The 42221-nt window shown below is 62.9% G+C and carries 36 protein-coding genes and 1 tRNA gene; 25 read left to right on the top strand and 12 right to left on the bottom strand.

Annotation, left to right across the window (positions count from 1 at the left end; all coding sequences use genetic code 11):
- The first annotated feature begins 216 nt into the window (after nucleotides 1–216).
- From M5B99_RS26485 to M5B99_RS26475, 3 genes are all read left to right on the top strand, one after another.
- Nucleotides 217–588, top strand: coding sequence for a septal ring lytic transglycosylase RlpA family protein (locus tag M5B99_RS26485; protein WP_248806833.1), 372 nt, complete (start codon nucleotides 217–219; stop codon nucleotides 586–588).
- A gap of 104 nt (nucleotides 589–692) precedes the next feature.
- The gene (locus M5B99_RS26480) at nucleotides 693–1718 is read left to right on the top strand and encodes a calcium/sodium antiporter (RefSeq protein ID WP_412548763.1); all 1026 of its coding nucleotides are present in this window, start codon (nucleotides 693–695) and stop codon (nucleotides 1716–1718) included.
- An 11-nt stretch (nucleotides 1719–1729) separates the two neighbouring features.
- The gene (locus M5B99_RS26475; RefSeq protein WP_248806832.1) at nucleotides 1730–2110 is read left to right on the top strand and encodes a carboxymuconolactone decarboxylase family protein; all 381 of its coding nucleotides are present in this window, start codon (nucleotides 1730–1732) and stop codon (nucleotides 2108–2110) included.
- 208 nt (nucleotides 2111–2318) lie between these two features.
- On the opposite strand, the gene M5B99_RS26470 is transcribed toward M5B99_RS26475, so the two are convergent.
- From M5B99_RS26470 to M5B99_RS26460, 3 genes are all read right to left on the bottom strand, one after another.
- Nucleotides 2319–3260: an AEC family transporter gene (locus M5B99_RS26470; protein WP_248806831.1), complete on the bottom strand. Its 942-nt coding sequence runs from the start codon at nucleotides 3258–3260 to the stop codon at nucleotides 2319–2321.
- 79 nt (nucleotides 3261–3339) lie between these two features.
- The gene (locus tag M5B99_RS26465) at nucleotides 3340–3813 is read right to left on the bottom strand and encodes a WbuC family cupin fold metalloprotein (RefSeq protein WP_248806830.1); all 474 of its coding nucleotides are present in this window, start codon (nucleotides 3811–3813) and stop codon (nucleotides 3340–3342) included.
- A 3-nt stretch (nucleotides 3814–3816) separates the two neighbouring features.
- Nucleotides 3817–4374, bottom strand: coding sequence for a hypoxanthine-guanine phosphoribosyltransferase (locus tag M5B99_RS26460; RefSeq protein ID WP_248806829.1), 558 nt, complete (start codon nucleotides 4372–4374; stop codon nucleotides 3817–3819).
- A 163-nt stretch (nucleotides 4375–4537) separates the two neighbouring features.
- Between M5B99_RS26460 and upp the strand changes: the two genes are divergently transcribed.
- Both upp and M5B99_RS26450 read left to right on the top strand, forming a co-directional pair.
- Complete coding sequence (gene upp / locus M5B99_RS26455) at nucleotides 4538–5176, top strand: uracil phosphoribosyltransferase (RefSeq protein ID WP_248806828.1); 639 nt, start codon at nucleotides 4538–4540, stop codon at nucleotides 5174–5176.
- A gap of 1 nt (nucleotide 5177) precedes the next feature.
- On the top strand, nucleotides 5178–6452 hold the full coding sequence (locus M5B99_RS26450; protein WP_248806827.1) for a uracil-xanthine permease family protein: 1275 nt from the start codon (nucleotides 5178–5180) through the stop codon (nucleotides 6450–6452).
- A gap of 107 nt (nucleotides 6453–6559) precedes the next feature.
- On the opposite strand, the gene hemH is transcribed toward M5B99_RS26450, so the two are convergent.
- Entirely contained in the window at nucleotides 6560–7585 is a 1026-nt protein-coding gene (gene hemH, locus M5B99_RS26445; RefSeq protein WP_248806826.1) for a ferrochelatase, read from the bottom strand.
- Between the two features lie 13 nt (nucleotides 7586–7598).
- Nucleotides 7599–8501 (bottom strand): TIGR01777 family oxidoreductase, encoded by a 903-nt coding sequence (locus M5B99_RS26440; protein WP_248806825.1) that lies wholly within the window; start codon nucleotides 8499–8501, stop codon nucleotides 7599–7601.
- 197 nt (nucleotides 8502–8698) lie between these two features.
- On the opposite strand from M5B99_RS26440, the gene M5B99_RS26435 reads away from it, so the two are divergent.
- The 10 genes from M5B99_RS26435 to M5B99_RS26390 all read left to right on the top strand — a co-directional run bounded on the left by M5B99_RS26435 (nucleotide 8699) and on the right by M5B99_RS26390 (nucleotide 17878).
- Nucleotides 8699–9685: an NAD(P)/FAD-dependent oxidoreductase gene (locus tag M5B99_RS26435; RefSeq protein WP_248806824.1), complete on the top strand. Its 987-nt coding sequence runs from the start codon at nucleotides 8699–8701 to the stop codon at nucleotides 9683–9685.
- Entirely contained in the window at nucleotides 9682–9897 is a 216-nt protein-coding gene (locus M5B99_RS26430) for a TIGR02450 family Trp-rich protein (RefSeq protein WP_248806823.1), read from the top strand. Before M5B99_RS26435 ends, M5B99_RS26430 begins: the two co-directional genes overlap by 4 nt.
- Before the next feature lie 110 nt (nucleotides 9898–10007).
- Nucleotides 10008–10973 (top strand): YbgA family protein, encoded by a 966-nt coding sequence (locus tag M5B99_RS26425; protein ID WP_248806822.1) that lies wholly within the window; start codon nucleotides 10008–10010, stop codon nucleotides 10971–10973.
- A 1-nt stretch (nucleotide 10974) separates the two neighbouring features.
- Complete coding sequence (locus M5B99_RS26420; protein WP_248806821.1) at nucleotides 10975–11898, top strand: MerR family transcriptional regulator; 924 nt, start codon at nucleotides 10975–10977, stop codon at nucleotides 11896–11898.
- Nucleotides 11899–11927: 29 nt separating this feature from the next.
- The gene (phrB, locus tag M5B99_RS26415) at nucleotides 11928–13373 is read left to right on the top strand and encodes a deoxyribodipyrimidine photo-lyase (protein WP_248806820.1); all 1446 of its coding nucleotides are present in this window, start codon (nucleotides 11928–11930) and stop codon (nucleotides 13371–13373) included.
- Nucleotides 13366–13788 carry a nuclear transport factor 2 family protein gene (locus M5B99_RS26410; RefSeq protein ID WP_248806819.1) on the top strand — a complete coding sequence of 141 codons (423 nt, stop codon included), beginning with the start codon at nucleotides 13366–13368 and terminating at the stop codon, nucleotides 13786–13788. Before phrB ends, M5B99_RS26410 begins: the two co-directional genes overlap by 8 nt.
- Nucleotides 13785–14567 (top strand): SDR family NAD(P)-dependent oxidoreductase, encoded by a 783-nt coding sequence (locus M5B99_RS26405; RefSeq protein WP_248806818.1) that lies wholly within the window; start codon nucleotides 13785–13787, stop codon nucleotides 14565–14567. Before M5B99_RS26410 ends, M5B99_RS26405 begins: the two co-directional genes overlap by 4 nt.
- The gene (locus M5B99_RS26400; RefSeq protein ID WP_248806817.1) at nucleotides 14564–15811 is read left to right on the top strand and encodes an NAD(P)/FAD-dependent oxidoreductase; all 1248 of its coding nucleotides are present in this window, start codon (nucleotides 14564–14566) and stop codon (nucleotides 15809–15811) included. Before M5B99_RS26405 ends, M5B99_RS26400 begins: the two co-directional genes overlap by 4 nt.
- Nucleotides 15808–16620 carry a DUF1365 domain-containing protein gene (locus tag M5B99_RS26395; protein WP_248806816.1) on the top strand — a complete coding sequence of 271 codons (813 nt, stop codon included), beginning with the start codon at nucleotides 15808–15810 and terminating at the stop codon, nucleotides 16618–16620. The genes M5B99_RS26400 and M5B99_RS26395 overlap by 4 nt, the downstream gene beginning before the upstream one ends.
- Nucleotides 16607–17878 (top strand): SAM-dependent methyltransferase, encoded by a 1272-nt coding sequence (locus M5B99_RS26390; protein WP_248806815.1) that lies wholly within the window; start codon nucleotides 16607–16609, stop codon nucleotides 17876–17878. The genes M5B99_RS26395 and M5B99_RS26390 overlap by 14 nt, the downstream gene beginning before the upstream one ends.
- A 20-nt stretch (nucleotides 17879–17898) precedes the next feature.
- Here M5B99_RS26390 and M5B99_RS26385 read toward each other — a convergent pair whose 3' ends face one another.
- Nucleotides 17899–22758: a hypothetical protein gene (locus tag M5B99_RS26385; protein WP_248806814.1), complete on the bottom strand. Its 4860-nt coding sequence runs from the start codon at nucleotides 22756–22758 to the stop codon at nucleotides 17899–17901.
- Nucleotides 22759–22933: 175 nt separating this feature from the next.
- On the opposite strand from M5B99_RS26385, the gene M5B99_RS26380 reads away from it, so the two are divergent.
- Nucleotides 22934–23239 (top strand): YkgJ family cysteine cluster protein, encoded by a 306-nt coding sequence (locus M5B99_RS26380; RefSeq protein ID WP_248806813.1) that lies wholly within the window; start codon nucleotides 22934–22936, stop codon nucleotides 23237–23239.
- A gap of 276 nt (nucleotides 23240–23515) precedes the next feature.
- Nucleotides 23516–29701, top strand: a complete 6186-nt coding sequence (locus tag M5B99_RS26375; RefSeq protein ID WP_248806812.1) for a TcdA/TcdB pore-forming domain-containing protein — start codon at nucleotides 23516–23518, stop codon at nucleotides 29699–29701.
- Between the two features lie 17 nt (nucleotides 29702–29718).
- Here the strand turns inward: M5B99_RS26375 and M5B99_RS26370 are convergent, their stop codons facing one another.
- From M5B99_RS26370 to hemA, 6 genes are all read right to left on the bottom strand, one after another.
- Nucleotides 29719–30237 carry an acyloxyacyl hydrolase gene (locus M5B99_RS26370; RefSeq protein WP_248806811.1) on the bottom strand — a complete coding sequence of 173 codons (519 nt, stop codon included), beginning with the start codon at nucleotides 30235–30237 and terminating at the stop codon, nucleotides 29719–29721.
- A 109-nt stretch (nucleotides 30238–30346) separates the two neighbouring features.
- Nucleotides 30347–31138, bottom strand: a complete 792-nt coding sequence (gene murI / locus M5B99_RS26365; RefSeq protein ID WP_248806810.1) for a glutamate racemase — start codon at nucleotides 31136–31138, stop codon at nucleotides 30347–30349.
- Nucleotides 31131–31886, bottom strand: coding sequence for a molybdopterin-synthase adenylyltransferase MoeB (locus M5B99_RS26360; RefSeq protein WP_248806809.1), 756 nt, complete (start codon nucleotides 31884–31886; stop codon nucleotides 31131–31133). Before M5B99_RS26360 ends, murI begins: the two co-directional genes overlap by 8 nt.
- Nucleotides 31880–32710 carry a peptide chain release factor N(5)-glutamine methyltransferase gene (gene prmC, locus M5B99_RS26355; protein WP_248806808.1) on the bottom strand — a complete coding sequence of 277 codons (831 nt, stop codon included), beginning with the start codon at nucleotides 32708–32710 and terminating at the stop codon, nucleotides 31880–31882. Before prmC ends, M5B99_RS26360 begins: the two co-directional genes overlap by 7 nt.
- On the bottom strand, nucleotides 32711–33793 hold the full coding sequence (gene prfA / locus M5B99_RS26350; protein ID WP_248806807.1) for a peptide chain release factor 1: 1083 nt from the start codon (nucleotides 33791–33793) through the stop codon (nucleotides 32711–32713).
- Nucleotides 33790–35079 (bottom strand): glutamyl-tRNA reductase, encoded by a 1290-nt coding sequence (gene hemA, locus M5B99_RS26345; RefSeq protein WP_248806806.1) that lies wholly within the window; start codon nucleotides 35077–35079, stop codon nucleotides 33790–33792. Before hemA ends, prfA begins: the two co-directional genes overlap by 4 nt.
- Before the next feature lie 184 nt (nucleotides 35080–35263).
- Here hemA and M5B99_RS26340 point away from each other — a divergent pair, with 184 nt between their 5' ends.
- From M5B99_RS26340 to ychF, 8 genes are all read left to right on the top strand, one after another.
- Nucleotides 35264–36988 (top strand): tetratricopeptide repeat protein, encoded by a 1725-nt coding sequence (locus M5B99_RS26340; protein WP_248806805.1) that lies wholly within the window; start codon nucleotides 35264–35266, stop codon nucleotides 36986–36988.
- A 4-nt stretch (nucleotides 36989–36992) separates the two neighbouring features.
- On the top strand, nucleotides 36993–37610 hold the full coding sequence (lolB, locus tag M5B99_RS26335) for a lipoprotein insertase outer membrane protein LolB (protein WP_248806804.1): 618 nt from the start codon (nucleotides 36993–36995) through the stop codon (nucleotides 37608–37610).
- Between the two features lies 1 nt (nucleotide 37611).
- A complete protein-coding gene (gene ispE / locus M5B99_RS26330; RefSeq protein WP_248806803.1) occupies nucleotides 37612–38463 on the top strand; it encodes a 4-(cytidine 5'-diphospho)-2-C-methyl-D-erythritol kinase in 852 nt (283 codons plus the stop codon).
- 34 nt (nucleotides 38464–38497) lie between these two features.
- Nucleotides 38498–38572, top strand: a tRNA-Gln gene (locus M5B99_RS26325).
- A 46-nt stretch (nucleotides 38573–38618) separates the two neighbouring features.
- Nucleotides 38619–39560, top strand: coding sequence for a ribose-phosphate pyrophosphokinase (locus M5B99_RS26320; RefSeq protein WP_003171603.1), 942 nt, complete (start codon nucleotides 38619–38621; stop codon nucleotides 39558–39560).
- 138 nt (nucleotides 39561–39698) lie between these two features.
- Nucleotides 39699–40292: a 50S ribosomal protein L25/general stress protein Ctc gene (locus M5B99_RS26315; RefSeq protein WP_248806834.1), complete on the top strand. Its 594-nt coding sequence runs from the start codon at nucleotides 39699–39701 to the stop codon at nucleotides 40290–40292.
- 169 nt (nucleotides 40293–40461) lie between these two features.
- Nucleotides 40462–41046 (top strand): aminoacyl-tRNA hydrolase, encoded by a 585-nt coding sequence (gene pth / locus M5B99_RS26310; protein ID WP_100942297.1) that lies wholly within the window; start codon nucleotides 40462–40464, stop codon nucleotides 41044–41046.
- A gap of 22 nt (nucleotides 41047–41068) precedes the next feature.
- Nucleotides 41069–42169 carry a redox-regulated ATPase YchF gene (ychF, locus tag M5B99_RS26305; protein ID WP_248806802.1) on the top strand — a complete coding sequence of 367 codons (1101 nt, stop codon included), beginning with the start codon at nucleotides 41069–41071 and terminating at the stop codon, nucleotides 42167–42169.
- Nucleotides 42170–42221 lie beyond the last annotated feature (52 nt).

The raw sequence follows: 42221 nt of genomic DNA, 5'->3' as shown, positions 1-42221 counted from the left end.
GAGGATTTGCGTACGATACAATCCTGTAGGAGCCTGACTTGCCAGCGATGCGCTCCTCAAGACCGCCAGAAGCTTCGCGGGCAAGCTCCGCTCCCACTGGTCCTGCGTCGGACACGGGATTTGCGTACGATACAATCCTGTAGGAGCCTGGCTTGCCAGCGATGCGCTCCTCAAGACCACTGGAAGCCTCACAGGCCAACGATTAGAGGACATCCGATGAAGCGCCTGCTCGCCGCCCTTGCCCTCCTCAGCCTGCTGGCCGGCTGCGCCAGCCACGACATCAATCCGCGCGGCTACGACGAAACCGGCATGGCCTCGTATTACGGCGCCAAGCACCAGGGCAAACGCACCGCCAGCGGCGAACCCTTCGACCAACACGGCCTGACCGCCGCCCACCGCCAGTTGCCCTTCGGCACCCGGGTGAAAGTCACCAACCTGACCAACGACAAATCGGTCATAGTGCGCATCAATGATCGCGGCCCCCATACCCGAGGGCGACTGATCGATCTTTCACGCGAAGCGGCCGCCCAACTGGGTATGCTGCGAGGCGGTACCGCCCGCGTACGCATCCAAAGCCTCGACGACTGACCGCTGGAGCCCCTGCCATTTTCGGATTGACCACCCTTCCCTGGCTGAGCCTGATTCAACTGAGCAGCGGCCTGTTGTTGCTGATCGTCGGCGCCGAACTGCTGGTGCGCGCAGCCGTGCGCCTGGCCGCGAGCCTGGCGGTCAGGCCTCTGCTGATCGGCCTGACCATCGTCGCCTTCGGCAGCAGCGCGCCACAATTGGCAGTCAGCGTGCAGGCGGCCGCAGCCGAGAACGCCGATATCGCGGTGGGCAGTGTGATCGGCGGCAATATCTTCAATACCCTGGTCACCCTCGGCCTCTCGGCGTTGATCATCCCATTGCGGGTTTCGCGCCAACTGATCCGCCTGGATATCCCGCTGATGATCTTCGCCAACCTCCTGGTCTTCGCCCTGGCGTTCAATGAAAAACTCGGACGCCTCGACGGCCTGGTGATGCTGGGCGCCTTCGCGCTGTACCTCGGCCTGCTGCTGCGCCAGTCCCACCACCACCACCACCACCACCACCACCACCACCACCACCACATCATCACGCCAGCGACCACCGCCACACACCGATCCGCGCCCTGGCTGAGCAGCCTCGCGTGGATGGGCTTGGGCCTGACGCTGCTGGTGATGGCTGGGCACCTGCTGCTGGACGCCGCCGTGGACGTAGCCACCGAACTGGGCCTGTCCGAACGCATCATCGGCCTGACCGTGGTCGCGGTCGGCACCTCGCTACCGCAGCTGGCCACCTCCTTGATCGCCGCTGTTCGCGGGCAACGGGATATCGCCGTGGGCAATGTGATCGGCGGCAACCTGTTCAACCTGCTGGGGGTGCTCGGCCTCACCGCGCTGCTCGCCCCCACGCCGCTGTCAGTGTCGCCCAACGCCCTGGCCTTCGACCTGCCGGTGATGCTCGGTGTGGCCATGCTGTGCTGGCCGGTATTCTATTCCGGCTACCGCATCACCCGTGCCGAGGGCCTGTTGTTCCTGGGTTTGTACCTGGCCTACGGCCTGCATGTAGTGTGGTTCACCACCGGCATGCCGATGGCCGACAAACTGGAACGCATGATGCTGCTTTTCATCCTGCCGGCGCTCCTGGCGTACTTGTTGTTCAGTACATTCAGGGCCTGGCGTCGCCAACACTCATAGGAGCTGCTGCAATGACCGATCAGAAGAAACCCGGTGTCGAGATGCGTCGTCAGGTCATGGGCGATGCGTTCGTCGACCGCGCCCTGGGCAATGCCAGCGAATTCAGCCAGCCGTTGCAGGACTTCGTCAATGAACACGCCTGGGGCAGTGTCTGGAATCGCGGAGGGTTGCCGCTGAAGACCCGCAGCCTGATCACCCTGGCGGCGCTGACGGCGCTCAAGTGCCCGCAGGAACTCAAAGGCCATGTGCGCGGCGCCTTGAACAACGGCTGCACGGTGGAGGAGATTCGCGAGGCGCTGCTGCATTGCGCGGTGTATGCCGGGGTGCCGGCGGCCATCGATGCGTTCCGTGCCGCCCAGGAAGTGATCGATGCCTACCAGAAGGCCGACTGACTGATCGCGGACTGTGGCGAGCGGGCTTGCCCGCGCTCGGCTGCGCAGCAGTCGCAAAACCGACCACCTCGGTCTACCTGACACATCGGATTTGCTGGTTTTAGGGCCGCTTCGCGGCCCAGCGCGGGCAAGCCCGCTCGCCACAAATATCGGTCAGACTGAAGATTGCCCTTGACTGACAGGCATTAGGGTTGCCCACAAAACAACGTCAGATCCAACCGCCCCATTGCAAGACAAAGATGCCGATATTGGTGGTGATCGCCGCCATCAGGGTGGTGATCACGATAATCGCCGCCGCCAGTTCGTGATTGCCGTTGGCTGCCCGGGCCATGACGAAGCTGGCCGCGGCCGTCGGGCTGCCGAAGTACAGGAACAGAATCCCCAGCTCCGCCCCGCGAAAACCACAGAGCCAGGCACCCAGCGTCGACAGCAGGGGTATGCCGACCATCTTCACCAGGCTCGCGCTCAACGCCAAGTCACCGCTTTTGCGCAATGCCGCCAGGGACAGGGTGCCGCCAATACAGATCAGTGCCAGCGGCAGGGTCATCTGCGCCAGGTAATTGCCGGAGGTCTCCAGCCAGCCGGGCAAGCCGATCTGGAAATAGGCAAAAGGCGCTGCCGCGAGCACGCTGAGGATCAGCGGATTGCTCAGCACATTCTTGAGAATGCTCCAGGGATCGGACTTGATCACCGGGCTGTACACCGCCAGGACAATAGTCGACAGGGTGTTGTAGAACAGGATCACCAGCGCCGCGAGAATCGCCCCCAGGGAAAGCCCATAGCTGCCATACATGCTGGCGGCCAGGGCCAAACCGATCACTCCGTTGTTACCGCGAAAGGCACCCTGGGTATAGATCCCGCGATCGATTTCGGGACAGCGCCAGATCGCCCAACCCCAGCAGCCGGCAAAGCCGACCAGGGTGGCCAGGGCAAAATAGCCCAGCACCTTGGGCTGCAACGCTGCATGCAGGTCGGCATGGAGGATGCCAAGGAACAGCAGCGCCGGCATGGTGACGTTGAACACCAGCGCCGAAGCCGTGTGGATAAAGCTGTCGTTGATCCAGCCCACGCGCTTGAGCAGCACGCCCAGGAACAACATGGCGAAGACCGGCGCGGTGATGGTCAAGATACCGAGAAAGATGGCCAGCATGTCCTGGGAACCCGTTGCCTGTCGTCAGGTGACTGATGATACGGCAAAGCCGCCCTTGTGCCCGTCCATAGGCATGCGCTCAATCGAACTGCGCGCGCATCCAGGCCTGGTACGCAGGCACTTCGGCATCACCTTCACGCGGCGCCCAGTCGGCCAACTCGCCGTCGCCCACCGGACGATAAGGACCGGCCTTGCATTCGAACATCACGCTGTCCGCTTCGAGGACCACCAGGCCATGAAACACCCCGGCCGGCAGGTCGACACCCGAGCATTCACCGCCCGCCTGCAACACGCGCTGGGTCAGCAACTGACCCGCCTCATCGAACACCAACAGGCCCAGGCGGCCCTTGAGCACCAGCAAGGTTTCCGCCTTGTCGGCACTCAGGTGTCGGTGTGGGGCTATATAGGTACTGGGTTGCAATCCGACAGCCAGGCGATGGCAAGGCTCGTCCATCTGGTGGAAGTTGTGATGAACCCGACCACGGGGGCTCGCCATGGCCTTATCGGCCAGTTCGGCGAACAAGGTTGCATCGAGAAAGCTCGGCGTACTCATCCCTTACATCCCCTTGACGGCGTAGATGCCGGCGGCGTTGCGCCAGTAGCCCTTGTAATCCATGCCGTAGCCGAAGATGTAGCGGTCGATGCACGGCAGGCCGACGTAGTCTGCCTTCAGGTCCGGACGGGCCTTGCGGTCGTGGTCCTTGTCGATCAGCACCGCGGTGTGCACCCGGCGAGCACCGGCGTGCTTGCAGAAATCGATGATCGCGCCCAGGGTGTGCCCTTCGTCGAGGATGTCGTCGATGATCAGCACATCGCGGTCGATGAACGAGACTTCCGGCTTGGCTTTCCAGAACAGTTCGCCACCGCTGGTTTCATTGCGGTAGCGGGTCGCGTGCAGGTACGAAGCCTCCAACGGGAAGTTCAGGTGGGTCATCAGCTTGCCGCAGAAGATCAGGCCGCCGTTCATCACGCAGAACAGCACCGGGTTGCTCTCGGCCAGTTCGGCGTTGATCTGCGCGCCGACACGGGCGATGGCCGCTTCGACTTCAGCGTTGGTGTACAGGCAGTCGGCTTCGCGCATGACTTGACGGATATGCTCGAGATCAGCGGACATGGCGCTCTCCAAAAGGGGGCTTATGTAAGAAAAGCGGGCAAAGGTACGCACCCCGCGCGACCAGATCAAGGGTTTCTGGACTAACGTACGGCTGATCTATAGGACATCAACTGCGGATAGATTAATCTAAGCCGTTTTTTGCCCGCCGCCGGAGCCTATTCCCATGCCCATCCGTGAGATCCGCCACCCGCTGATCCGCCACAAGCTCGGCCTGATGCGCCGCGCTGACATTAGCACGAAGAACTTCCGTGAGCTCGCTCAGGAAGTCGGAGCGTTGCTGACCTACGAAGCGACCAAGGACCTGCCCCTGGAAACCTACGATATCCAGGGCTGGTGCGGCACCGTCCAGGTCGAGAAGATCGCCGGCAAGAAGATCACCGTGGTGCCGATCCTGCGTGCCGGTATCGGCATGCTCGAAGGCGTGCTCAGCCTGATCCCGGGCGCCAAGGTCAGCGCCGTGGGCGTGGCCCGCAACGAGGAAACCCTCGAAGCCCACACCTACCTGGAAAAGCTGGTACCGGAAATCGACGAGCGCCTGGCGATGATCATCGACCCGATGCTCGCCACCGGCGGTTCGATGGTCGCGACCATCAATCTGCTGAAGAAAGCCGGCTGCAAGGACATCCGCGCGATGGTCCTGGTGGCGGCGCCGGAAGGGATCGCCGCGGTCGAGAAAGCGCACCCGGACGTGACCATCTACACCGCGTCCGTCGACGAGAAACTCAACGAACACGGCTACATCATTCCGGGCCTGGGCGATGCCGGTGACAAGATCTTCGGCACCAAGCAGAAGGACGCCTGACATGCAGGATGAGTTCAACGACCCGCTCTGGCGCACGGTGCTGTCGGGCGCGCAAATGCTTTTCGTGGCCTTTGGCGCCCTGGTGTTGATGCCGCTGATTACCGGCCTCGACCCGAACGTCGCGCTGTTCACGGCGGGCCTGGGAACTCTCTTGTTCCAGCTGGTGACCGGGCGTCAGGTGCCGGTGTTCCTGGCCTCGAGCTTTGCCTTTATCACCCCGATCATCCTCGCCAAGGGCCAGTTCGGCCTGGCGGCGACCATGGGTGGGGTGATGGCGGCCGGCTTCGTCTACACCTTCCTCGGCCTGGCGGTGAAGATCAAGGGCACCGGTTTCATCGACCGGCTGCTGCCGCCGGTGGTGATCGGCCCGGTGATCATCTCCATCGGCCTGGCCATGGCGCCGATTGCCGCGAACATGGCGATGGGCAAGGCCGGTGACGGTTCCGAACTGATTCACTACCAGACCGCCATGCTGATCTCGATGCCGGCACTGCTGACCACCCTGATCGTGGCCGTGTTCGGCAAGGGCATTTTCCGCCTGGTGCCGATCATCTCCGGGGTCCTGGTGGGGTTTGCCATGTCGTTCTATTTCGGCGTGGTCGACACGGCGAAGATCGCCGCCGCGCCCTGGTTCGCCCTGCCGCACTTCACGGCACCGGAGTTCAACTGGCAGGCGATCCTGTTCATTGTCCCGGTGGCGCTGGCACCGGCCATCGAGCATATCGGCGGGGTGATCGCGGTGGGCAGCGTGACCGGTCGCGACTACCTGAAGAAGCCGGGCCTGCACCGCACCCTGCTCGGTGACGGTATCGCCACCACTGCGGCCGGCCTGTTCGGCGGTCCGCCCAACACCACCTATGCCGAAGTGACCGGCGCGGTGATGCTGACCAAGAACTACAACCCGAAAATCATGACCTGGGCGGCGATCTTTGCCATCAGCCTGGCGTTTATCGGCAAGTTCGGCGCGTTGTTGCAGAGCATTCCGGTGCCAGTGATGGGCGGGATTCTTTGCCTGCTGTTCGGCTCGATCGCGGCAGTGGGGATGAATACCCTGATCCGCCACAAGATCGACCTGGGCGAGGCGCGCAACCTGGTGATTGTTTCGGTGACCCTGGTGTTCGGTATCGGCGGCGTGCTGGTGGGAACCGGTACCGGGCCGGACGACTTCGGCCTCAAGGGTATCGCGCTGTGCGCCGTGGTGGCGATTGCGCTGAACCTGCTGTTGCCGGGCAATGATGGTTGGAAGAACAAGAAGGCCGACGAGCCGTTGTTGTAAGGCTCACGCTTGCTCCCCACAGGGCGCGGATGCCCCCCTTTTGGCGAGCGGGCTTGCCCGCTCGCCACACAAGCCCACCTGCCACAAAAATGCACCAGACGTTAAATCTATAAGGCCAGCGGCGCCCGCTCGCACAGGGTATTCAGCGCCGCCGCCCACTGCGGTTCATCGTTCAGGCACGGCACCAGCACCAACTCCTTGCCCCCCGCGGCGACAAACTGCTCGCGCCCGCGATCACCGATCTCCTCCAGCGTCTCGATGCAATCGGCGACAAACGCCGGGCACATCACCAGCAGCTTCTTCACCCCGGCCTTGGCCAACTCATCCAACCGCGCCTCGGTATAGGGTTCGATCCACTTCGCCCGGCCCAAGCGCGACTGGAACGACACCGACCACTGCCCGTCGGCCAACCCCATGCGCTCGGCAAACCCCGCCGCCGCGCGTAGACACTGAGCGCGGTAGCAGGTAGCGAGCACCGCCGGCGAGGCGTTCTTGCAGCAATCGGCATCCTTGAAGCAATGGCTGCCGCTGGCATCGAGCTTGGTCAGGTGCCGCTCCGGCAAACCATGGAAACTCAACAGCAAATGATCGAAGCCCTCGTCCAGATACGGCCTGGCACTGGCCACCAGGGCCTCGAGGTATTCCGGCTGGTCGTAGAAGGGTTGCAGGATGGAGAACTGCACGTCGAGCTTGCGCTCGCGCACCACCCGCCGGGCTTCCTCGATCACCGTGGTCACGGTGCTGTCGGCGAACTGCGGATACAGCGGCGCCAGGGTCACCTTGCGAATGCCTTGCCTGGCCAGGCGGATCAGTACCGTCTCAAGCGAAGGCTCGCCGTAACGCATCGCCAGCTCCACCGGGCCCTGGGTCCACTGCGTGGTCATCTGCTGCTGCAAGCGACGACTGAGTACCACCAGCGGCGAGCCCTCCTCCCACCAGATCGAGGCATAGGCGTGCGCCGACTGCTCCGGGCGCTTGATCAGGATCAACGACACCAGCAAGCGCCGGACCGGCCAGGGCAGGTCGATCACATAGGGATCCATCAGGAATTGATTGAGGTAGCTGCGCACATCGGCGACCGAAGTGGAGGCCGGAGAACCCAGGTTGACCAGAAGCAAGGCGTGATCGGTCATGCAACGTCCTATTTCAGAGGCGGCCCGAGAGATCGTCGAGGGCCGCGGGTAGATCGTTAAACTGAAAAACAAATCCCGCCGCCAACAACCGCGCCGGTGTCACACGTTGGCCGCCGAGCAGCAACAACGCCAGCTCACCCAGGCCCAGGCGCAGGACAAAGGCCGGCAGCGGAATCAGCGCCGGGCGATGCAGGACCTTGCCCAGCGCCTTGGCGAACGTCTTGTTGCGCACCGGCTTTGGCGCGCAGGCATTATAGGGACCGTGGGCATCACTGCGATGCAGAAGAAAATCAATCGCGGCGATTTGATCGCGCACATGAATCCACGGCATCCATTGCCGACCGTTGCCAATCGGCCCCCCCAGCCCCAGTTTGAACGGCAGCAGCAGGCGCGACAAAAAGCCGCCCTCGGCCGCCAGCACCAAGCCAGTGCGCACCAGCACCACGCGAATCCCCAAGGCCTCGGCGCGCTGCGCGGTTTCTTCCCAGGCAATCGACAGGCGGCTGGCGAAATCCTCGCTCACCGGCGGCGAATCCTCGGTCAACTCACGCTCACCACCATCGCCGTACCAGCCCACCGCGGAACCGGAAATCAATACCGCGGGACGCTGCTCACGCCCCTCCAGCCAGGCCAGCAGGGTTTCGGTCAGCTGGATCCGGCTGCTCCAGAGCAGGGCCTTGCGCTTGTGGGTCCAGAGCCGGTCGGCAATCGGCGCGCCGGCCAGGTTGATCACCGCGTCCAGCGGCTCGCCGGCCAGTTCCTCGAGATGCCGTACACCCCGCACCTGGGCGCCGCACAAACGCGCCACCTGCTCGGGGCGACGGCTCCACACCGTCAGCCGATGTCCCTGCGTCGACCAGTACGCGCACAGTTGGCGCCCGATCAAACCAGTACCGCCGGTCAGCAATATGTGCATGAGTGCGTCCTCGCGTAACGTTTTGTCGAGAGCGTTAGTCTATTTTTAGAACAGGGCTCTTTTTTCTCTCGACCGAAATATGTTTTAACAATAGGACAGAGTGAACCGACAGGCAGGTCGCAACTTATACCAAAAAACAAGATTGTACAGGTTTTGCTGACGGCGTAGTCTGTGCTTACAGGTAACGAGGCCCACCCATGACTGTACCCATCGCAATAATCGGTGCCGGCATCGCCGGACTCTCGGCCGCCCGGGCATTGCACGATGCCGGGCATTGCATCGAAATTTTCGACAAGAGCCGTGGCAGCGGCGGGCGCATGTCCAGCAAACGCAGCGATGCCGGTGCGCTGGACCTGGGCGCGCAGTACTTCACCGCCCGCGACCGCCGCTTCGTCAAGGAAGTCCAGCGCTGGCAGGCTGAAGGCTGGGTCGCCGAATGGGACCCGCAGCTCTACAACTTCCAGAACGGCCAATTGAGCCTGTCGCCGGACGAGCAGACCCGCTGGGTCGGCACGCCACGCATGAGCGCGATTACCCGTGGCTTGCTCGGTAAACTCCAGGCGCATTTCAGTTGCCGGATCACCGAGGTGTTCCACGGCGAACAGCATTGGCACCTGCAGGATGCCGAAGGCTACACCCACGGCCCGTTCAGCCAGGTCATCATCGCCACGCCCGCGCCCCAGGCCACCGCCCTGCTGGCCTCCGCGCCGAAACTCGCCGGGGCCGCCGCCGGGGTGCAGATGGAGCCGACCTGGGCCATCGCCCTGGCCTTCGACACGCCGCTGGACACACCGATGGAAGGCTGCTTCGTGCAGGACAGCCCGCTCGACTGGCTGGCCCGCAACCGCAGCAAGCCGGCGCGCGACAGCCACCTTGATACCTGGGTTCTGCACGCCACCAGCACCTGGAGCAAGCAGCACCTGGACCTGTCCAAGGAAGCCGTGATCGAGCAGTTGCACGGTGCCTTTGCCGAGTTGCTGCACGCCAGCATGCCGGCCCCGGTCTTCACCCTCGCCCACCGCTGGCTCTATGCCCGACCGGCCGGCGCACGGGAATGGGGGGCGCTGGCCGATGCCGACCTGGGCCTCTACGTGTGTGGCGACTGGTGCCTCTCCGGACGCGTCGAAGGCGCCTGGCTCAGCGGCCAGGAAGCGGCCCGGAGACTGATGGAGCACCTGGGTTGAACCGCATCAACCCGAACAAGCTGCTGCTGTCGAAATGGACGGCAGCCCGCCCCCTGAACCGGGAGAAACATTTCCTGGTGACCGAACTGTTTCGCGATGAACAAGACCGCGTGTTCGAAGTCGAGCTGCAAGCGGTGATGAGTCAACGCAACCAACGCATCAGCTGGGCCCACCTGAAAGATACCGATACCTGGAGAATGGGCTGGCAATAAGCCCCCGAAAATCCTGTACAAATAATTTGACTTGTACAAGATAGGACCTATGATGGCATTTAGTTGTACAAGCACAATTGCCTGTACAAGTATTTCTCTCGAGGTCTTCCATGCCCGTCGCCACTGAGTTGCCGCGCAAGCCCAGAATCGCCATCAGCGCCTGCTTGATGGGCCTTGAGGTGCGCTACAACGGCGGGCACAAGGAATCGCGACTGTGCAGCCGCACCCTCAACGAATACTTCGATTTCATTCCGTTGTGCCCGGAAGCGGCCATTGGCCTGGGCATTCCCCGCGAGCCGATTCGCCTGGTGGGTGACCCAGAGCAACCCCGGGCCGTGGGCAGTGTCCACGCCGAGACCGACGTGACCCAGCCGCTGGCCGAGTATGGCGAGCGGATGGCCAGCGAACTCACGGATATCTGCGGCTATATCTTCATGCAGAAGTCACCGTCCTGCGGGCTGGAGCGGGTCAAGGTCTACCAGGACGACGGCAGGCCCGCCGAAGACGGACGCGGCATTTACGCCCAGGCGTTTTGCGCGCAACACCCCGACTTGCCGGTGGAAGAGGATGGCCGGCTGAACGATGCGGTCTTGCGGGAAAACTTCCTGACCCGGGTCTTCGCCTACGCGGCCTGGCAGGACCTGCGCCAAGCCGGCCTCACGCGACGCGGCCTGACCGAGTTCCACGCCGGCTACAAATACCTGCTGATGGCGCACAACCCGTTGCAGTACAAGGCGCTCGGCAAGTTGCTGGGCAGCATGGGCAACACCGATGCCGAAACCGTAGGGCCACGCTATTTCAGCCAATTGATGGCCGCCCTGAAAAAATGCGCGACCCGCCGCACCCACACCAATGTCCTGCAACACCTCACCGGCTACCTGAAGCAATCCATCAGCGCCGAAGACAAACAGGAAGTGCTGCAGGTCATCGGTCAGTACCACCAGGGCATCGTGCCACTGGTGGTGCCATTGACCCTGCTCAAGCACCACTTCCGCCAGCACCCCGATCTCTATATCGCCCGCCAGGTGTACCTGCAACCGCACCCGGAAAACCTCAGCCTGCGAAATGCCATCTGATATGAGCGACTCTCTGGAAGCGCCCGTCGATTACGCCAGCGCACTGGAACAGGGCTGGCTGCCCATTCGCGAAGTGGCCCGGCAAACCGGCGTCAACGCCGTGACCCTGAGGGCCTGGGAACGCCGCTATGGCCTGGTGGTGCCGCACCGTACGCCCAAGGGCCATCGGCTGTTTTGCGCCGAACACGTGCAACGTATCCAGGCCATTGTCACTTGGCTCAATCGCGGCGTCGCGGTCAGCCAGATCAAGCAACTGCTCGACAGCGGCCCGCCCCCCGCCGAGCCGGCCACCAACGATTGGCAGGCCCTGCGCCAGGACCTGGTCCAGGCCATCAGCCAATTGGCCGAGCGCCAGGTCGACGACCGTTTCAACCAGGCCATGTCGCTGTACCCACCGCGAACCTTGTGCGAGCAGTTGCTGCTGCCGCTGCTGGCGGACCTCGAGCAACGCTGGCGGGGCCAGTTCGGCGGGCAGATGGAGCGGACATTCTTCTACACCTGGCTGCGCAGCAAGCTGGGGGCGCGGGTCTATCACAACAACCGGCAACTCAAGGGTGCGCCGGTCCTGCTGGTCAACCATTCCGACCTGGCAATGGAGCCGCACCTGTGGCTGACCGCCTGGCTGGTGAGCAGCGCCGACTGCCCGGTGGAAGTCTTCGACTGGCCCTTGCCGCCCAACGAACTGGCCCTGGCCACCGAGCACCTGAAAAGCCGCGCGGTGCTGCTGTATTCGAGCAAGGCCATGAACCTGGCGGCCCTGCCCAGGCTGCTGGGCGGTATCCATTGCCCAGTGCTGATTGCCGGACCGACGGTATGCATCCATTTCGCCGAGTTGTCCGTAAGTACCCAGGAGAGCGCTGACATGACCCTGGCCGAAGACCCGGTGTCCGCCTACCAGAGCCTGACCCGGCTCGGACTGATCTAACGCCCTCGCCCATGACACAAGGAATGGCTATGCAACTGCTCTGGCTGCGCACCGATCTGCGCCTGCATGACAATACCGCACTGGCCGCAGCCGCCGGGCAAGGGCCGACGGTCGCCGTTTACCTGGTGACGCCCGGGCAATGGCGGCTGCACGACGATGCCCCATGCAAGGTCGATTTCTGGCTGCGCAACCTGCAGGTCCTGAGCAAGGCCCTGGCGGCCCTGAATATCCCGCTGCTGATTCGTCATGCCCACACCTGGGACCAGGTGCCCGAGGTGCTGGGCAGCCTGTGCCAGTCGCTGAAGATCGATGCCGTGCACGTCAACGAAGAGTATGGCGTTCACGAAAGCCGCCGCGATCAGGCGGTGGCCCGCGCACTCGAAATGCAGGGCATCGGTTTCCATAGCCACCTGGATCAACTGCTCTTCAAGCCCGGTAGCGTATTGACCCGCACCGGCACCTACTTCCAGGTTTTCAGCCAGTTCCGCAAGGTCTGCTACAGCCGCCTGCACGGCGCTCTGCCACGCCTGATCGCCCCCCCCAAGGCCCAGACGGCGCTGGCGTTCGAAGCCGATCCGGTGCCCGCCGAAATCGCAGGGTTCGCGCCCCCCGGCCAAGCCCTGCGCGACCTCTGGCCCGCCGGCGAGGACGAAGCCCGGCGGCGCCTGACAATCTTCGCCGAACAGCAGATCGACTATTACCAGAGCGAGCGGGATTTCCCGGCCAAGCCCGGCACCAGCCAACTGTCCGCCTACCTCGCCGCCGGGGTGATCTCGCCGCGCCAGTGCCTGCACGCGGCGCTGCAGAGCAACCAGGGCGAGTTCGAAAGCGGCAGCATCGGCGCCGTCACCTGGATCAACGAACTGCTCTGGCGCGAGTTCTACAAACATATCCTGGTGGGCTATCCACGGGTCTCGAAGCAGCGCGCCTTCCGCCCGGAAACCGAAGCCCTGGCCTGGCGCCAGGTGCCGGAAGAACTGGCGGCCTGGCAGGAGGCACGCACCGGCCTGCCGATCATCGACGCGGCCATGCGCCAACTGCTCGAAACCGGCTGGATGCACAACCGCCTGCGCATGGTGGTGGCGATGTTCCTGACCAAGAACCTGCTGATCGACTGGCGCGAAGGCGAACGTTTCTTCATGCGCCACCTGATCGACGGCGACCTGGCGGCCAACAACGGCGGCTGGCAATGGAGCGCGTCCACCGGCACCGACGCAGCGCCCTACTTCCGGATTTTCAACCCGCTGAGCCAATCGGAAAAATTCGATCGCGAAGGGCTGTTCATCAAACACTGGCTACCGGAGTTGGCCGGCCTGGACAACAAGGCTGTGCACAACCCGGCGGCACTCGGCGGCCTGTTCGGCCTGGCAAGTTATCCACAGCCCATGGTCGACCTGGGCCGCAGCCGCGACCGCGCCCTCGCCGCCTTCAGGAACCTGCCACAACGGCGGGAGGCGGGAGGTGCCCATGAGTGAGTTCCTCGACCATTTCGCCCGGCAATTCGTCCTGCTGGACAAGGACAATCTGCCGCGCCTCGGCGAACTCTACAGCGACGAAGTGCTGTTCACCGATCCTCTCCACGAGATCAGCGGCCTGGCGCAGCTGCAGCGTTATTTCGCACAGCTGTACGCCTCGATCAGCGAGCTGCAATACGACATTCACGGCCTCGATCACGTCCGTGAAGGCGAAGGTTATCTGCGCTGGCACATGAGCTATCGTCATCCCAGACTGGCCAGGGGACGGCCTATTCACGTCGACGGTTGTTCGCATCTGTTGTGGTTCGACAAAGTCTATCGGCATCGCGATTACTTCGATGCCGGGGCCTTGCTGTATGACCATGTGCCGCTACTGGGCCAGGCAACGGCCTGGTTGAAAAGGAGACTGGGATGAGCATTACACCTCCACGACGCATCTGGCTCACGGGGGCCAGCAGCGGCATCGGCGCGGCCATCGCCGAAGTCCTGCTCAAGGCCGGTGCGCACCTGGCTGTCAGTGCCCGAAGTATCGAGCCGCTGCAAGCCCTGGATGAACGCTATCCCGGGCAACTGCTGTTGGTACCCGGCGACCTGACCGACAGCCAGCAGGTCCGCGAAATCGGCGAATGCATCACCCGGGCCTGGGGCGCCCTGGATACAGTGATTCTCAACGCCGGCACCTGTGAATATGTCGACGCCCAGGCCTTCGATGCCTCGATCATCGAGCGGGTGGTACGCACCAACCTGCTGGCCAGCAGTTATTGCATCGAGGCCGCCTTGCCGCTGCTGCGTGCCGGCCAGCAACCGCATCTGGTGGGTATCGCCAGTTCAGTCACCTTCCTGCCGCTGCCCCGGGCCGAAGCCTACGGCGCGTCAAAGGCCGGGATGCGCTACCTGTTCGAATCCCTGCGCATCGACCTGGCGCATGAAGGGATCACCGTCACCGTGGTCAGCCCCGGTTTTGTCGACACCCCGCTGACCCAGAAAAACGACTTTCCCATGCCGCTGAGCTGGTCGGCCGAAAAAGCCGCCAACTACATCTGCGAAAAGCTCAAGCAACGGCCCCTGGAAATTGCCTTTCCAGCGCTGTTCATGGCCGGGCTCTGGCCCCTCTCGCGCTTGTCCAAACGGCTGCAACTGGCCATCGGCAAACGCATGGCCCGCGGCTCCGACCACAACAAGGGCAAACCATGAAAATCGCCCTGATCGGCAGCGGCATCTCGGGGCTGACCTGCGGCTATCTGCTGAGTCGCCGGCACCAGATCAGCCTGTTCGAAGCCGCCGACTGGATTGGCGGCCACACCCATACCGTGGATGTGACGGTCAATGGCCGGCGCCATGCCGTGGACACTGGATTCATCGTGTTCAACGACTGGACCTACCCGAACTTCATCCGCCTGCTGAATACTCTGGGCGTGAGCTACAAAGCCACCGAAATGAGTTTCTCGGTACGCGACCCGGCCACGAACCTGGAATACAACGGCAACAACCTCAACAGCCTGTTCGCCCAGCGGCGTAATCTTTGGTCGCCAGGGTTCTGGGGCATGCTGCGCGACATCCTGCGTTTCAATCGCCAAGCCCTCGACGACCTCGAACAGCAACGCATCGCCAGCCACACCACCCTCGGCGATTACCTGCACCGCGGCGGCTACGGCCAGCGCTTTATCCAGCACTACATCGTGCCCATGGGCGCGGCGATCTGGTCAATGTCGCTGGCCGATATGCTCGGTTTCCCGCTGCAGTTGTTCGTACGCTTCTTCAAGAACCATGGCCTGTTGTCGGTGAGCAATCGCCCGCAATGGCGGGTGATCGACGGCGGTTCGCGCCAGTACATCGAGCCACTGGTCGCCGGATTTCGCCAGCACATCCGTCTCAAGTGCCCGGTGAGCCGGGTCGAACGCGATGAACGTGGTGTCACAATCCACAGTGCCGCCGGCAGCGAGCGCTTCGACAAGGTGATCTTCGCTTGCCACAGTGACCAGGCACTACGCCTGCTCGCCGCCCCCAGCGAGGCCGAACGGCAGATCCTCGGCGCCCTGCCCTACGCGGAAAACGAGGTGGTGCTGCATACCGACAGCCGCCTGCTGCCGGATCGCCGGCTGGCCTGGGCCAGTTGGAACTATCGCCTCGGTGACGAAGGCCAGCGCCTGGCCGCCGTCACCTACAACATGAACATCCTGCAGGGTATCGAGAGCGACACCACCTTCTGTGTCAGCCTCAACCAGGGCGCGCAGATCGATCCGCTGAAGATCCTCGCCCGCTACACCTATGCCCACCCGCAGTACAGCCTGACGGCCGTCGCCGCGCAAAATCGTTGGGAAGAGTTATATGGCAATCAACATACCTACTATTGCGGCGCTTATTGGGCCAACGGTTTCCACGAAGACGGTGTGACCAGCGCCCTGCGGGTCAGCGCGGCCTTTGGTGAGTCCCTGTGAACAGCGCCCTGTACAGCGGCTGGATCAGCCACCGGCGCTTTTCGCCACGCGCCCATGCATTCCGTTACCGGATCGGCCTGCTGTACCTGGACCTCGACGAACAGGACGCGGTACTCGGACTGTCGCCACTGGCCGGCAGCCAGCGCCTGGCGCCCTTCGCCTTTCGCGAAACCGATTACCTGCGCCGCTTTACGCGCCAGGGCGTGCGCCTGATCGATGCGGTCCGCCAACAGGTCGGCGAGGCCCTCGGGCAAACCCCGCAAGGCCCGATCCGCTTGCTGACCCAGGCGCGCAGCTGGGGCCTGGCGTTCAACCCGGTGAGTTTCTTCTACTGCCATGACATCGACGGGCAACTGCTGGCCATTCTCTGCGAGGTCACCAACACCCCCTGGGGCGAGCACTACCACTATGTGCTGCCCGCCGAAGGCAGCGGCCACCAGCACGTCAGCGTGGCCAAGGCGTTCCATGTCTCGCCGTTCCTGCCCCGGGACCTGGAATACCGCATGAGTTTCAGCCCGCCCGCCGAACGACTCGGCGTGCACATGGCCGACTGGCAGGGCGACCTCAAGGTCTTCGACGCAACCCTCAGCCTGCAACGCGAAGTCCTCGATCGCGCCAGCCTGCACCGCTACCTGCGGCGTTTTCCCTGGATGACCGCCAAGACCTGCCTGGCGATCTACTGGCAAGCCCTGCGCCTGTTTTTCAAACGCACCCCGATCTTCTCCCACCAGGCCGCCGACGGCGCCTTCAGCCTTGCCGCGACGCAAACCGAGGAGCGACACCATGAGCAACGCCATGAAAAGTTCTAGCCTGGTGACCAGGCCCCATCGGTTCAGCGCCAACAGCCTGTCCACCGCCGTGTTGCGCCGGGGGGTGCTGCGCCAGCTGAACCAGCTGCGTCATGGCCAGTTGCTGGTGGTCGAAGACAGCGAACGGCAACTGTTCGGCCAGGCCGACGCCGGCCTGCAAGGGGAGATCCATATTCAGGACCCGGCGGTCTGGGGCATGGTCGCCGGCAACGGCTCCATCGGCGCCGGAGAAGCGTTTATCCATGGCTACTGGAGCAGCCCGGACCTGACCGCGGTAGTCCGGGTGTTTGTCAGCAACCTGGACGTGCTCGACGCCATGGAGAGTGGCCTGGCGCGACTCGGGCGGCCGTTCATCCAGGGTCTGCACTGGCTCAACCGCAACACCCGCAAAGGCTCGCGGAAAAATATCGAAGCGCATTACGACCTCGGCAACGAGCTGTTCGAGCAGTTCCTCGACCCGACCATGATGTATTCCGCCGCCCAGTTCCTCAGGGCCGACGACAGCCTGGAACAGGCCCAGTTGAACAAGCTGGAACGCATCTGCCGCAAGCTCGACCTGCAACCGGACGACCACTTGCTGGAGATCGGCACCGGTTGGGGCAGCATGGCGATCCATGCCGCGCAGCATTACGGTTGCAAGGTCACCACCACCACACTGTCCCGGGAACAGTTCGCTTACACCCGACAACGCATTGACGCCCTGGGTCTGCAAGACCAGGTCACGTTGCTGCTCGAAGACTACCGCGACCTCACGGGCCAGTACGACAAGCTGGTGTCCATCGAAATGATCGAGGCGGTCGGCCATCAGTTTCTCGCCCACTACTTCCAGCAATGCGCGCACCTGCTCAAGAGCAACGGCCTGATGCTGCTGCAAGCCATCACCATCCGCGAGCAGCGCTATGAGCAGGCGAAGAACAACGTCGACTTCATCCAGCGCTATATCTTCCCCGGCGGTGCCTTGCCCAGCGTGCAGAAGATGCTCGAGGTAGTCAGCCGCGAAACCGATATGAACCTGCTGCACATGGAGGACTTCGGCCTGCATTACGCACGGACCCTGCGCCTGTGGCACGAGAACTTCCGCCGCGCCCATGGGCGCCTGGGCGAACTGGGCTACGACGACTATTTCCTGCGCCTGTGGGAGTTCTACCTGTGCTACTGCGAGGGCGGCTTCCTCGAGCGCAGCATCGGCACTGCCCAGTTGCTGCTGGCCAAACCGGCGGCGCAGCCCCAGCCGCTGCTCGGGCGCTTCGATGCTTGAGCTACGCGTCCCACGCTCCACTACAACCTTTTCAGTTGCTCCACCAGGGCCGCCTCCACCTCGGGCGCACTGAAAAAGAACCGACGGGCCATGGGCAGGCTGATCGCGCTGCGCCAGATATCGACAGCCGCCTGGGCGCGGCCCGGGCGCCCTCTGCGGATCAGCTCGAAACGTTCACTTTCGGCGCGCTCCTGGGCCTTGGGGCCGAGAAAGCGCTCATTGCGGGTTTTCAGGTGCGCCGCGCCCAGTTCGAAACCATCATCGAAGGTGGCCAGGCCCTCATAGTGGAAATGCGCAACCCAGAGCAACCCGCCCTTCTTGCCCGTTGCCGCCTTGTCGAGGATCAGATACTCCTGCAGATAGTCGCGGGACTTGAGCAGACTGCGCGGCCCGTTCTTCCTGATTTCGATCACGCCCTGGCGCCGGAGAAAATCGACCCGCGCCATGTCCGGCATGCTCGCCTTGGTGGCCTCGACCCGAATCAGCAGCCCTTCATTGACCAGTTCCAGGGCCAAGGCGCGCAGCTTGCCCACCTGTGTCTGGACATTGACCCGCTCGACCGGCGCGTCGACCGACGCCAGGCGCTCCTCGAGTTGATTGACCAGGCGCTCGAGCTTTTTCGACTCGCTCTCCAGCACATCCTGGAGAAACACCGGATCCCTGATCGGCTGCTTCAAGCGCTCGGCCCTGTCGAGCGCCTTGGCCAATTCCGCCCGGGCATCGCGCAACTCCCGATTGGCCGCCTGCATCTGCCCCTCGGCATCCGCGAGCAAACGTTTGAGGCCGATCTGCGGTCTGGCCGCCGTCACTGGCGCGGCTGGCTCGGGCGCCTTGATTTCCTCCCAATATGTCCCCTCGTCGCTTTCCTGGAACAGCAGGACATCCTCCCCGTCGGCGATCTCGACCACCTCCCGGGTCTGACCCGGGCTCGGCGGCCTGACTTTCCCCAGGTAGATCCCCCCCCTGGAGCCACGGGTCTGGATAAGCCCGGGCGTTTTCTCAAGCTCCTCCTGCGCGGTAATGTCGCTGGCCTGCTCGTCGAGCAGTTCGCTCAAGGCCTCCATGGCCTCCTCGCGCAGTTGCCCGATCAGTCCGAGCAGACGGTCGGTATAGACCACGGACGTAGCCTCCGGCTGCAAGTGCCGCCAGAACTCGATGACTTGCAGGCTCGATTCATAATTTTCGATACAGGTATTGAGCACGCGACGGCGGCGCCTGGCGGAGATTTCCATGTCCAGCTCCAGGTTGACCCGCGAGCGGCTGGCCATGGCCGCCTCCTGGGTTTTATCCCTCAGCGAGGGATAGCTCTGCTCGCCGCGCTCCAGTTCGTGGAGACTCAACCAGCGCAAGGTATGCAGTTGTGACGAATGCGTATCCAGCAAGGTCAGGGCCCCCTTGGTCTGCGCATTGACCTTGTCGCGAACCTTGCTCCCCAGGCCGGGAAACTCGTCCAGGCGCTCGTTCATCTGCTTTTCCAGTTTATGCCAGCCCAGCATTTCGTCGTTGGTCCTGACCTTCCTCATGTGATACGCCAGCGAGCGTTCATACAAGGCCGAACCTGGTCCGGCATTGGTCGCCTTCGCCAAGTCGATATCTTCGGCAGATGGACGCGCTTGCTCGCGGACCCTGGACAGCACGTCCACCAGTTCCCGACAGCCGCCGAGCTGCACGCCGAGAAACGCGCACACGGCCTCCTTCCATTTGGCAACCGGCTTGAGCCGGGCCTCCTCTTCGCGCAAGGTGATGCTCTGCCCCGTCAGGTCGAAGGCTTTTCGCGCCTCCTGGATAAAACGTTGTCGGGCCTCGCTGCGTACGGCTTCGGAGTAATCCCCCGCCTCTTTGCGCTGCAGGTCGAGCCGGGCCAGGGAAGCCCTGCGCATCGCCAGCTTGCCGTCGGTTTCGATGATCTGGTGGCGCTCGGCCAAGGCCTTGGCCGCCGCGGCGTTTTTGGCCTGCAATTGCTTGACCGTCTCACGTCCGGCACGCCCGGAGCCGCCGCGCAGGCGCAGCCTCAGGTCCGGCAACCAGCGGCCCTCACCGACGTTTTTCAAATAGAAGCCTTGCTCCAGACCGTCGGGCGAGACCACTCGCACACCGCCCTCGCCATCGGTGACCACGGCAAACACCCAGCCGCCTAGGCGTGCCGCCAGTTGCTTGCCCTCCTTCAAGTGGATCAACCCCTGATACTCGCCGGATGCAATCACTTCGCCCAAGGCCCGCCAGTCAGGCGAGGACAGGGGGTAGCGCATCATCGCCCAATCAACGATATTCCTGCGCGAGGATGTCTGGCCTGGTGCCACAGGGTTTTCCAGATTCATCGGTATCGGCTTGTCCGGTCCTTCGCTGATGGTCGCCCGGGTCTGTGCCCGGTAGCCCTCGTGTGTCGGGATCCTGTGCTGGACTTCGACGGGGGCCTCGAGATGGCTCAGGCGATGCCCGAGGATAAACGCCATATTGATCAGCAGGTCGGCCCAGGCATTGGCCTTGGCTGCGGGATCCTTTTCCTGCAAACGCCGCAAGTCGGACTCGACGCTGGCAACCACGGCGAAAATCCAGCCGGCCACCGCCGCCGGGCCACGGATAAACATCAGGACAATGTTGAACAACAGCCAGGCGCCCTCCTTCAAGGTCGCCCAACGTAGTTCGGCGTTGGACACCGACTGGCGATCCGCCAGGGCGATCAGGGTCCTGGCGGTGGAGGCAAACAGATGCCGCAGATAATCGCCCTCGACCTCCTCGTCACAGAGCGTGGTCCGCGCCTCCGGCAACAGCACGGCAAAACCATCCTCGACCGAGCGAACCCGATGCGGCTCGACAAAGCCGCCATTGTCATAGGTGCGCCGGGCTTGATCACTCATCCAGGTCAGCACGCCCTCCTGCAACGGGCCAGGGTGTTTGATCGCTTCGAACAGCGCGGCGAAGCTCGGATATTGCCGTAGCGGCTCGGCGGCTGGGGTGGGACGGGCATCGTTGTCGCGAGGACAGAAGGCCTTGTCCGGCGCCGCCTGCAACGCCTGGAAGACCGACGCCCGCGGGCCGGCCTTGGCGAGCAGCGGACGATAGAGAATGACCGGGCCATGGCGGGTGTCCTTCGGCCCGATAGTGAACATCGACGCCACGACATCGGCCGGCATATCGGCTTCAGTCTTGAAGGCCAGGGGGCGCAGGACGATCTGCTGGCCGTCTACCCATTGCCTGGCCGCCTCGCCCTGCATCACCGCCTCGACATAACGGTATCCGGTCTCATCAAAGTCCGCTTCGCCACGGATCTTGAGTTCCAATGCCGCCATGGGCAATTGCACCCGCAGTTGCGCACTGAAGAGTTTCTCCCGACGTGGTGCCTCGTCGGCATCGTCGATCAGCGTGGACTCGAGCAGCTCCAGGTAGGTCCGCCCGACATCGACGAAGGTCACCAGGCGCTTGATGTAATCCGCGGTCATCCAGGCCGGAACCGGCGCTTCGAGCGCGCAACGGCGGATATTGATACGCATCTTCGTATGCCGGAAACCGCCGAGATTCTCCAGGGCAAACTCGGTCAGGCTCATCCGCACCGTGCCCACACTTCCCAGCGCGCCACCCGCCGCGCCAACACTGGGCACAGCCACAGCGGTCGTAGCCTCGAACTCCAGGTGGATATCATCGGGGTCGGCGATCTCCAGCACTTGCGGATGATCCTCGCGCATTTTTTTCCGCAGGGCCTTGGCGGCGAAGCCCGGCAGGTCGCCGATACCGTCGAGAAAGGTCTTGCCGCCCGAACCGCGCTGGACCTCGGCGAGCTTTTCCAGCCAGGCACGATAGGCCGCGATGTCCTCGGCACGAGCCGCCAGCAACCAATGCGGCAAGGCATCGCCCAGGGCCTGCAGTTCCTCGGGCAACTCGAGTACCTGACGAGGTTGCTTGGGCACCGGTGCGAAAAACCAGGTATCGGGGCGGGTGATCGCATCGAGCCGGCGCTGGTAGTCCTCGACCGTCCACTGGGGATCGCGTCCGATCAGAGCGATCTCCTGGAGCTGATTGTCCAGCAAGGCCTCGCCGAGGCTGGCCACGGTCCGCTCCATTTGCTCGGGCGGATCGTCCTGCTTCCAAAGCAGGTGCTCGCGATACTCGATATCGCGACCATTGGCCCGGGTACTCATGAACAACGGCACCAACTGTCCCAGGTCCGTGGAAGCGGCCCTGAACAGTCCCCAGGACAGATTGAACACCAGGGGCATCTGCTCGATACCGTGTTCCTTGCGCCGGGCGATCAGCAGCGGCAAGGCCTCGGGATAACGCCCGCCCCACGGGTCTTTGCTCACGGCACGCATACCGTAGAGCGCGAACTGCCTGTCGGGCTTTTCCAGATCAACCGTCAGGAAGTCGCGATAGTGTTCACTGCCAACCATGACAATCCGCGTCAGCACTGCGCAGAGCCGCTGAAAGCGGCTGTTGCCTTGCCGGTCCTCTTCGTTCCAGTAGTCGACCAAGGCCTGCTTGAAGAACTCAAGGAGGGCCTCGCCCCACTCTCTGATCATGACCTGGGTCGCCGCCGCATCCACCCAATACCGGTACCAGGTACCGGGCACGTCGCGGCGGATCTCCAATACGTGCTCAGAGCTGAAAACCGGCGCGACGCCCGTGGTGAAATGCTTGAGCACGAGGTCGATCAATGCGCTGTATCGGTAACCGGCAAAGACCCTTTTGCCCTCATGCTCCGACCATCGCGGCGCTCCGACAACCAGGTGCGAAGCGTTGCGCTGCGGCTCCCAACGGGTAAAAAAGCGTTCCTGAACGATCGACAAGGCCACGTCGCGCAAGGCCGGCGGGTCGGCGAAAAGCGCCTTGACCGCGTCGATCGACTGTTCGAGCGTTGGGCGCGGCGGTGTAATTGCATCCGTCATATCTGACTCCCTTCAAATCGGAAAAATGAGCCGGGGCTCAACCGCCGTCGGTCAGGACCGAGCGCGGGTTCCGGGGAGTAAACACAGAGTGCGGCCCAGCCTTGTGATACCCGGCTATCGCCGGGCTGTCCGTTCAGGCATACAGCGGCCATGGCGCTGGCATACACTGGCGCCCATGACCACGATTCCCCTGACCCACCTCGCCGAACCGGCGATCACCTGCTCCACCTGCGCGGCCTGCTGCTGTCGGCTCGAGGTGCTGTTGATCAGCGATACCGGTGTCCCCGAACGCTACATCGACATCGACGATTGGGGCGGTGAGGTGATGCTGCGCCTGGACGACGGCTGGTGCGCGGCGCTGGATCGCGACACCATGCGCTGCACCATCTACGAGAAACGTCCGCTGATCTGCCGGGAATTCGAAACCGGCTCGCAGGACTGCCTGGAAGAACGCCGAGGGATCGCCACAGCGTATCGCTGAGTCAAAGCGAAGGCCGAAAGCGGGGGAGCGAATCAGGGCGCTTTCATCCGCGAGTCAAGGACACGTCCCATATATCCGGTGAACCCACTCAATCCACACTTGCGACGAACGCGTCACAAGCAGCGGGCAACTCGATAGTTGCCCCCCGGACCCTGAGACCACTGCCCCATGAACACGCCCTCGCCCCTTTTCTCGTCCACTCCCAGTCATTCCCCTCCTTGCGCAGCCGACGGAACTGCGACAACGAACGACACGGCACAGCTCCAGTCGCGCCAGTTGCTGGCGCTCAAGACCGCCAATGCGCAAGTAACGGCTTTACTCAACGCGCTGCCGGAGCCGCTCCCGGCCAGCCACGACAGGAATGCGCCGCCCCATACGCTCGAGCAGATACGCCATCTGCAGGCGAGTTATCTGGCACGACTGGAACAGTTCTGGACGCAAGCCCATTGCGCCACCGCTGGCCGCCCCGCCGATCAATGGCTCGCGCTGACCTTGAAGACGCAGCTCAGGATCGAAGCGCAACTGCGCAGCTTCGATGGGACACTGGCCGCCGACGACAGGCAACTGATCGACCAGGTGCTGAACCATCCCACACGCGCCCAACGGGAGAGCGCACTGCCGGTGCTGCCCACGGTCTATCGACCCGGGGTATACGGCATTGCCTTCCTGCAGGAGAACGCCTCGGAGACGACGCCATGGCCAGGCGCTTACGTGATCAGCAGTCGCGACGGTGCCGTCCTGCAGGGGCGCAATCCAGACCCGAAGTACTTCAAGGGCAAGACAACGGTCGACATCAAGAGTGATCTGGGACGGGTCGTTCTGTACACCCTGGAGGCCGGTCTCGAAACCTTTGTCTCGCTCAAGCACCTGCACACCACGCTGCAAGCGCGGATCGGGCAAGCCATCGCCCAGCGTTTTAGCGCCAGTGATGACAAGAGTGAAGGACTCTTCGACTGGCAGGTCCGGGCACTGCGCAGCCTCCAGCGACAACGGGTGACCGATGCCTTTGCCGACCACGAGCCGGACACGCCAGCGGCACTGCTGGCGCGCATCAAGGCCGCCGCCGACCTGCGCGACCTCCTCGATACCGGCCCTCGAGAGAACGATCGTTCACAAGCACTGGAATACAAGACCTGGCAGCAGACCTTCAAGGGGGCCGGCCGGCCTGACTGGCAACGCTACCTGACATTGGCCTGGCAGGTGAAAATCGGCCAACTGGCGCTGGCACTGGCCTTGACCAAGGCGGCGCAGGCGATCGCCGGCACCTGGCAATTCGCCAATGCCGCCAGGCTGCAACTGGCGGCCCTGGAAGCCCGGCTCCACGGCCGAATCGATGCACGCCGTCGACAGTGGATCGAGGTGCTGCTCGACTATCCGGACCCGACCAGCCGGCCCACGATCGGCGGCCACGCCATCATCGCCAACGTCCTGGGCTTGCCCGCGCATCCCCAGGACACTCAGGGCAATAGGCAGATCGTCAATGGCGGCGTGCTGGCGATCACCAGCGCGGATCCGAGCGACACTGGCGTCGTCCTGTATACCCCGGACTCTCCCGATTGCGGCAGCCTTGAAGCATTCGACCAACTCCACCAACTGGAGCGCCGCGTCCTGGAGCCCGCCTGGACAGACTATTTTGCCGCCCGGCTGAGCCCATTGAGCAATGCAGCAGCCCGCTTGCTGAAACCCGGAAACGGTGGCCGCGTCCAACTGATCCCCATACCCGGCAACCTGCACCAGGGGCTCTACGAAGTACAACATGACAGGCTGATCGAACAGGCCCGACAGAGTCTCCACGACGCCACCGGACTCACTACCGTCCCGGCGCCGCAAACGCTCCCAGCGTTCACGTCCGAGCCGCCGCCCTGGAAAGCTGCGCTCACACCTCAGGCCGCGAATGGCGGGTTCGGCGCCCCGCGCCTGCGACTGCTGGGCGGTGCGCCGCAACGGCCTTCGGCAATCGCCGGCCTGGTTCGCCTGGGGTCCTGGAACCCACAGGTCATGGACATCGTGCCGCCCCTCATGACCAACCTGCCGGACTGGCCGCAGGGCAGTAACCTGGTGATTATCGACTCCCGCGAACCGGGGTTTGGTTGGTCGGTACGCTACCGACCGGGGCTGCGCGAAGACACCTATGGATACCGGGTGAACCCGGATATGTTCAGCGCCCGCCATGATGTGGTGCTGTACCGATCCAGCCCGAATCATTACCGCGTCCGCCTCAATGGCAACTCGGTGGACGTCCCCGCCGGTGAAGACAGCTTCTTTCATGCCGTGGCCCAGGCACTGAACCAAGGGCATGAGGCCGCCACGTTCACGGTCGAACGCCTGCGCAATGCGGTCGCCGATCATATCGAACGCAATCCACAGGTCGTGCCCTTCGTGACGGCCGAGTATTTGCCCCTCTATGCCCGGGCGCTTGAGCATTGCACGGAACTGAATATCTGGCTGGGCGATGACGTCTATCGGGAGTTGACGGCCATCCTCAAGGGCACGCCCAACCCGTACGGCCTCTTCCAGCCGGCCATCCGTTACCTGGATGCGACCTTGCCGTCCCACTTGCCGAGGCTCGGCAACGCTGTCGATCAAGTATTCAATAGCGTCTATGAGACCCATGGGCTGCGCGCGCTACCTGCGGAAATACGCCAGATCATCGATGGTTACATTGACGCGGCGCCGCGGCCGACATTGTCCCTGCTGGTCGACCGCGCCAACCGCAGGGCACTGTTGGAGACACTGCTGGTGGGGCCCTCACAAGTGGCGGACATCGACTACCTGGTCGATCGGACCTTCCTGTTTGATCACAACATCCGGCATATGACGCTGGAGTATGGGGTGACAGCCGCCCAGTTGCGCCAATACGCAACCCAGTACGCGGGCAATCAGATCACCGCGCGACGTGACTTGCTGAGGGCGGTGATCGAGCGCTTCCCGGCCCTGCTTGAGCGGCTCGACATCATTTTCAGCTCGGCAACCTTGACCCCGCCCATGGGCGAGGGACTCAACGTCAATCAAATCGCCAACCTGCTGCGCGATCCACACATTTCAACGACCAGATTGCGCCTGATCGCCCGTTGCGCGGACGCGGGCATCGTCCGGATCAACCTGCTCGACAACGCCGACACGATCAGGTCACTGAGCGATGAAGTGGTGTACCAACTTCTTGAACATCGACAGCAACTGCAGGCACTGGCGGTGCACATGGGCCCCCAGGACATCAGGTCCATGCTGATCCCATTCGAAGTCCAGACTTATTCATGGAATTCGCACCAGTTTCAATCGGCCGCGCTCGCCAATGCCCGGCTCAAACTGCTGCTCGATACCCCCAGGCTGTTCAACTTGCTCAGGCAACGCTCGGGCCGAGTGGCCGCCAATATGTGGCGACGGCTGACCAGTGCCAGCTTTGACCAAGCCAGGGTTCGACGCGCGCTCGCCGATCCGCGTCAGGCTCTCGGCAGCCTGCTGCGGCTGGACATGGCGCTGAGCGAGGAGCTTGCGAGCACTTCGGCACAAGCCGCAAGCGCCACCCCGACACGCCCACAACCGGCCTATCTGAGAGGGTACGAGCTGTCCGACGGTTCGACACCGGCACTCTCGGGACCGGATGCGCGAGGCTTCTATCAGAGCCCGGACGGCAAGCTATACATCGTCTACGAAGGCCTGCACTACGAGGTCCGCAGTTTCGGCAATCGGATCCGGATCGTCCATGCCATCGACGGTTTCAGGCGCGTGACCTATGAAGTGCAACGCCGTGCCGAGGGTACCTGGCAACTCATGGACGCCCCGGGCCTCGGCGGCGATGTACGCCGGCCCCGGCCTTCCATTGCCGAGCAATCCCGGACACAACGCGACGAGTTCGCCGCCCTGGGCCAGGCCGCGCAACAAGAGTGGCAAACGCTCGGCGCCGCTGAGCCTGTGTCCGGTCGGGTCCCCGATCTGCAATCCATCGAATCCACCAGCAACGGTTACACGGTGGCCCTCATCGGCCCGGACGACACGCCGCGCCAGCACCTGGCACTGGAGAAATCCAGCGCCCTGGCCAGGCTCTCGACACGCATCCGTGCAACCATCAGCGCGGTCCAGCAACACTTCGCGTTCGAGAACGGTCAACTGCGGCCACGTCCGGGGGCTACCCACCATGAAGTGGTCCATAGCCTGGCTCAGCTCGATGGCCTGAACAGCCTGAATACCGGCTTCGCGCTGTTGCTGCTCAATAGTGGCAAGCACTCCTCTTTGTCAGCGGAGCTGGCCAACGCGGTCCAGGTGCAGTTCCAAACCCAGCTGGCCCTGGTGGTCATCGGCGTGGCGGTCGATGCGAAAATACTGGCCCAGGCCATTTACCTCGGCTTGAAGGATGCCGGACACCTGGGCACGGAGACGATCCGCCTGCTGGACAAAGCCGGCCAAGGTATCACCCTGGGGGGCAAGACGCTGACCCTGGGCGGACTGTTGGCCGCCGGCAGTGCCCTGCTGGTCCTGGCCAGCCTGGGGCTCGACAGCTACCTGCTCGCCCATGCCCGGACCGCCGAGGACAAGGCCGTCTATGGCAGCAACGTGGGGCTCGACAGCCTCGCGCTGGGCACGGTACTGGCCGGTTTCGCCGAGGGCGCCGAATTCCTCGGACCGCTGTCGATCCCCCTGGCCGGCCTGGGCCTGGGCGTCAGCAGCCTGGTGTCGGTGTTCTTTGCCAAGGCCCACAAGGTCCTCGCCACGGGCGAACACTTCACCCGGGAGATCCAGGCCTATCGCAGCGGTTATATCGAGGATCCTGAAACCCATATCCTGCAGTTGAGCGGTCCGGTGATCGTCACCCATCTGGATCAGCGCAACGGCCAGGTCTATCTGGGCAGCCCGAAGATCTACGCCGTCGACAATTCGCATTCGGGCGATCCCCAAGTGATAGTCGATGAACGCCAGGCGATTGATGTCGGCCAGGTACTGGAACTTCCCAGGCAAATGGCGCTACCCGCTTCGGACACGGCCCGTGCCCTTTATCTACCGGCCACGCCCGAGCACAGCTACCTGCCGCAATACGCCTGGCTGGTCGGTGCCACCCAGCGCAATGACGCGCAATTGCAGCTGTTCAAGGTGCTCGAACAAAAGACCCAGGGCCGGTTCATCGAGGCCGAATGGGTCGCGGTGTTCCAGAAGGTCGCGGAAAAACTGCTGCCTCGCTACCACCCCACGCGCATCCGGGTCAGCCTGGGGCTTGAGGCGCCGCCTCTGGTCATGGATACACTGGGCGAGCTGGGCCAATACCTGAGCTATGACATCGAAGGCCAGGGCAGCCAATATGACCTTTATCTGAACGAGGGCGCCCGGCTCAATCTGTCCAGCCGCGCCACCTCGCAGCCCAGCACCTGGGTGCTGCACAGCGATCACCTGAGTCGCCCGGAGGATATCCGGCTCGAGGCCGGCCGGCTGACGATCGGGGGCGTGGTGGTGCAGGTCGAGGACAAGGCGAGCGTGTATGTGGTCAACCGGGCCAACGAGGCGTACCGGCTGGATCTGGCCGCCGGCCGGTACACGCTGGTGACGCTGGGTGCAGGGGATTACGAGAACGTCGGCGCGCTGGTGCAGCACTTGCAAGCACTGCAGGGTCGACAACGACTGGACGCCTCGGTGCACATCGAAGACCTGTCGCCCCCCGATCACCCGGGCCGCGGTATTTACTATCGACCCGCCGACGGCAGTTTCGTGGCCATTCCCGTGGACGGCGAAGATCACGGCCAGGAGCTTTACCAGATCCCGCTGCCATGGGAAGCACTGGTCATCCTCCCCAGCCCGCAGCGCGAGAAGATCCAGGAAGCCGCCGCGACCCTGGCGGCCATGAGCGTCTATCTGAACGCCCAGTATCAGAAGTTCGGCGGGCGTTCGGCGGGATTCTGGAGCGCTCATCCCGCCGAGGGGCTGCCCGGCAACGAGAAGTTCTATGGTGATTTCTTGCGCGCGCAATACCGCCTGGAGGTCCAGCGCGCACGCCTGCACAGCAGTGGCTACGCCGACAGCGCCTGCCAGATGATGCTGCAATTGCTGCCCGGCCCCGAGCAAGACCGTTCGTCCCAGGGCAAACGGCAAGTCGCGGTGCACCGGCTCAACATCAACGGCTACCCCGCCGACGATGTGCTGATCCTCGGCGATCCACGGCAGGGAACGCTGCTGTTGTACGTACCGGAGTCAAAGCCGGCATTGACCGTGTGCAATGGTGTCAGCGACCTCAAGGCCTGCGTGCAACGGTTGGCTGCCGCAGATGCAACACGCCAGGCGCTGCAGGAACACTTCCCGCGCCGCTACCGCGCCAGCAACCACAGTGCGCTGTGGGGCTATATGGGAACCGACGAAGCGCTGGAAAAGATCGGCGACAGTGGCGACTGGAGCCTGATCCGGATCGACCGCAGCCCCATCGCTGACGAGGATGTTTTTGCCGCCCTGGCCAGCCTCAAACGCCGCAGCGAAGGCGGCTGACACTCGGCGAACGGCTATTACAACGGCATCGTGTAGTGCAGGGCGTAGCTTTCGATGCCTTCGTTCGGCGTGCGGATACCGGCGTTGGAGTAGTGGGAGGCGCGAACACCCACTTCCTGTCCGCCGGCGAAGCGCAGGCCGAAGCCCACGCGGTCCTCGAAGAGGAAGGCCGAGCCCAGCTTGTTGCCTTCCACTTCGGTGTGGGCAAACAGCGCGACACCGATCCCCGCCTCGATATAGGGCTTGATCGATGCCCCGGAAAACTCGTAGACGAACACAGGAGAGAACGACAGGCTGTGATTGCTCGGGCGCTTGTCGCCTTCCCAGTAGGTGTAGGCAGCGCTCCAGTAACCGGTAAGGCGACCCACATCGCTTTGCAGCCAGCTCTTGTCCCAGTTCGATTGCAGGCCCAGGCGATAGCTGCGGGTCGAGTCGCTGGTCTGGCCAACGGAGAATTCGACGCCGCTCGCTTGCGCCATGGCGCCATACCCCAGGGTGACGGCCGCAAGCGCAGCCAAGCAGAACATTCGCTTCATGAGAAATATCCTATTTCCAATGCCTTTCAGGCGCGACCCAACAGCTCCCCGCAAGAGGAGCCTGGCGTCAAACCTGAGTTCACGAGGATTCGCCGTTCTAAGACGACGTTTACCCTTTGAAGCTTTGCACAATCCCGGACTTCTGCCAGAGCATCGGCAGAACTTTCCTGAAATGATCCGGATCGGCACTGGTCCAGAACTGCGCATCGCGCGCCGGTCCCGCGGACAGCAGATCGCGCGCTTCCAGCAGCCGTTGGAGCTGCCGGGCCACGGCGGCACCGGTGTCGATCAGGCTGATGGATGCCGGAATCATCTCCAGCAACAGCGGCTTGAGGAAGGGATAGTGGGTGCAGCCGAGGATAATGGTGTCGCAGCCCGCCGCCAGCAAAGGGTCGACATAGCTGCGCAGCAACTGGCGCAGGGCGTCGCTGTGCAAATCGCCGTCTTCGATCATTTCCACCAGCCCGGGACAAGGCTGGGTGATCACCCGCACATCGTTGGCAAAACGGTCGAGCAAGGCGGCGAACTTGGCGCTTTGCAAGGTCCCGGTGGTCGCCAGCACGCCGACCACACCGCTGCGGGTGGCCGCCGCCGCGGGTTTGACCGCCGGCTCCATGGCCACCAGCGGCCAGTCCGGGTAACGCTGGCGCAAATCGGCGGCTGCGGCCACGGTGGCGGTATTACAGGCAATCACCAGCGCCTTGGCGCCTTGCTCGCGACAGAAGTCGGAGATCACCGCGCAGCGCTGGCGAATGTACTCCGGGCTTTTTTCGCCGTAGGGGATATGCCCGCAGTCGGCGACATAGAACAGCGACTCATTGGGCAACAGGGCCTGGATCTCCTTGAGCACCGACAAGCCGCCGACGCCAGAGTCGATTACCGCGACCGGCGCATCACGCATCGCCACCTCCACAGACGTGGCATTGCGGATCGCGCTTGACCCGCAGCTCACGGAACTTTGTACCCAGGGCATCGATCAGCAGCAAGCGGCCCACCAGCGGCTCGCCGAAACCGGCCAGCAACTTCAAGGCTTCCAGGGCTTGCAGACTACCGACCAGACCCACCAGCGGACCGATGACGCCGGCTTCACTGCAGGTCAGTTCGGCTTCGCTGCCGTGTCCGTACAAGCAGTGGTAGCAAGGGCTTTCCGGGCGACGCGGGTCGAATACCGAGAGTTGCCCTTCGAGACGAATCGCCGCGCCGCTGACCAACGGCTTGCCGGCGGCGACACAGGCGGCGTTGACCGCCTCGCGGGTGCTGAAGTTGTCGCTGCAATCGAGCACCAGGTCCACCGCCGCCACCGCAAGGCCGAGGGAGTCGGCGTCGAGGGCCTGGCGATGGGCGACCAGGGTCACTTCAGGATTGATCGCCGCCAGCCGCCGCAGCGCCGAATCGACCTTGCTCGAACCGATGCTGGCGGTGTCATGGATGATCTGGCGTTGCAGGTTGGTCAACTCGACCGTATCGAAGTCCGCCAGATGCAGTTCACCGACCCCGGCAGCCGCCAGGTAAAGCGCCACCGGGGCGCCGAGGCCACCAAGACCGACGATCAGCACCCGGCTGTTTTTCAGACGCAACTGGCCGTCGATATCGACCTGTTGCAACAGGATCTGCCGGCTATAGCGCAACAGCTCCTGATCACTCAGCACGATAGGCGCCCCAGACTGATGCGTTGATGGCCGCCCAGGTCGGTGCGGCTGTGAACCTCGCTGAAACCTTGCGCCGCGAGCAGCTCGCGGACCGCTTCAGCCTGGTCGTAACCGTGTTCGAGCATCAACCAGCCAGCGGCCTCCAGGTGCTTGGGTGCCTGGGCGATGATCAGGCGCAGGTCGTCCAGGCCATCGGCACCGGCCACCAGGGCGCTGGCCGGTTCGAAACGCACATCGCCCAGGGCCAGATGCGGGTCGCTCGAAGCAATGTACGGCGGGTTGCTGATGATCAATTGAAAACGCTGGCCGTCCAGGGCGCTGAACCAATGGCTGCTCAGCACCGTGGCATTGTTCAGCCCCAGGCGCTGGCGATTGCGTTCAGCCAGGGCCACCGCTTCCGGCACGCGGTCCACCGCCGTGACTTGCCAGGCCGGACGCTCATTGGCCAACGCCAGTGCGATCGCGCCGCTGCCGGTGCCCAGGTCGAGCACCCGGGCCGGGGTCGCCGGCAGCAGCTCAAGGGCGGCTTCCACCAGCAGTTCGGTGTCCGGACGCGGAATCAGAGTATGCGGCGCCACTTCCAGGTCCAGCTTCCAGAACCCCTGTTGACCGAGAATATAGGCCACCGGCTCGCCACCACGGCGGCGCAGCAGGAAGTCGGAAAAGGCCAGCGCGGTCTCGCTGCTGACGATCTTCTCCGGCCAGGTGTGCAGGTAACTGCGGGATTTGCCCAGGGCCGCCGCCAACAGCAGTTCGGCGTCCAGGCGCGCGGTCGGCGAGTCAGGCAGTTCGGCGGCGCGTAGCAGACTGGCAATAATGGTCATTCAATCACCCAAGGCGGCCAGTTGATCGGCCTGGTATTCGGCCAACAGCGGTTCGATAACGGCTTCCACCCCGCCGGCCAGGACTTCATCCAGGGAGTACAGGGTCAGGTTGACACGGTGGTCGGTGACCCGGCCCTGGGGGAAGTTGTAGGTACGGATACGTTCGGAGCGATCGCCCGAACCCACCAACAGCTTACGCTCACTGGCGATGGCATTGGCCGCGGCGCTGGTCTGCTGGTCATTGAGCTTGGCCGACAGCCAGGACATCGCCCGCGCGCGGTTCTTGTGCTGGGAACGCTCTTCCTGGCATTCGACCACTATTCCCGAAGGCAAGTGGGTGATGCGGATCGCCGAGTCGGTCTTGTTGACGTGTTGGCCACCGGCGCCGGAGGAACGGTAGGTGTCGATGCGCAGGTCCGCCGGGTTGATCTCGATGGCTTCCTGTTCATCCGGCTCGGGCAACACCGCGACCGTGCAGGCCGAGGTATGGATGCGGCCCTGGGACTCGGTGGCCGGGACGCGCTGGACGCGGTGGGCACCGGATTCGAATTTCAGCTTGCCGTAGACATTGTCGCCTTCGACCCGGGCAATGACTTCTTTATAGCCGCCATGTTCGCCGACGTTTTCCGAGAGGATCTCCAGGCGCCAACCACGCCGCTCGGCATAACGCGAATACATGCGGAACAGGTCGCCGGAAAAGATCGCCGCCTCGTCGCCGCCGGTGCCGGCGCGGATTTCGAGAAACACGTTGCGGCCATCGTTGGGGTCCTTGGGCAACAACATGCGTTGCAGGTTGCCCTCCAGTTCGACCAGTTGCTCCTTGGCCTCGCGGACTTCCTCGACCGCCATTTCGCGCATGTCCGGGTCGCTGTCCTTGAGCAGCGCCTGGGCGCCTTCCAGGTCGGACTGCACCTTCGACACCTGCTTGTAGGCCGTGACAATCGGTTCGACTTCGGCGTACTCCTTGGAATAGGCGCGGAACTTGTTCTGATCGGAAATGACTTCGCCATCGCCGAGCAAGGCGGTCAGTTCCTCGAAACGGTCCTGGAGGATGTCCAGCTTATTGAGCAGTGACGCTTTCATTGCGGTTTCTTATCCGAAAAGCTATCCGATGAGCCCTCACCGAGGGCAAAGAGTTCCTGGGCCATGGCCAGCGCATCGAGGCGGCCTTCGGCGGACAACTTTTTCAGTTGCACGCTGGGCGCATGCATCAATTTGTTGGTCAGGCCACGGGCCAGTTGCATCAGCACCTCTTCGGCGCTGCCGCCGTTGGCCAGCAGACGCTGGGCCTTGAGCAATTCTTCGTCGCGCAGGCGCTCGCTCTGCTGGCGGTAGGCGCGCAACACATCCACCGCGGCGAGCTCGCGCAGGCGTGCCATGAAGTCGTTGACGCCGCTGCTCACCAGTTCCTCGGCGGCTTGTGCGGCACCCTGGCGGCTCTTGAGGTTCTCGGCGACCACTTCGTGGAGATCGTCAACGCTATAGAGGTAAACGTCGTCCAACTCGCCGACTTCCGGCTCGATATCCCGGGGTACGGCGATGTCCACCATGAAGATCGGCTTGTGCTTGCGCAGCTTCAAGGCGCTTTCCACCGCGCCCTTGCCGAGGATCGGCAACTGGCTGGCGGTGGAACTGATGACGATATCGCTGTGCACCAGCTCCTGGGGGATGTCGGACAACAATACCGCGTGGGCACCGAACTCTTCGGCGAGGATCTTGGCCCGCTCCAGGGTCCGGTTGGCCACCACGATACGCTTGACGCCCTGCTCATGCAGGTGGCGGGCGACCAGGGTGATGGTTTCGCCGGCGCCGATCAGCAACGCGCTGCTGCGCTGCAGATCGCTGAAAATCTGTTTCGCCAGGCTGACGGCGGCAAAGGCCACCGACACCGGGTTCTCGCCGATAGCGGTGTCGGTACGCACCTGCTTGGCGGCGCTGAACGTGGCCTGGAACAGGCGTCCGAGCAACGGACCTATGGTTCCCGCCTCCCGCGCCACGGCATAGGCCGACTTCATCTGGCCGAGAATCTGCGGTTCGCCCAACACCAGCGAATCCAGGCCCGAGGCCACGCGCATCATATGACGAACGGCGGCATCGTCCTCGTGCACATAGGCACAGGCCCGCAGGTCTTCGAGGCTCAGGTGGTGATAATCGGCCAGCCAGCGCAACACCGTGTCCGACGTGAGGTGCTCCTGCTCGATATACAGTTCACTGCGATTGCAGGTGGAGAGGATCGCGGCTTCACGGCTGTCAGTGAGGCGGCACAGTTGCTGCAGGGCCTCCACCAATTGCTCGGGGGTAAAAGCCACGCGCTCGCGCACGTCTACGGACGCCGTCTTGTGGTTGATGCCGAGTGCGAGGAAGGCCATTCAGGGTCGCTGATGATGTCGAGAAGCCGACAATTGTCCACCTTCGACTGATTCAGAACAACCACTGCCGACTATTGTCCTAATGTAACGTTGCTATAAGTGTCTGGTGAGCGTCTCGGGTATGGTTCTGCCCGCCGCTTGTGTCATGATGCCCCGACCCGCAGGTAAGTCGTCCTTCTCCTATATGAATAGATCCTCCGCGTTGCTCCTCGCTTTTGTCTTCCTCAGCGGCTGCCAGGCCTTGGCACCCGTGTCGCCGGGGCGTACGCCGCCGACTGAAGACACCACTCCGGCCCCGGAAAAGCCCAAGGTCTACAGCTCGTTCACCGAAGATACGGTGTTCAGCCTGTTGAGCGCGGAGCTGGCCGGGCAGCGAAATCGTTTCGATATCGCGCTGGATAACTACGTGACCCAGGCGATCAACACCCAGGATCCGGGGATTTCCGAGCGGGCCTTCCGCATTGCCGAGTACCTGGGCGCCGATCAGGCCGCCCTCGATACCTCGCTGATCTGGGCGAAAAACGCCCCGACCGACCTCGAGGCACAACGCGCGGCCGCCATCCAGCTGGCCCGCAGCGGGCGTTATGACGACGCCATGGTCTATATGGAGAAGGTCCTGCAAGGCAAGGGCGACACCCATTTCGACTTCCTTGCCCTGTCAGCCGCCGATACCGATCAGGACACCCGCAACGGCCTGAAGAAAAGTTTCGACCGCCTGCTGGTCAAGCATCCAAAGAACAGCCAGCTGATTTTCGGCAAGGCGCTGTTGCTGCAACAGGACGGCGATACCCAGGCCGCCTTGGCACTGCTGGAAAAAAACCCGCCGGAAGAAGGCGAAATCGCCCCGATCCTGCTGCGCGCACGCTTGCTGCAAGCGCTGAACCGCGGCAAGGAAGCCTTGCCGATCCTGGAAAAAAGCATCAAGCAGTACCCGGACGACAAGCGCCTGCGCCTGACTTATGCGCGCATGCTGGTGGAACAGGATCGCATGGCCGACGCCAAGACCCAGTTCTCCAGCCTGGTGCAGCAATACCCGGAAGATGACGAACTGCGTTTCTCCCTGGCCCTCGTCTGCCTTGAGGCCAAGGCCTGGGACGAAGCCAAGGGTTACCTGGAGGAACTGATCGCCCGCGACAGCCATGTCGACTCGGCGCACCTGAACCTGGGCCGCATCGCCGAAGAACACAACGACCTGCAGACCGCCCTGGATGAATACGGGCAAGTCGGACCGGGCAACGATTACCTGCCGGCGCAACTGCGCCAGACCGATATCCTGGTCACCACCGGGCGTGGCGCCGAGGCCTCGAGCAAACTCAAGACGGCCCGCGACGAGCAGCCGGACTACGCGATCCAGCTTTACCTGATCGAGGCCGAGATACTCGAAGCCAACCATCAGGGCGATCGCGCCTGGAGCGTCCTGCAACAAGCCCTGTTGCAGTACCCGGACGACCTGAACCTGCTTTACACCCGCGCCATGCAAGCGGAAAAGCGTGACGACCTGGCACAGATGGAGAAAGACCTGCGCGCCATCCTCAAGCGCGAACCGGACAATGCCATGGCGTTGAACGCCCTCGGCTACACCCTGTCGGACCGCACCACCCGCTATGCCGAAGCCAAGGAACTGATCGAGAAGGCGCACCAGTTGAACCCGGAAGATCCGGCCGTGCTCGACAGCCTCGGCTGGGTGAACTTCCGCCTGGGCAACCTCGACGAAGCCGAACGCCTGCTGCGCCAGGCCCTGGAACGCTTCCCCGACCAGGAAGTCGCCGCGCACCTGGGCGAAGTCCTGTGGAACAACGGCAAGCAACGCGAAGCCAAACAAATCTGGGGCAAGTTCCTCAAGGACCAGCCCGACAGCCCACTCCTGCGCAGCACCATCAAGCGCCTGACCGGTTCCGAGACTCTTTAAGCTTATGTTTTTGCGCCACCTCGTTGTTTTCAGCCTGATCGCCCTGCTCGCCGGTTGCGCGGGCTTCGGCGCCCGTGAGTCCGTCGAAGGCCACGGCGACCCGGCCCTCTGGGCCAAACACAAACAGCAATTGAGCAGCCTCGATGGCTGGCAGATCAATGGCAAGGTCGGTATCCGCGCGCCCAAGGACTCCGGTAGCGGCACCCTGTTCTGGCTGCAACGCCAGGACTACTACGATATCCGTCTGTCCGGCCCGCTGGGGCGCGGCGCGGCCCGTCTGACCGGGCGTCCCGGGCAGGTGACCCTGGAGGTCGCCAACCAGGGCCGCTATGCCGCCACCAGCCCCGAGGCCCTGCTTCAGGAGCAATTGGGCTGGGAGCTGCCGGTGTCCCATCTGGTCTGGTGGGTCCGTGGCCTCCCCGCGCCGGACAGCAAGAGCCGCCTGAGCCTGGACAACGACAGCCGCCTGGCCAGCCTGGAACAGGATGGTTGGCAGGTCGAGTACCTGAGCTACAGCGAGCAGAACGGCTACTGGTTACCCGAGCGCCTCAAGCTGCACGGCCGCGACCTCGACGTGACCCTGGTGATCAAGGACTGGCAACCGCGCCAGCTGGGGCAGTGAGATGAGCGCTGCCCGCCTGACACTGCCCTCGCCGGCCAAGCTCAACCTGATGCTGCATATCCTCGGTCGCCGCGCCGACGGTTATCACGAATTGCAGACGCTGTTTCAGTTTCTCGACTACGGCGACGAACTGAGCTTTGCCGTGCGTGACGACGGCGTGATCCAGTTGCACACCGAATTCGAAGACGTGCCCCACGACAGCAACCTGATCGTGCGCGCCGCAAAAAAACTCCAGGAGCAATCGGGCTGCTCGTTGGGCGTGGATATCTGGATCGAAAAAATCCTGCCCATGGGCGGCGGCATCGGCGGCGGCAGTTCGAATGCCGCGACCACCCTGCTCGGCCTCAACCACCTCTGGCAACTGGGCTGGGACGAAGATCGCCTGGCCGCGCTGGGCCTGACACTGGGCGCCGACGTGCCGGTTTTCGTTCGTGGCCACGCGGCTTTCGCCGAGGGCGTGGGGGAAAAACTCACCCCGGTTGACCCCGAAGAACCCTGGTATGTCGTGCTCGTTCCGCAAGTCTCTGTAAGTACAGCAGAAATTTTTTCCGATCCGCTGTTGACACGTGACTCCGCGCCCATTAAAGTGCGCCCCGTTCCCAAGGGAAACAGTCGTAATGACTGCTTGCCGGTTGTCGCAAGGCGTTATCCAGAGGTACGTAACGCTTTGAATTTGTTAGGTAAATTTACCGAAGCAAAGTTAACCGGAACTGGAAGTTGTGTGTTTGGGGCCTTCCCAAACAAAGCTGAAGCTGATAAAGTCTCGGCCCTTCTTACAGAGACCCAAACAGGGTTTGTGGCAAAGGGAAGCAACGTTTCGATGTTGCATCGCAAGCTGCAGAGTCTGCTCTAGGAATCGAGTACTGGGTACTCGTTGCAACAGATACAGGGGCGTCGCCAAGCGGTAAGGCAGCAGGTTTTGATCCTGCCATGCGTTGGTTCGAATCCAGCCGCCCCTGCCATTTTCCTATACTCATCCAGGTTACCCTCAGCCTTCAGGTACTGCGCGTGTCCAAGATGATGGTCTTTACGGGGAACGCCAACCCCGATCTGGCTCGACGTGTCGTACGTCAGCTGCATATCCCACTCGGTGACATCTCTGTCGGCAAGTTTTCCGACGGCGAAATTACCGCTGAGATCAATGAAAACGTCCGCGGTAAAGACGTCTTCATCATTCAGCCGACTTGCGCTCCGACCAACGATAACCTGATGGAACTCGTCGTGATGGCTGATGCCTTCCGCCGTTCCTCAGCCACTCGAATCACTGCGGTGATCCCTTACTTTGGTTATGCCCGCCAGGATCGCCGTCCGCGTTCCGCGCGTGTGGCTATCAGCGCGAAAGTCGTCGCTGACATGCTCACCGTCGTCGGCATCGACCGTGTTCTCACGGTTGACCTGCACGCAGACCAGATCCAGGGCTTCTTCGATATTCCGGTAGATAACATCTACGGCTCCCCCGTGCTGGTGGATGACATCGAAGACCAACGCTTCGAAAATCTGATGATCGTGTCTCCGGACATTGGTGGCGTCGTGCGTGCACGGGCTGTTGCCAAGTCGCTGGGCGTGGATCTGGGCATCATCGACAAACGTCGTGAGAAGGCCAACCACTCCGAAGTGATGCACATCATCGGTGACGTCGAAGGCCGCACCTGTATTCTCGTCGATGACATGGTCGACACCGCCGGCACCCTGTGCCACGCGGCGAAAGCCCTCAAGGAACATGGCGCTGCCAAGGTCTTTGCCTACTGCACACACCCTGTGCTGTCGGGTCGTGCGATCGAGAACATTGAAAATTCCGTGCTGGACGAGCTGGTGGTGACCAACACCATCCCGCTGTCCGCTGCAGCACAAGCCTGTGCGCGTATCCGTCAACTGGATATCGCACCGGTAGTCGCCGAAGCGGTTCGCCGCATCAGCAACGAAGAATCGATCAGCGCGATGTTCCGCTAAGGGCCCTGCCCTTTCGGATCTCTCGCTGACGAAAAGCGCCCCGCCCCAACACCTGTTGGGGCGGGGCTTTTTTGCCCATACCGCCTTTAGCGCTGGTCGCAAACGCTAAGGTGGATGTGGTTAATTTGGAGAGTCAACATGAACGAATTTACCCTGAATGCTGAAGTGCGTTCCGACCTGGGGAAAGGTGCGAGCCGCCGCCTGCGTCGTCTCGCAAGCCTGGTTCCAGCTGTAGTTTACGGTGGCGAAAAAGCCCCTGAATCCATCAGCATGCTGGCCAAGGAAGTTGCCAAACTGCTCGAAAACGAAGCGGCTTACAGCCACATCATCGAGCTGAACGTTGGCGGCGCCAAGCAAAACGTGATCATCAAGGCGCTGCAACGTCACCCGTCCAAAGGCCACGTGCTGCACGCTGACTTCGTCCGCGTGGTTGCCGGTCAGAAACTGTCCGCTCACGTACCGGTGCACTTCGTCAACGAAGCCGCAGCGATCAAGAAAGGCGGCGAGATCTCCCACGTTGTGGCTGAAGTAGAAGTCAGCTGCCTGCCGAAAGATCTGCCTGAGTTCATCGAAGTCGACCTGGCTGACGCCGAAGTCGGTTCGATCGTTCACCTGTCGGACCTCAAAGCGCCAAAAGGCGTTGAGTTCGTTGCACTGGCTCACGGTAACGACCTGGCTGTTGCCAACGTTCACGCGCCACGTGTTGCACCGGAAGCTGACGCTGCCGAGTAATATTTACTCCGTAACGTTGGAGTCATGGAAACATCGCGAGCTGGCAAGTAGCGAGTAAAGCGGGCGGGATCGCGAAGTTTGCATCATGTAAATGAGCGCGTTTCGTCCACTTTCGCCGCGACCTCAATAGCCGCGATGTTATCCACAACTCCTAGGAAGGGCCCCTGTCGTGACTGCCATCAAACTGATCGTTGGCCTGGGAAATCCAGGCACCGAATACGAACAGACCCGGCATAACGCGGGGGCCCTTTTTGTTGAACGCATCGCCCACGCCCAAGGTGTCAACCTGGTGGCCGATCGCAAATATTTCGGCCTGACCGGGCGCTTCAGTCACCAGGGTCAGGATGTTCGCCTGTTGATCCCCACCACCTACATGAACCGTAGCGGCCAGGCCGTATCGGCATTGGCTGGATTCTTCCGCATCACGCCTGAAGAAATCCTGGTGGCCCACGACGAACTGGACTTGCCTCCCGGCGTCGCCAAGCTTAAACAGGGTGGCGGACACGGCGGGCACAACGGCCTGCGCGACATCATCGCGCAGCTCGGCAACCAGAATACCTTTCACCGCCTGCGGCTTGGCATTGGCCACCCGGGCGTTGCCAGTATGGTTTCAAATTTTGTCCTGGGTCGTGCGCCACGCGCCGAACAGGAAAAACTCGATGCCAGCATCGATTTTGCCCTCGGCGTGCTGCCGGATATCCTCGCCGGGGAATGGAACCGCGCGATGAAAAACCTGCACAGCCAGAAGGCCTGACTCTTATCCGAGGGGAAACACCATGGGATTCAATTGCGGCATCGTCGGCCTGCCCAACGTCGGCAAATCCACCCTGTTCAACGCCCTGACCAAATCCGGTATCGCGGCGGAGAACTTCCCCTTCTGCACCATCGAGCCGAACAGCGGCATCGTGCCGATGCCCGACCCGCGCCTGCAAGCCCTGGCCGAGATCGTCAAGCCCAAGCGCATCCTGCCGACCACCATGGAGTTCGTCGACATCGCCGGGCTCGTCGCCGGTGCTTCGAAGGGTGAAGGCCTGGGCAACAAGTTCCTTGCCAACATCCGCGAGACCGATGCCATCGCCCACGTGGTCCGCTGCTTCGAAGACGAGAACGTGATTCACGTCTCCAACAGCGTCGACCCCAAGCGCGACATCGAGATCATCGACCTGGAACTGATCTTCGCCGACCTCGACAGCTGCGAGAAGCAACTGCAGAAAGTCACGCGCAACGCCAAGGGTGGTGACAAGGACGCCGTGGTGCAGAAGGGCCTGCTGGAGCAGTTGATCGCCCACTTCACCGAAGGCAAGCCGGCGCGCAGCCTGATGAAGAGCATGAGCGACGACGAGAAAGCGGTGATCCGTGGTTTCCACCTGCTGACCACCAAGCCGGTGATGTACATCGCCAACGTCGCTGAAGACGGCTTCGAGAACAACCCGCTACTGGACGTGGTCAAGGCCATTGCCGAGGAAGAAGGCGCGGTCGTGGTACCGGTGTGCAACAAGATCGAAGCGGAAATCGCCGAGCTGGAAGACGGCGAGGAGAAGGACATGTTCCTCGAAGCCCTGGGCCTTGAAGAACCTGGCTTGAACCGCGTGATCCGCGCCGGCTACGAAATGCTCCACCTGCAGACCTACTTCACCGCCGGTGTCGAAGAAGTCCGCGCCTGGACCGTGCGTGTCGGCGCCACCGCCCCGCAAGCTGCTGGCGTGATCCACACCGACTTCGAGAAAGGCTTTATCCGCGCTGAAGTGATCGCCTACAACGACTTCATCCAGTACAAGGGCGAAGCCGGGACCAAGGAAGCCGGTAAATGGCGTCTGGAAGGCAAGGAATACATCGTTAAAGACGGTGATGTGATGCACTTCCGTTTCAACGTGTAAGCGTTGCCGGAATCAAAGAAGCCGCGTTGATTCGCGGCTTTTTTATGGCCAT

Source organism: Pseudomonas sp. MWU13-2100, assembly GCF_023242365.1.
Lineage (GTDB): Bacteria > Pseudomonadota > Gammaproteobacteria > Pseudomonadales > Pseudomonadaceae > Aquipseudomonas.
The sequence above is the reverse complement of the archived record's forward strand: the minus strand, read 5'-3'. Positions and strand labels throughout refer to the sequence as shown.

Bases quoted from the DNA above. Each gene is read 5' to 3' on its own strand.
- M5B99_RS26485 (WP_248806833.1), top strand. From the start codon at position 217: ATGAAGCGCCTGCTCGCCGCCCTTGCCCTCCTCAGCCTGCTGGCCGGC.
- M5B99_RS26475 (WP_248806832.1), top strand. From the start codon at position 1,730: ATGACCGATCAGAAGAAACCCGGTGTCGAGATGCGTCGTCAGGTCATG.
- M5B99_RS26470 (WP_248806831.1), bottom strand. From the start codon at position 3,260: ATGCTGGCCATCTTTCTCGGTATCTTGACCATCACCGCGCCGGTCTTC.
- M5B99_RS26465 (WP_248806830.1), bottom strand. From the start codon at position 3,813: ATGAGTACGCCGAGCTTTCTCGATGCAACCTTGTTCGCCGAACTGGCC.
- M5B99_RS26460 (WP_248806829.1), bottom strand. From the start codon at position 4,374: ATGTCCGCTGATCTCGAGCATATCCGTCAAGTCATGCGCGAAGCCGAC.
- upp (WP_248806828.1), top strand. From the start codon at position 4,538: ATGCCCATCCGTGAGATCCGCCACCCGCTGATCCGCCACAAGCTCGGC.
- M5B99_RS26450 (WP_248806827.1), top strand. From the start codon at position 5,178: ATGCAGGATGAGTTCAACGACCCGCTCTGGCGCACGGTGCTGTCGGGC.
- hemH (WP_248806826.1), bottom strand. From the start codon at position 7,585: ATGACCGATCACGCCTTGCTTCTGGTCAACCTGGGTTCTCCGGCCTCC.
- M5B99_RS26440 (WP_248806825.1), bottom strand. From the start codon at position 8,501: ATGCACATATTGCTGACCGGCGGTACTGGTTTGATCGGGCGCCAACTG.
- M5B99_RS26435 (WP_248806824.1), top strand. From the start codon at position 8,699: ATGACTGTACCCATCGCAATAATCGGTGCCGGCATCGCCGGACTCTCG.
- M5B99_RS26425 (WP_248806822.1), top strand. From the start codon at position 10,008: ATGCCCGTCGCCACTGAGTTGCCGCGCAAGCCCAGAATCGCCATCAGC.
- M5B99_RS26420 (WP_248806821.1), top strand. From the start codon at position 10,975: ATGAGCGACTCTCTGGAAGCGCCCGTCGATTACGCCAGCGCACTGGAA.
- phrB (WP_248806820.1), top strand. From the start codon at position 11,928: ATGCAACTGCTCTGGCTGCGCACCGATCTGCGCCTGCATGACAATACC.
- M5B99_RS26410 (WP_248806819.1), top strand. From the start codon at position 13,366: ATGAGTGAGTTCCTCGACCATTTCGCCCGGCAATTCGTCCTGCTGGAC.
- M5B99_RS26405 (WP_248806818.1), top strand. From the start codon at position 13,785: ATGAGCATTACACCTCCACGACGCATCTGGCTCACGGGGGCCAGCAGC.
- M5B99_RS26400 (WP_248806817.1), top strand. From the start codon at position 14,564: ATGAAAATCGCCCTGATCGGCAGCGGCATCTCGGGGCTGACCTGCGGC.
- M5B99_RS26390 (WP_248806815.1), top strand. From the start codon at position 16,607: ATGAAAAGTTCTAGCCTGGTGACCAGGCCCCATCGGTTCAGCGCCAAC.
- M5B99_RS26385 (WP_248806814.1), bottom strand. From the start codon at position 22,758: ATGACGGATGCAATTACACCGCCGCGCCCAACGCTCGAACAGTCGATC.
- M5B99_RS26380 (WP_248806813.1), top strand. From the start codon at position 22,934: ATGACCACGATTCCCCTGACCCACCTCGCCGAACCGGCGATCACCTGC.
- M5B99_RS26370 (WP_248806811.1), bottom strand. From the start codon at position 30,237: ATGAAGCGAATGTTCTGCTTGGCTGCGCTTGCGGCCGTCACCCTGGGG.
- murI (WP_248806810.1), bottom strand. From the start codon at position 31,138: ATGCGTGATGCGCCGGTCGCGGTAATCGACTCTGGCGTCGGCGGCTTG.
- prmC (WP_248806808.1), bottom strand. From the start codon at position 32,710: ATGACCATTATTGCCAGTCTGCTACGCGCCGCCGAACTGCCTGACTCG.
- prfA (WP_248806807.1), bottom strand. From the start codon at position 33,793: ATGAAAGCGTCACTGCTCAATAAGCTGGACATCCTCCAGGACCGTTTC.
- hemA (WP_248806806.1), bottom strand. From the start codon at position 35,079: ATGGCCTTCCTCGCACTCGGCATCAACCACAAGACGGCGTCCGTAGAC.
- M5B99_RS26340 (WP_248806805.1), top strand. From the start codon at position 35,264: ATGAATAGATCCTCCGCGTTGCTCCTCGCTTTTGTCTTCCTCAGCGGC.
- lolB (WP_248806804.1), top strand. From the start codon at position 36,993: ATGTTTTTGCGCCACCTCGTTGTTTTCAGCCTGATCGCCCTGCTCGCC.
- ispE (WP_248806803.1), top strand. From the start codon at position 37,612: ATGAGCGCTGCCCGCCTGACACTGCCCTCGCCGGCCAAGCTCAACCTG.
- M5B99_RS26315 (WP_248806834.1), top strand. From the start codon at position 39,699: ATGAACGAATTTACCCTGAATGCTGAAGTGCGTTCCGACCTGGGGAAA.
- ychF (WP_248806802.1), top strand. From the start codon at position 41,069: ATGGGATTCAATTGCGGCATCGTCGGCCTGCCCAACGTCGGCAAATCC.